The organism is Actinomadura chokoriensis (assembly GCF_039529475.1).
In the GTDB taxonomy this organism is placed as follows: domain Bacteria; phylum Actinomycetota; class Actinomycetes; order Streptosporangiales; family Streptosporangiaceae; genus Spirillospora; species Spirillospora bangladeshensis.
In genome coordinates, this window is sequence record NZ_BAAAMW010000008.1 from 57,444 (window position 1) to 114,071 (window position 56,628).

Annotated in this window: 50 protein-coding genes (1 of these 50 cut by a window edge); 22 read left to right on the plus strand and 28 right to left on the minus strand. The window is 71.5% G+C overall.

Annotation, left to right across the window (positions count from 1 at the left end; genetic code table 11):
* Positions 1–290 precede the first annotated feature (290 nt).
* Positions 291–1,589, plus strand: coding sequence for an MFS transporter (locus ABFX46_RS19045; protein ID WP_346043795.1), 1,299 nt, complete (start codon positions 291–293; stop codon positions 1,587–1,589).
* A 162-nt stretch (positions 1,590–1,751) separates the two neighbouring features.
* Here the strand turns inward: ABFX46_RS19045 and ABFX46_RS19050 are convergent, their stop codons facing one another.
* Positions 1,752–2,540 (minus strand): SAM-dependent methyltransferase, encoded by a 789-nt coding sequence (locus tag ABFX46_RS19050; protein WP_346043796.1) that lies wholly within the window; start codon positions 2,538–2,540, stop codon positions 1,752–1,754.
* Between the two features lie 441 nt (positions 2,541–2,981).
* The gene (locus tag ABFX46_RS19055) at positions 2,982–3,239 is read right to left on the minus strand and encodes a hypothetical protein (RefSeq protein WP_346043797.1); all 258 of its coding nucleotides are present in this window, start codon (positions 3,237–3,239) and stop codon (positions 2,982–2,984) included.
* A gap of 967 nt (positions 3,240–4,206) precedes the next feature.
* Between ABFX46_RS19055 and ABFX46_RS19060 the strand changes: the two genes are divergently transcribed.
* Entirely contained in the window at positions 4,207–4,587 is a 381-nt protein-coding gene (locus ABFX46_RS19060; RefSeq protein WP_346043798.1) for a hypothetical protein, read from the plus strand.
* A gap of 27 nt (positions 4,588–4,614) precedes the next feature.
* Here ABFX46_RS19060 and ABFX46_RS19065 read toward each other — a convergent pair whose 3' ends face one another.
* The 5 genes from ABFX46_RS19065 to ABFX46_RS19085 form a co-directional block, all read right to left on the minus strand.
* Positions 4,615–5,415 carry an SAM-dependent methyltransferase gene (locus ABFX46_RS19065; RefSeq protein ID WP_346043799.1) on the minus strand — a complete coding sequence of 267 codons (801 nt, stop codon included), beginning with the start codon at positions 5,413–5,415 and terminating at the stop codon, positions 4,615–4,617.
* Positions 5,416–6,229: 814 nt separating this feature from the next.
* Positions 6,230–7,315 (minus strand): class I mannose-6-phosphate isomerase, encoded by a 1,086-nt coding sequence (locus ABFX46_RS19070; protein WP_346043800.1) that lies wholly within the window; start codon positions 7,313–7,315, stop codon positions 6,230–6,232.
* On the minus strand, positions 7,312–8,151 hold the full coding sequence (locus ABFX46_RS19075) for an SDR family oxidoreductase (protein ID WP_346043802.1): 840 nt from the start codon (positions 8,149–8,151) through the stop codon (positions 7,312–7,314). The genes ABFX46_RS19070 and ABFX46_RS19075 overlap by 4 nt, the downstream gene beginning before the upstream one ends.
* 266 nt (positions 8,152–8,417) lie before the next feature.
* A complete protein-coding gene (locus tag ABFX46_RS19080; protein ID WP_346043803.1) occupies positions 8,418–9,848 on the minus strand; it encodes an MFS transporter in 1,431 nt (476 codons plus the stop codon).
* 137 nt (positions 9,849–9,985) lie between these two features.
* Positions 9,986–11,470: a YibE/F family protein gene (locus tag ABFX46_RS19085; protein WP_346043805.1), complete on the minus strand. Its 1,485-nt coding sequence runs from the start codon at positions 11,468–11,470 to the stop codon at positions 9,986–9,988.
* Between the two features lie 134 nt (positions 11,471–11,604).
* Here ABFX46_RS19085 and ABFX46_RS19090 point away from each other — a divergent pair, with 134 nt between their 5' ends.
* The gene (locus tag ABFX46_RS19090) at positions 11,605–14,088 is read left to right on the plus strand and encodes a LamG-like jellyroll fold domain-containing protein (RefSeq protein ID WP_346044204.1); all 2,484 of its coding nucleotides are present in this window, start codon (positions 11,605–11,607) and stop codon (positions 14,086–14,088) included.
* Positions 14,089–14,144: 56 nt separating this feature from the next.
* Here ABFX46_RS19090 and galT read toward each other — a convergent pair whose 3' ends face one another.
* From galT to ABFX46_RS19110, 4 genes are all read right to left on the minus strand, one after another.
* On the minus strand, positions 14,145–15,218 hold the full coding sequence (gene galT, locus ABFX46_RS19095) for a galactose-1-phosphate uridylyltransferase (RefSeq protein WP_346043807.1): 1,074 nt from the start codon (positions 15,216–15,218) through the stop codon (positions 14,145–14,147).
* Positions 15,215–15,394, minus strand: a complete 180-nt coding sequence (locus tag ABFX46_RS19100) for a hypothetical protein (RefSeq protein ID WP_346043809.1) — start codon at positions 15,392–15,394, stop codon at positions 15,215–15,217. The genes galT and ABFX46_RS19100 overlap by 4 nt, the downstream gene beginning before the upstream one ends.
* 100 nt (positions 15,395–15,494) lie before the next feature.
* Positions 15,495–15,704 (minus strand): hypothetical protein, encoded by a 210-nt coding sequence (locus ABFX46_RS19105; protein ID WP_346043811.1) that lies wholly within the window; start codon positions 15,702–15,704, stop codon positions 15,495–15,497.
* 239 nt (positions 15,705–15,943) lie between these two features.
* On the minus strand, positions 15,944–16,738 hold the full coding sequence (locus tag ABFX46_RS19110; protein WP_346043812.1) for a DeoR/GlpR family DNA-binding transcription regulator: 795 nt from the start codon (positions 16,736–16,738) through the stop codon (positions 15,944–15,946).
* 171 nt (positions 16,739–16,909) lie between these two features.
* Here ABFX46_RS19110 and ABFX46_RS19115 point away from each other — a divergent pair, with 171 nt between their 5' ends.
* The 4 genes from ABFX46_RS19115 to glgX all read left to right on the plus strand — a co-directional run bounded on the left by ABFX46_RS19115 (position 16,910) and on the right by glgX (position 21,198).
* Positions 16,910–17,773, plus strand: coding sequence for a hypothetical protein (locus ABFX46_RS19115; protein WP_346043813.1), 864 nt, complete (start codon positions 16,910–16,912; stop codon positions 17,771–17,773).
* Between the two features lie 59 nt (positions 17,774–17,832).
* Complete coding sequence (locus tag ABFX46_RS19120) at positions 17,833–18,396, plus strand: DUF4262 domain-containing protein (protein WP_346043815.1); 564 nt, start codon at positions 17,833–17,835, stop codon at positions 18,394–18,396.
* Between the two features lie 24 nt (positions 18,397–18,420).
* Complete coding sequence (locus tag ABFX46_RS19125; RefSeq protein ID WP_346043816.1) at positions 18,421–19,005, plus strand: GNAT family N-acetyltransferase; 585 nt, start codon at positions 18,421–18,423, stop codon at positions 19,003–19,005.
* Positions 19,006–19,104: 99 nt separating this feature from the next.
* Positions 19,105–21,198 carry a glycogen debranching protein GlgX gene (gene glgX / locus ABFX46_RS19130; RefSeq protein ID WP_346043817.1) on the plus strand — a complete coding sequence of 698 codons (2,094 nt, stop codon included), beginning with the start codon at positions 19,105–19,107 and terminating at the stop codon, positions 21,196–21,198.
* A 7-nt stretch (positions 21,199–21,205) separates the two neighbouring features.
* Here glgX and ABFX46_RS19135 read toward each other — a convergent pair whose 3' ends face one another.
* A complete protein-coding gene (locus tag ABFX46_RS19135; protein WP_346043819.1) occupies positions 21,206–21,607 on the minus strand; it encodes a hypothetical protein in 402 nt (133 codons plus the stop codon).
* A gap of 148 nt (positions 21,608–21,755) precedes the next feature.
* Between ABFX46_RS19135 and ABFX46_RS19140 the strand changes: the two genes are divergently transcribed.
* Entirely contained in the window at positions 21,756–22,475 is a 720-nt protein-coding gene (locus ABFX46_RS19140; protein WP_346043820.1) for a pyrimidine reductase family protein, read from the plus strand.
* On the opposite strand, the gene ABFX46_RS19145 is transcribed toward ABFX46_RS19140, so the two are convergent.
* Complete coding sequence (locus tag ABFX46_RS19145) at positions 22,457–23,179, minus strand: dihydrofolate reductase family protein (protein WP_346043822.1); 723 nt, start codon at positions 23,177–23,179, stop codon at positions 22,457–22,459. The genes ABFX46_RS19140 and ABFX46_RS19145 overlap by 19 nt on opposite strands.
* 62 nt (positions 23,180–23,241) lie before the next feature.
* On the opposite strand from ABFX46_RS19145, the gene ABFX46_RS19150 reads away from it, so the two are divergent.
* A complete protein-coding gene (locus tag ABFX46_RS19150; protein ID WP_346043823.1) occupies positions 23,242–24,333 on the plus strand; it encodes an ATP-dependent DNA ligase in 1,092 nt (363 codons plus the stop codon).
* A 71-nt stretch (positions 24,334–24,404) separates the two neighbouring features.
* Here ABFX46_RS19150 and ABFX46_RS19155 read toward each other — a convergent pair whose 3' ends face one another.
* The gene (locus ABFX46_RS19155; RefSeq protein ID WP_346043825.1) at positions 24,405–26,090 is read right to left on the minus strand and encodes an alkaline phosphatase D family protein; all 1,686 of its coding nucleotides are present in this window, start codon (positions 26,088–26,090) and stop codon (positions 24,405–24,407) included.
* A gap of 272 nt (positions 26,091–26,362) precedes the next feature.
* Between ABFX46_RS19155 and ABFX46_RS19160 the strand changes: the two genes are divergently transcribed.
* Positions 26,363–28,693 (plus strand): HelD family protein, encoded by a 2,331-nt coding sequence (locus ABFX46_RS19160; RefSeq protein ID WP_346043826.1) that lies wholly within the window; start codon positions 26,363–26,365, stop codon positions 28,691–28,693.
* 3 nt (positions 28,694–28,696) lie between these two features.
* Here ABFX46_RS19160 and ABFX46_RS19165 read toward each other — a convergent pair whose 3' ends face one another.
* The 5 genes from ABFX46_RS19165 to ABFX46_RS19185 are packed head-to-tail and all read right to left on the minus strand — an operon-like array spanning position 28,697 to position 33,390.
* Positions 28,697–29,641, minus strand: a complete 945-nt coding sequence (locus ABFX46_RS19165; RefSeq protein WP_346043827.1) for a hypothetical protein — start codon at positions 29,639–29,641, stop codon at positions 28,697–28,699.
* Positions 29,642–29,645: 4 nt separating this feature from the next.
* Positions 29,646–30,845, minus strand: a complete 1,200-nt coding sequence (locus ABFX46_RS19170) for a protein phosphatase 2C domain-containing protein (protein ID WP_346043829.1) — start codon at positions 30,843–30,845, stop codon at positions 29,646–29,648.
* Positions 30,835–31,506 carry a vWA domain-containing protein gene (locus ABFX46_RS19175; protein ID WP_346043830.1) on the minus strand — a complete coding sequence of 224 codons (672 nt, stop codon included), beginning with the start codon at positions 31,504–31,506 and terminating at the stop codon, positions 30,835–30,837. Before ABFX46_RS19175 ends, ABFX46_RS19170 begins: the two co-directional genes overlap by 11 nt.
* 16 nt (positions 31,507–31,522) lie before the next feature.
* On the minus strand, positions 31,523–31,981 hold the full coding sequence (locus ABFX46_RS19180) for a hypothetical protein (protein ID WP_346043832.1): 459 nt from the start codon (positions 31,979–31,981) through the stop codon (positions 31,523–31,525).
* Complete coding sequence (locus ABFX46_RS19185; RefSeq protein ID WP_346043833.1) at positions 31,978–33,390, minus strand: hypothetical protein; 1,413 nt, start codon at positions 33,388–33,390, stop codon at positions 31,978–31,980. Before ABFX46_RS19185 ends, ABFX46_RS19180 begins: the two co-directional genes overlap by 4 nt.
* Positions 33,391–33,607: 217 nt before the next feature.
* Between ABFX46_RS19185 and ABFX46_RS19190 the strand changes: the two genes are divergently transcribed.
* The gene (locus tag ABFX46_RS19190; protein WP_346043835.1) at positions 33,608–34,261 is read left to right on the plus strand and encodes a hypothetical protein; all 654 of its coding nucleotides are present in this window, start codon (positions 33,608–33,610) and stop codon (positions 34,259–34,261) included.
* A gap of 7 nt (positions 34,262–34,268) precedes the next feature.
* On the opposite strand, the gene ABFX46_RS19195 is transcribed toward ABFX46_RS19190, so the two are convergent.
* A complete protein-coding gene (locus tag ABFX46_RS19195; RefSeq protein WP_346043837.1) occupies positions 34,269–36,857 on the minus strand; it encodes a hypothetical protein in 2,589 nt (862 codons plus the stop codon).
* A 183-nt stretch (positions 36,858–37,040) separates the two neighbouring features.
* On the opposite strand from ABFX46_RS19195, the gene ABFX46_RS19200 reads away from it, so the two are divergent.
* Entirely contained in the window at positions 37,041–37,502 is a 462-nt protein-coding gene (locus tag ABFX46_RS19200) for a hypothetical protein (protein ID WP_346043839.1), read from the plus strand.
* An 11-nt stretch (positions 37,503–37,513) separates the two neighbouring features.
* On the opposite strand, the gene ABFX46_RS19205 is transcribed toward ABFX46_RS19200, so the two are convergent.
* A complete protein-coding gene (locus tag ABFX46_RS19205) occupies positions 37,514–38,254 on the minus strand; it encodes a FadR/GntR family transcriptional regulator (RefSeq protein WP_346043840.1) in 741 nt (246 codons plus the stop codon).
* Positions 38,255–38,420: 166 nt separating this feature from the next.
* On the opposite strand from ABFX46_RS19205, the gene leuA reads away from it, so the two are divergent.
* Positions 38,421–40,214 (plus strand): 2-isopropylmalate synthase, encoded by a 1,794-nt coding sequence (leuA, locus tag ABFX46_RS19210; RefSeq protein ID WP_428831275.1) that lies wholly within the window; start codon positions 38,421–38,423, stop codon positions 40,212–40,214.
* On the opposite strand, the gene ABFX46_RS19215 is transcribed toward leuA, so the two are convergent.
* Positions 40,211–40,435: a DUF4236 domain-containing protein gene (locus ABFX46_RS19215; RefSeq protein WP_346043841.1), complete on the minus strand. Its 225-nt coding sequence runs from the start codon at positions 40,433–40,435 to the stop codon at positions 40,211–40,213. The genes leuA and ABFX46_RS19215 overlap by 4 nt on opposite strands.
* Before the next feature lie 215 nt (positions 40,436–40,650).
* Between ABFX46_RS19215 and ABFX46_RS19220 the strand changes: the two genes are divergently transcribed.
* Positions 40,651–42,591, plus strand: coding sequence for a Xaa-Pro dipeptidyl-peptidase (locus ABFX46_RS19220; RefSeq protein WP_346043843.1), 1,941 nt, complete (start codon positions 40,651–40,653; stop codon positions 42,589–42,591).
* 220 nt (positions 42,592–42,811) lie between these two features.
* Here the strand turns inward: ABFX46_RS19220 and ABFX46_RS19225 are convergent, their stop codons facing one another.
* On the minus strand, positions 42,812–43,894 hold the full coding sequence (locus tag ABFX46_RS19225; RefSeq protein WP_346043844.1) for a DNA polymerase domain-containing protein: 1,083 nt from the start codon (positions 43,892–43,894) through the stop codon (positions 42,812–42,814).
* A 66-nt stretch (positions 43,895–43,960) separates the two neighbouring features.
* On the opposite strand from ABFX46_RS19225, the gene msrB reads away from it, so the two are divergent.
* Complete coding sequence (gene msrB / locus ABFX46_RS19230; protein WP_346043845.1) at positions 43,961–44,362, plus strand: peptide-methionine (R)-S-oxide reductase MsrB; 402 nt, start codon at positions 43,961–43,963, stop codon at positions 44,360–44,362.
* Positions 44,363–44,422: 60 nt separating this feature from the next.
* Positions 44,423–44,977: a TIGR04222 domain-containing membrane protein gene (locus ABFX46_RS19235; RefSeq protein ID WP_346043847.1), complete on the plus strand. Its 555-nt coding sequence runs from the start codon at positions 44,423–44,425 to the stop codon at positions 44,975–44,977.
* On the opposite strand, the gene ABFX46_RS19240 is transcribed toward ABFX46_RS19235, so the two are convergent.
* The 3 genes from ABFX46_RS19240 to hemG are packed head-to-tail and all read right to left on the minus strand — an operon-like array spanning position 44,974 to position 47,739.
* Entirely contained in the window at positions 44,974–45,558 is a 585-nt protein-coding gene (locus ABFX46_RS19240; protein ID WP_346043848.1) for a hypothetical protein, read from the minus strand. The two genes, ABFX46_RS19235 and ABFX46_RS19240, sit on opposite strands and share 4 nt — an antisense overlap.
* A gap of 41 nt (positions 45,559–45,599) precedes the next feature.
* Positions 45,600–46,298, minus strand: a complete 699-nt coding sequence (hemQ, locus tag ABFX46_RS19245; RefSeq protein WP_346043850.1) for a hydrogen peroxide-dependent heme synthase — start codon at positions 46,296–46,298, stop codon at positions 45,600–45,602.
* On the minus strand, positions 46,291–47,739 hold the full coding sequence (hemG, locus tag ABFX46_RS19250; protein WP_346043851.1) for a protoporphyrinogen oxidase: 1,449 nt from the start codon (positions 47,737–47,739) through the stop codon (positions 46,291–46,293). The genes hemQ and hemG overlap by 8 nt, the downstream gene beginning before the upstream one ends.
* 148 nt (positions 47,740–47,887) lie before the next feature.
* Here hemG and ABFX46_RS19255 point away from each other — a divergent pair, with 148 nt between their 5' ends.
* A complete protein-coding gene (locus tag ABFX46_RS19255; RefSeq protein ID WP_346043853.1) occupies positions 47,888–48,988 on the plus strand; it encodes a hypothetical protein in 1,101 nt (366 codons plus the stop codon).
* Between the two features lie 213 nt (positions 48,989–49,201).
* Positions 49,202–50,200, plus strand: a complete 999-nt coding sequence (locus ABFX46_RS19260; protein ID WP_346043854.1) for a DUF4349 domain-containing protein — start codon at positions 49,202–49,204, stop codon at positions 50,198–50,200.
* Here ABFX46_RS19260 and hemE read toward each other — a convergent pair.
* Positions 50,197–51,210, minus strand: coding sequence for a uroporphyrinogen decarboxylase (gene hemE, locus ABFX46_RS19265; protein WP_346044207.1), 1,014 nt, complete (start codon positions 51,208–51,210; stop codon positions 50,197–50,199). The two genes, ABFX46_RS19260 and hemE, sit on opposite strands and share 4 nt — an antisense overlap.
* Positions 51,211–51,440: 230 nt before the next feature.
* Between hemE and ABFX46_RS19270 the strand changes: the two genes are divergently transcribed.
* The 3 genes from ABFX46_RS19270 (at position 51,441) to ABFX46_RS19280 (ending at position 53,842) form a co-directional block, all read left to right on the plus strand.
* Positions 51,441–51,674, plus strand: coding sequence for a hypothetical protein (locus ABFX46_RS19270; RefSeq protein ID WP_346043856.1), 234 nt, complete (start codon positions 51,441–51,443; stop codon positions 51,672–51,674).
* A gap of 154 nt (positions 51,675–51,828) precedes the next feature.
* Positions 51,829–52,395, plus strand: coding sequence for a DUF3000 domain-containing protein (locus tag ABFX46_RS19275; protein ID WP_346043858.1), 567 nt, complete (start codon positions 51,829–51,831; stop codon positions 52,393–52,395).
* 247 nt (positions 52,396–52,642) lie between these two features.
* Entirely contained in the window at positions 52,643–53,842 is a 1,200-nt protein-coding gene (locus ABFX46_RS19280) for an HRDC domain-containing protein (RefSeq protein ID WP_346044209.1), read from the plus strand.
* Between the two features lie 70 nt (positions 53,843–53,912).
* Here the strand turns inward: ABFX46_RS19280 and ABFX46_RS19285 are convergent, their stop codons facing one another.
* Positions 53,913–55,568, minus strand: coding sequence for a long-chain-fatty-acid--CoA ligase (locus ABFX46_RS19285; protein ID WP_346043859.1), 1,656 nt, complete (start codon positions 55,566–55,568; stop codon positions 53,913–53,915).
* A 151-nt stretch (positions 55,569–55,719) separates the two neighbouring features.
* Here ABFX46_RS19285 and ABFX46_RS19290 point away from each other — a divergent pair, with 151 nt between their 5' ends.
* Positions 55,720–56,628 carry the 5' portion of an aromatic ring-hydroxylating oxygenase subunit alpha gene (locus ABFX46_RS19290; RefSeq protein WP_346043861.1) on the plus strand. 474 nt of this gene lie beyond the right edge of the window, so only the first 909 of its 1,383 coding nucleotides appear in the window; the start codon lies at positions 55,720–55,722; its stop codon lies beyond the right edge, outside the window.

Genomic DNA, 56,628 nt, shown 5'->3' on the forward strand with positions numbered 1-56,628 from the left:
CCTTCTTGACCTCGGGCTCGTTTCAGCCAGCACCTGTCGGACTGGCCTTAATGTGCAGGAGCCCTACGGCTCAGCCATGTGGTAGTGCACCACTCGCCCTTTGCTTGGGCCGCTTGTCATGGTGCGGCAGGTGTCGTTACGGTCGGGGCCTGAGACGCCGCGCGATGCTCCGATTCGGGGAGGCGGACGTCTGCGGCGGTGGGGCTCGCCGTACCCGAACCGCGGTGCCGCTGTGGGGCTCCGCCAACAGTCCCTACTCGGTTTCCTTTGTGTGCCTGGTAGGAGAGCCCATGCCCCGCAACAGCACTTCTGGCCGCACCGGTGATGCTTCGGGCCCCGGAACCGAGCGGCCGACTTCCGGATCGGTCGCGGCGTTGTCACCGTGGCGGTTCGTCGTGGTCTTCGGTGTGGTCAGCCTGCTCGCGGACGTTGTCTACGAGGGGGCCCGCTCGATCACCGGTCCGTTTCTGGGATCGCTGGGCGCCGGCGCCGTCCTCGTCGGGGTGGTGACGGGTGCCGGTGAGGCGGCGGGCCTGGTTCTTCGGCTGGTGAGCGGCCCGGCCGCGGAGCGGTCGGGCCGGTATTGGGGCTGGACGATCGCCGGGTACGGGCTGACGGTGGTGGCGGTGCCCGCGCTGGCGCTGCCGGTCGGGCTGGCCGGGGCGTCCGCGCTCGTGATCGCCGAACGGATCGGGAAGGCGGCGCGGAGCCCGGCCAAGGACACGCTGCTCTCGCATGCCGGCAGCCCGATGGGCCGCGGGACGGCGTTCGCGGTGCACGAGGCGCTGGACCAGACGGGCGCGTTCGCGGGACCGCTGCTGGTCGCGGCGGCCGTCGCGTGGCACGGGTACGGCGCCGGCTTCGGGGTCCTGACACTTCCCGGAGTGGCGGTCCTGGTCGTTCTCGTGTGGCTGGCCCGCCGCGTCCCCGACCCGTCGCTCTACGAGGACGACGCTGGGCGGTCAGGCGCAGAGGCTCCGGCGGCAACCTCTGTTGCGGCGGTGCGGGCGGGTTCTCCACTGGCGGGACTGGGCCGGGTCTTCTGGCGGTATGCGGTGTTCTCGGCCGTGACGATGGCAGGGTTCGCCACGTTCGGCCTGATCGGTTTCCATCTGGTCGACGCGGACGTGGTCAGTCCGCAGACGGTGCCTTTGGTATACGCCGGGGCGATGGCGGCCGACGCGGTGGCGGCGCTGGTGACGGGCCGGTTGTTCGACCGGTGGGGGTTGCGGGTCTTGGTGGTGCTGCCGGTACTGGCCGGGGCAGGCACCGCGCTGGCGTTCACCGGTTCACCGGCCCCGGCGCTGGCGGGCGCGGGATTGTGGGGCGCGGCGATGGGCGTGCAGGAATCGACGATGCGGGCGGCGGTCGCCGATCTCGTCCCGGCCCCGCGTCGGCCGACGGCCTACGGAGTCTTCGCCGCCGCCTACGGGATCGCCTGGCTGGCCGGCGGAGCGGGGCTCGGCGCGCTTTACGGGCACGCGCCGGCCGCGCTGGCTCCGACCGTGCTGAGTGTGCAGGCACTGGCGCTGACCGCGCTGTGGTGGGTTGTGTCGCCGGCCGAGCCCACCGGGAGGACGACGGGCTGACGGGGATTCAGACGTCCGAGGAACATGCACGGCGGCCCGCAGGCCGCCGTGCCACGACACGAGATGGTCAGAAAGGGAAAGCGCTCATGGAGGCGATCGGAATTGGCGACGCGTTTGCGCTGACCCGCGCCCGTGTATTCCGGCGCACCGAGATCCTCGTGGTCAGGGCTTGCGCGCCACCGCTCCGAAGGCGTCGATCGGCACCGCGATCCCGTCGGGACGCCACTGGGTGATCGGGACGAGGCCCGGGTCGACCATCTCCAGCCCCGCGAAACACCGGGTGAGCTGCTCGGGGCTGCGCAGGACGTAGGGAACGCCGCCGCTCTCGACGAGAGTCTCGGCGCCGTCCACGACCTCACTGCCGGTGTCGGTGCCGTCCCACAGCACCAGGTGGCTGCCGGACGGGACCACCTCCATCATGCGCCCGACGATGGCGCGCACCACGGACAGATCGGGTTCGTAGCCGAGCACACCCATGAACATCACGGCCACCGGCTCCCGGAAGTCGAGGGCGTCACCGGCGGCGGCGAGGATCCGGTCCGGGTCGTGGTAGTCGGCGTCGACGTAGGTGGTCACGCCCTCACTGGTGAGACTGCCCAACAGCGCACGGGCATGCGCCAGCACCAGCGGGTCGTTGTCCACATAGACCACCCGGGCGTCGGGGGCGATGCCCTCGGCGACCTGGTGGGTGTTCTGCATCGTGGGCAGCCCCGTCCCGACATCGATGAACTGGCGGATACCGCACTCTCCCGCCAGGAAACGCACCACGCGGATGAGGAACTGCCGGGACTGCCGCGCCATCGTGACGATCTGTGGATAGACCTCCGCGACCGCGTCTCCCGCGGCGCGGTCGGCGGCGTAGTTGTCCTTGCCGCCCATCCAGTAGTTCCAGATCCGTGCCGCATGCGGCACACCGTTGTCGAGGGCGGTGAGGTCGGTGGGGTCGGTCATGGGGGGAAGTCCCTCCTCGCTGGGGGAAGCGAGCATCCTGCAGAACTTTGCGATCAGGTCAAACCTAGTTCGTCACGCCCGAGCCCGGGGGCTTGTCGACCGCTCGCGCATGTTTTGTGACCTGGCGCCTTCCGGCAGACATCCTGGCGTTCCCCCGTCAGGCCCCCGGGCCGCAGTCCGCTGCTGAGAACCGCCTGCGACCCGGTCCTCCTCCCCGGCCCCTGCCTTGGCCAGCCGCGGCGAACGGCACGGCCATGGCCTGGTGTCGGGCGGCGCCGTGTTTTTTGTCGCGAGCCTCGCCCATCGTCTGTACCCCGGGGGCCGACCGTGGGTTTACAAACGCACTGCCCGGCGTGGTCGCAGGTTAGTGAGGCCGGCCTTGCCGGGACGTGTGTCGCGGATGTGTTGAACACATTCGCAGACGTCAACTCAGGGTTGAAGTCAACCGCTGCGCCGCCGTTTGGAGGCGGGGACTCCGTAGCCGGGCTTCGGCTTCGGCGTCATGTCCTGCTGTTTGCCCCGGTGGATGCCCTCGAGGCGCTCCGCGTGATGGTGGGGCTCGTGCGCCGGCCGGGTGTGGTCCTGCTTGGAGGCACCGGTGGTCCCCTGCTCCGCGCTCGGTGAGGATCCGGCGGCCCGTGCCTCCCGAGCCTTCTGCCGGCGCTGGGTCTCGTTGCCCTCCATCTTCTTGCGTACCATGGCTCCCCCTGGCCTGGTCAGGTTTCGAACTCAACGCCACTTACCCGTGAAATCACAGGTCAACCGTTCAATACGGACTCTCCGCCTCGTGGCTCCGCGTCCGATCGACCTGGCCTCGACGCGGACACCGCCGGCGCCACGGGCATCGAGCAGCCCTGAAGTCGGCGCGGTAGGGGGTGCTGGACGCCGGTACAGGCGAGATCGGCGGCGTCTTGCGCGGATCCGGGATGGTGAGCTGGCTGCCATCGCCAGCTTCCCGCGGAAGGGAGCCGAAGCCGCCCTACTCGGCAGCTTCAGCGGCTTTAAGTCAGCGATTTCCAGGATCCGGGATTAGGCGATAAATGCCCTACCGAGGCTTGGTCCCACGTGCGCTTGCTGAACCGAAACACAGCCGGTCCGCGAATCATGGGTTGAGACCGAGCTTTCCCTGGGCCAACAGGTCGCATTCTCTTCCGGTGCTCGGCGGCCCTTGACGATCCGGGCGCATGGGGCGCAGGGTATGCCGCACAGGGATCCCCGGAACCCTGGATGACGAGGAACTCAACATGGAGTGTGACATGGCGCCTGAGCGCCGGCCATTGGGCTGTGGCATGCGAGGATCGTTTCGCTTGTCCGGGCAGATGGGCCGGTAGTGGGGGTACGTCTCCCAGCGCGGCGGCCCGGGAGTGTCTCCCGCCGGCCGCGGCATTCTCGGAACGCGTCGAGGCGTGCCTGGTCGCCTGTCCGCAGACCCCTGATCGTTCTTGCGGCCATGACCGTCCTGGCCATCTGCCTCCTGCTGTCGGTGATGTCCCAGGGACAGGACGACAGGTCCACGGCTGCGACGGTGATTCCGCCGGCACCGTCGCCGACCTCGCCGAGCGAGGTGACCGTCTCTGGGAGCCCTGAGCCGGAGCCGACGCGTTCCCCCGAGCCGAGTCATTCTGCGTCGTCCTCGCCCCGTCCGACGCCATCCGCTGCTGCTCCAGTGACGACGGCTGAGATAACCCGTCCGGAGAACGGTGACCGACTCCGCGAAGACCGCGATTTCGAGGTCGAAGGCAGTGTCCGCAACCTGGGCAAGGAGGACCTGCGTCTCTTTATCTATGCGGAAAAGCGATCCACGTTCTATCTGGCCGACTACCGCGCAGAAGACGTCCACGACGGGCGGTGGTCCATCCGCTCCACCGGTATCGGACGCGAGTTCGGGCGTGAAGGCGATTCCCATCTCGTCCTGGCGGTGACCGCAGACGGGGCCTGCCGGCAGCGACTGAGCGGCCTGGACACCGGCGATGATCACTACCCCTCGTTCTCTGCGCTACCGCGGGGTTGCAAGGTCCGGGCTCAGATACGCGTCATCGAAGAGTGACCGGCAGATGGTGACGACGGGCTGCCCTCAGGGTTTCCGGCCGACGGCTCCGAGCAACCAGCGCGTGTGGGGCCGGGATACCCCGGAGGGGCGCCAGTCCGGCGGAGACACCAGACCCGGTTCCAGAAGGTCGAATCCATCGAAGAATTGGCTCGTTCTCGTCCGCCCGCGCATGGTGACCGGGATGCCGACTTCTTCGCCAATACGCACGTACGTGGCCACCTGGTCGGCCGGCTGCTCCTCCCCGCTGAGATCCGAGTACACCAGGTGGCTGCCGGGTGCCATGGCCTCGCGATAGCCGGCGATGATGCGGTTTGGGTCCTCCTCATCGCCGATGAGGTGCAGTACCGCGATCAGCAGGACGCCGATCGGCCGGTCGAAATCCAGGCGCGCAGCGATCTCGGGATGCCCGAGAACGCCCGCCGGATCTCGGATGTCCGCCTGAACAGCGGTGGCGGCGGTGGCCTTGGACGACAACAGGGCCAGAAAGTGCGTGACCGCGACAGCATCAATGTCGACATAAACCACCGGGGCCTGTGGGTCCCTGGCGTGGACGATGTCGTGGACATTGTTGCGGACGGGCATGCCGCAGCCGAGTTCGAGGAACTGCCGGACGCCCGCGTCCAGCAGCGTCTCAAGGGCGCGGACGCGGAAGCGGTGCCACTCGGACAGCAGGTAGCGCGTCTCTTCCAGCGCGTCAGCCAGTTTCAGCGCGGCGGTTCGATCAGCCGCGAAGTTGTCTTTGCCGCCAAGAGCGAAGTCGCACAGGCGCGCGTCATTCGCCCTGGTCGCGTCCACGTCGCGCGGCAGTCCGGCGCCTGTGTCCATCCACTCTCCGATCCCGTGCCGACTTCGCCTTGAGCGGGCACCCGCTGCCCTGGCCTCCTCCTGCGACGATTCCATCGTGGCGGGCCGTTCCGTGCGGTCCATACGCGACCCGGCACGGCCGTAGACCAGCGCATACTGGCCAATGTCGGGTCTCTACGACCGTAGCATTCCGGCGGCGTGACGTTTAGCCGAAGCCCAATCTTCCAGCCATCTGCGCGCGAAGCCGAGCCGTCCGCCTCCTCACCCGAACACGGCCTCACAAACGATCGTATGGTGGAATTGGACTGCCCGCCGCCGCGCTTCTTGGAACGGAACATGGGCCAGTCGACACGCGCGACAGGTGCGGCTGTCTATGTGAACGAGGCTGAATATGGGCTCGCCGGCACCCATTTACCGGGAGCGGCTCCCTGTCAGTCGGCCAGCAAGCACGTATTAGCGCAAGAGATCCTGGGGTCGACGCTGCCGCGCCGGCTGTCACGGGCGGTGACTGGCCCGAAGGCCCCGTCCCGAAGACGGCGGAGTCGAGAGGGACGGGGCCTCGCAGCGCCACCCGTGGTGCTGTCCAGCGGGCGGCACCTGTCCGTCGGCGGCTTTCGGGAGGAGGGCCACCGATGTTCCGTCAGCGTCGTCCCACCCGGATGTGTCACACCTGGTTCTGGGCGGCGACCACCACCATCGCGCCGTCCGACGCCATCGGCGTCGCCCAGCTCCCGAGATTCCTCTGGGTGCTGCCGGCGCTATACGCGGGCGGGTCTTGGTGCGGGTGACGACCCCGGTGCGGGTACTGGCGCACGGGACGATGCCACGCACGCCGCTAGCGGTCCGGAAACATGCCTTCGCCGAGACCGGCGATGAGATCGGGGGCGTACCCGGCGCGGAGGAGGGGGGCGACCACGTCGCGGTGGAGGTCGGGCAGGTATCCGAACAGGACGTCGGCCGGCCCGGTGATCTCGACGTCCCCGAGGGCGGCGGGCAGCAGCAGCGTCTCGGCGCGGCCGAGTTCCTCGTAGGAGCCCCCGGCCCGCACGCGCACCGGGGCGCCGAGGTTGGACAGGATCTGGGCGGTGGCGAAGGAGTGCCGCAGTGGTTCCGCCGTCCCGGCGCGCCAGCGTTCGAGGACGAAGTGCGGGCCCGCGCACAGGAGGACGCGCTCCACACCGTCGCCGGCCGCGATCTTCAGACCGGGCCCGAAGTCGGGTCTGGCCTGGGGTTTCACCTCGCGCATGAACATGTCGAGGTTGGCGGCGAACGCGTCCTCCCCGATCGGGGAGCCGTCCTGCATGTCCCAGGGCATCACGTGCTGCTGGATGTCGGAGGTCTGCTCGATCTCGTAGACCAGCGTGCCCGGACCGAAACTGTGCGGCGTGCCGCCGGGCACGTAGATCGTCTCCCCCGCCCTCACCGGCAGGCGGCGCAGCACCCGGTCGAAGTCCTGCGCCTGGAGCGCCGCGCGCAACTGCTCCGCGGTCACCCCGTCCTTGACCCCGCACAGGGCCGTCGCGCCCGGGACGGCGTCCAGAATGTGCCAGGCCTCGGTCTTGCCGTTGCGCCGGCCCTCGAGCCGCCGGGCGGTCGCGTCGTCGGCGTGCAGGTGCACCGGCAGGGCGCCGCTCGCGTCGATGAACTTGGTCAGCACCGGGAAGTACTCCCCCGACCACCCGGCGCCCATCAGTTCCTCGGGGTGGTCGGTGACGATCCGGCGCAGCGGTTGGCCGGCCAGCGGGCCGTTGGTCACCGCGCCGCCGGCGCCGTCGACGTCGCTGCACTCCCACGTCTCCCCCAGGCACCAGTCGGGGAGGCCGCCCTTGCCCAGGCGGCGGGCGATCGCGTGCCCGCCGAACACCAGGGGCCTGGCCGTGACGGTGAGCCGCAGCGGGTACAGCGCCGCCCCGCCGGTCACAGGATCGGCCGGCCGCCGGTGACGGCGATCCGGGCGCCGGAGACGTAACTGGCCTCGTCGGACGCGAGCATCACGTAGACCGGGGCCAGTTCCGCAGGTTGGCCGGGCCGTCCCAGCGGGACGTCCTCGCCGAAATGCTCGACCTGGTCCGCCGGCATGGTCGCCGGGATCAGCGGCGTCCAGACCGGTCCGGGCGCGACGCTGTTGGCGCGGATGCCCCGCGGGCCGAGCATCTGCGCCAGCGAGCCGGCCATGTTCGCGACGCCGGCCTTGGTGACGTTGTAGGCGAGCAGCTGCGGCGGCGGGCTGTCGGAGTTCACCGACGTGGAGCCGATGATCGCCGACCCGGGGCGCATGTGCGGGACGGCGGCCTTGGCCAGATGGAAGAAGGCGCTGATGTTGATCGCCAGCGTGCGGTCCCACTCGTCATCGGGGATGTCCTCGATGGAGTCCCGCGTCATCTGGAACGCGGCGTTGTCGACGAGGACGTCCACCCGCCCGAACTCCTGCACGGCCCTGGCGATGATCGCCCGGCAGTGCGCCGGGTCGGCCACGTCGCCGGCCATCAGCACGCACCTGCGGCCGGCGTCCTCGACCCATCGCCTGGTCTCGGACGCGTCCTCGTGCTCGTCGAGGTACGAGACCAGCACGTCGGCTCCCTCGCGGGCGAAGGCGATCGCCACCGCGCGTCCGATGCCGCTGTCCCCACCGGTGATGACCGCCGCCTTGCCGGCCAGCCGGCCGGAACCGCGGTAGCTCTCCTCACCGTGGTCGGGCCTGGGCTCCATGTCGGCGGTGACGCCGGGAGGAGTCTGCTGCTGGGCGGGCTGGGACATCGATCTCTCCAGTGGACGGCCGGGCCGATCAGGCTGAACGGCTCGGTCACCGGTACCCGTCAGGAGGCCGCTCCAACGCCGCCGAGCACTCAGGCGGCCACCGCAGCACCGAATGTTTACGGTCACGACCCCGATGAGTGCGCGCCGTCCGCCACTGTTCGTGCGGCGTCTGTTCTCTCCCTCAGTTCCTTCTTGAGGCCCAAGATCTGGCCGAGGAGCATGCGGAGCCGCCCGGGTCGGGGTCCCGGGCGGCTCGGTACAACCGGTCATACCTGGATCTTCTCCTCCTTGACCTGCTCCTCCGCACCTCCCCGCATCGTCGGCGTCCGCAGGGTGGCCAGGGCGAGGCCGGCACCGGCGAGGGCGACGGCGGCGGCCCCGATGAAGGCGGCCTGGAAACCGTCGGTCAGGCCGGGCAGGTCACCGAGCCGGTCCGCGCCCTGCGAGGTGGCGATCGCGGTCATCACGGCCAGGCCGATCGCCGAGCCGACCTGGTAGGTGGTGTTGACGATCCCGGACGCGAGCCCGCCCTGCTCGGGGGCCGCTCCCCCGATCGCCGCCATGGTCGCCGGGATGAACACCAGCGACATGCCGACCGCGGAGATCAGCGAACCCGGCAGCACGTCGGCGGCGAAGCTCCCGCCCGCGTCGATCGCGGACAGCACCGCCAGGCCGGCCGCCAGGACGGCGAGTCCGGCGACGATCAGCGGCTTGGTGCCGAAGCGCGCGATGAGCCGTCCGGTGACGCCGACCATCAGCACCATCATCAGCGCCGTCATGGGCACCAGCGCCGCGCCGCTCGGGAACGCCCCGTACCCCAGGACCTGCTGGAGGTAGAGGTTGAGGAAGTACCACATCGGGATCCACGCGGCGCCCAGCAGCATCATCGCGACGTTCGCGCCGGCCAGGTTCGGGGTGCGCCAGACCGACAGCGGCATCAGCGGGTTGCGGACGACGCGCTGGAGTCCGACGAAGATCGCCAGCAGCAGCACGGCGCCGCCGAGCTGCAGGGCGGTCGCCGCCGAATCCCAGCCCCGGCCGGGAGCCTGGACGATCGCGTAGACGGCGAGGCCGAGCCCGCCGGTGACGGCGAGCGCGCCGAGGACGTCGAGCCCGGCGCGGCGTCCGGGAACGTCCGGGAGGACGGCCGGGACCATCGCCAGCGTGAGCAGGCCGATCGGGATGTAGATGATGAACACCCACGGCCAGCTCAGCCACTCGGTGATGACGCCGCCGAGGAACACGCCCGCGGTGCCGCCCGCCGGGGCCGCCGCCCCGTAGAACGCCATCGCCTTGGCCAGCTCCTTCGGACGGGCGGAGAACAGCACCATGAGCAGGGTCAGGGCCGACGGTGCGATCAGGGCCGAGCCGACGCCCTGGACCGCACGTCCGGCGATCTCGGCCTCGGCGCCCGTGGCGGCCGCCGCGACCACCGACCCGCCGATCAGGACGAGCCAGCCGGCCGTGAACACCCGCCGGGCGCCGAACAGGTCCGACAGCCTGCCGCCGAGCAGCAGCAGCCCGCCGAGCGCGACCACGTAGGCGTTGAACACCCATTGCAGGCCGCTCTGGCTGAAGCCGAGCTCCCGCTGCATGTCGGGGAGCGCCACCCCGATGATCGAGGTGTCCATGATGACCATGAACTGGGCGGTGGCGAGCACGGCGAGCGCCCACCAGCGCCGGGGACTTGCGGACATGACGGTCCACCCTTCGCAGAGAAGTACCCCTAGGGGGTATGACGAGGACCGTAACATACCCCCTAGGGGTAGATCTTCCCGGGAACGGGTGGAATTTCGGCGACCGGGCGCACACCCCGGTCAGACCGGGGCGGGACTCAGCGGAAAGGGTCGGCGGAGCGGTCCGGCCACGACGGCGGCGGAAGTTCGGTCGCCGGTGAGCGGGACGTGCGATACCGGCCGCCGGCCGGGCCGGGCATGCTCACCGGCGGAGCGTACTGGTGACCATCGCCTCGTCCGGGTGCCGGGACGTCCTCTCCCGCCTCGTCGGCGGCCGGGCCCCGGGAGCGCAGCAGCGCGGCGAGCGCGGTGGTGATCGGGACCGCGGCGATCAGTCCGAGGGTGCCGGCGACGCTGCGGACGATCTCGGTGGCCAGCGCCGGCCCCGTCAGCACGTCTCCCAGCGGCTGGCGGCCGATGCTCAGCAGGAGCAGCAGCGGCAGGGACGCCCCGGCGTAGGCGAGGATCACCGTGTTGATCACCGAGGCGATGTGCGCGCGGCCGATCCGGGCCGCCGCCCGGTACAGCTGGGCGAACCGGTAGGCGGGGTTGGCGCGCGCCAGTTCGGTGACGGTGGCGGCCTGGGTGACGGTGACGTCGTCCAGGACGCCGAGCGCGCCGATGATGATGCTGGCCAGGAGCAGCCCCTGGCTGTTGACGCTGTGGCTGAGGTCCAGGTTCAGCGAGGCCTCGTCGGTGATCCCCGACAGGTGCGTCAGGTTGATCGACACCGTGGCCAGCACCCCGGTCAGCGTGAGGCTGGCGATGGTGCCGATCACCGCGATCGAGGTCGCCATGGTGAACCCGTGCGTCAGGTACAGCACCGTCAGCATGATCGCCGCCGCGCACACCACGGCCGCCAGCAGCGGCGGCCGGCCCGCCAGGATCGCCGGGATCAGGAACTGCAGGAGCAGCACGAACGTGACCGCGAGGCCCAGCAGCGCGGTCAGCCCCCGCAGCCGTCCGAACGCGACCACCGCCAGCGCGAAGGCTGCCCCGACCAGCCACAACGGGGTGGACCGGTCGTGGTCGGACAACTGGTAGGCGCTCACCTCGGGCGCCCCGGACTCCTCGCTCTCCTCGGCCTCCTCGGCGGCGTCGGGCGTGTGCAGCAGCACCACGTTCTGTCCGGGGGTGAACACCGCGGTGCCCGGCCCGCTGGGGAGTTCGGTGCGCACGATCCGGCCCTTGTCGGCACCCGACGTCAGCTCCACCCGGGCAGTGCCGCACCGGCGCGGATCGGTGCGCGGAGCGTCCGAGGCCGGCTCGCCGGGCGGCGCCGCCGGCACCTGATCGGGGCACGGTTTGAGATCGATGCCGACGATCGTGCCGGTGACCTTGGTCAACGCCGATCCCGCGCCCGCAGGGGCCTCGGGCTTGTCGGGCCACATCCACAGCACCGCGGCCAGCGTCACCACCGCGACCGGGACGATGACCGCGAGGACCGCGATCCGCACCGACCGCGAAGCCCTGGCCGCCCCGCCGTGCGCGTGCGTGCCGTGCGCGTGGTTGCCGCCCATCCCTGGCCGCTCCTTACCGTCGTCCGCCGTCGTGCACACCGGTGCGGGGACCTTACTCGACATGAGCCGCCTCCCTAGGTGAACGGACAGTGAACGAGAAGATTCATTCATAATCTTGCAAGTCCGATCAAGAAAGCTCATGCTGAGGCGGCGAAGGCCATCGACGGCTTCGAACGGATTGGAGTTGTCCGTTGCGTGTGCGCCGCCATTCACCGTCCTCCGTCACCATCCTGCTGACCGCGCTCGTCACCGTCCTCATGGGCGTGGTCGCGCTTCCGCCCGCCACCGCGGACGAGTGGCGGCCGAAGACGCCCCCGCTCACCACCCCCTGGACCCACGAGGTGGGTCCCGGCAACGCCCTCCCCGACTACCCGCGCCCCCAGCTCACCCGGAACCGGTGGCAGAACCTCAACGGCCTCTGGCAGTTCGCCGGCGCCGCCCCGGGCGAGCAGCCGCCCGTCGGCGAGGACCTCGCCGAGCGCATCCTCGTCCCCTATCCGGTCGAGTCCGCGCTCTCCGGCGTCCAGCGCGGCGTCCAGCACATGTGGTACCGGCGGACGTTCACCGTCCCGCGGAGCTGGCGGACGCACGGCCAGCGGCTCGTCCTCCAGTTCGGAGCCGTGGACCACAAGGCCGCCGTCTACGTGAACGGCCGCCGGGTCGCCGTGCACACCGGCGGCTACACCGCGTTCTCCGTGGACGTCACCGCCGCGCTCACGCCGCGCGGCGCGCAGGAGCTGATCGTCGGCGTGGACGACCCCACCGACATCGGCCACCAGGCGGTCGGCAAGCAGCGCAAGCCCGGCGACGGCATCTTCTACACGCCGGCGTCCGGCATCTGGCAGACCGTCTGGATGGAGCCGGTGGCGGCGGCGCACATCACCGACCTGGCGATGACGCCCGATGTGGCGGGCGGGACAGTTAGGCTCACCGCGCAGACGTCCGGGACGTCCGGAGCCACGGTCGAGGCGGTCGCCTACGCGGGCGACCGGCCGGTCGGGCGGGTGACCGGGAAGGCGGGCGGCGAGCTGTCGCTGAAGGTGCCCCGGCCGCATCTGTGGACGCCCGACGACCCGTACCTCTACACGCTGAAGGTCCGGCTCCGTGACGGCCGCCGCGTCACCGACAGCGTCGGCTCGTACTTCGGCATGCGTTCGATCGGCCTCGCCAAGGGCGGGGACGGCAAGACCCGCATGCTGCTCAACGGCGAGTTCGTCCCGCAGGTCGGCACGCTCGACCAGGGGTACTGGCCGGACGGCGTCTACACGGCGCCGACCGACGAGGCCCTGAAGTTCGACCTGGCCGCGCACAAGGCGCTCGGCTTCAACATGGTGCGCAAGCACATGAAGGTCGAGCCCGACCGCTGGTTCTACTGGGCGGACAAGCTCGGCCTGCTGGTGTGGCAGGACATGCCGGCCATGTTCGGCGGCCACACCCCGTCCGCGGACGACAAGAAGCAGTTCGAGGACGAGATGCACGCCATGGTGCGCCAGCACGACGGCCATCCGTCGGTCGTCATGTGGGTCCCGTTCAACGAGGGCTGGGGCGAGTACGAGCCAGGCCGCATCGCCGACCTCGTCAAGAGCTGGGACCCGAGCCGCCTGGTCAACGCCGACAGCGGCGTCAACTGCTGCGACTCACTCCCGGACAACGGCGAGGGCGACATCTACGACGACCACACCTATGTCGGCCCCGGCTCACCGCCGCTCCCGAGCGGCAGGCGGGCCTCGGTGGCCGGCGAGTACGGCGGCCTCGGCCTCAAGGTGGACGGCCACATGTTCGACCCGGCGGGCAGCTTCGCCTACGAGATGACGCCCGACTCGTCCGCGCTGACCCGCCGCTACACCGAGGTCCAGGACAAGGTACGCACGCTCGTCGTCAAGTGCGGCCTGTCGGGCTCGGTCTACACGCAGATCACCGATGTGGAGAAGGAGGTCAACGGCCTCTACACCTACGACCGGCAGCAGCTGAAGATGGACGCCGCGCAGGTGCGGAAGGCCAACGAGGCGGTCATCGGAGCGACGCCGTCGTCCGGCGGCGGCGACCGGCCTCCGGGCACTCCGGGGCTGGACGGCGTCAGCTTCTACCCGTTCGACGAGGGCACCGGCACCACGACCGCCGACGCGGCCGGGGACCACGACGGCACCCTGGTCAACGGGCCGCAGTGGACGACCGGGCACTCGGGTTCGGCCCTGCAGTTCAACGGCTCGAACCAGTTCGTCGACACGGGCGCGGCGATCCTCGACACCGCGGGCGGCTACAGCGTCTCCGCCTGGGTGAAGCTGGACCGCCTCGGGTCGTTCGCCACGGCCGTCAGCCAGGACGGCCCGGCGAACAGCGCGTTCTTCCTGCAGTACTCGGGCGCCGACAACCGGTTCGCGTTCAGCTTCGCCGGCGTCCGGGCACTGGCCCCGGCACCCCCGCAAACCGGGCGGTGGTACCACCTGACCGGTGTCCGCGACGCGATGGCCGGGACGCTGACCCTGTACGTGGACGGGCAGAAGGCCGGGGTCGCGGAGGCGTGCCTCGGTGACGCCTCCACGGGCCGCACCGTGATCGGCCGGGGCAAGTTCGGCGGCAACCAGGTCGACTTCTGGCCGGGCGCGATCGACTCGGTCCACGTGTTCGACCGGGCGCTGTCGGCGGGCGAGGTGGCCGACCTCGCCGAGTCCGGCAAGTAGCGGCACTAGGAGAGGGAGGCGAGGACGAGAGCCCTCGCCTCCCTATCGCCTACGGGTCAGCCGGCCGCGCGCAGCCGGCGGGCGGCCTCCTCGGGCAGGACGTCGTTGATGAACGCGCCCGCTCCCGTCTCGCTCGCCGCGAGGTACTTGAGCCTGCCCTCCGCCCGGCGCGGCGTGAAGACCCGGATGGACAGGTGCGCCAGGCCGGCGTCCCTGCCCGCCGGGGCCTGCTGCAGGTGGGCGATGTAGGGGGCGGGCGCGTCGAAGAGCCGGTCGAAGCGGCGCAGGACGTCCCGGTAGAGCACCATCAGCTCCAGGCGCTCGCCGGGGTCCAGCTCGGGCAGCCCGGTGACGTGCCGGTACGGGTAGACGTGCACCTCGTACGGCCAGCGCGCCGCCTCGGGAACGAACGCCACGAAGCGGTCCGACCGGGCGACGCCCCGTTCCCCGGCCCGCTCGGCGGCGACGATGCCGCAGAACAGGCAGGAGCCCTGCTCGGCCCGGTGGCGGCGCGCCGTCTCCAGGGCACGGGCCGCGCTCGCCGGGACGAACGGGTAGGCGTAGATCTGGCCGTGCGGGTGGTGCAGCGTCGTGCCGATCTCCACGCCGCGGTTCTCGAAGACGAAGACGTACGCGGTGTCGGGGCGCCGGCTCAGTTCGGCGGTCCGGTCCGTCCAGGCGCGGGCGACCGTCTCCAGCCGCCGGTCCGGCAGGAGGGAGAAGGACGCGTCGTGGTCGCTGGTGAAGCAGACGACCTCGCACCGGCCGCCGGCGGGCGGCCCGCCGAGGGACGGGAACCGGTTCTCGAACGTGACGACGTGGTAGTCGGCGGCGGGGATCTCGCCGTACCGCCCGCCCGCCGACGGGCAGAGCGGGCATTCGCTCTGCGCGGGCAGGTACGTGCGGTCCTGCCGGTGCGCCGCCATGACGACCCACTCCCCCGTCACCGGGTCGAGCCGCAGCTCGGATCTCGGCTCGTGCGGCGGGAGCGGGCGCAGGTCGGGCGCGGTCCGGTCGTGGCCGGGCTCGTCGTCGAAGTAGATGAGTTCCCGCGAGTCGGCCAGCCGGACCGGCGTGCGCAGGGAGCTGAGGGTGTCCAGGACGTCGTCTCCGGTGTCGAAATCGGTCATGCGGCCCGCTGCAGGCGGCTCAGGTAGCGCTGGCGGACCACGACGACCGCCAGGAACGTGCCGCTGACCACCTGCTGGTAGGCCGAGGTCAGGCTGCCGATCTGGCACTGCCCGAACCGCCCGCCGGCGGCCACGATGAGCGGCGCGTCCGGCGCGGCGGACTGTGGTTGCGACACGGGCTGCTCCCGGCGGGATCTCCGGTGGGCGACGGGCGGCCCCGGGGTGAGTGGGTCTGCGCGCCCGCCGCCCGGTCTGGGGGCGGAACGGTTCAGTCGGTCAGTAGGCGTACGACGGGCCTCCTCGGCGTGGGACGCGTCGTACTCGCGGTCCTGGATGGGCGAACTCGCCGGTCTGCTCGGAGGTGATCTCGATGCCGGGCGCCTGGGCCTTGATCTGGTCCTTGAAGCCCTTGGTCCGCTCGGTGGTGACGTTGGCGCCGACAGCGCCGAGCAGGATGGCGGCCTTCTCGGATTTGGCGCACCCCATGATCGAGGTCCTTTCGCGAACCAGGCTGGTGCCGCCATTCAGCCACCTTCGATCAGGTCCTGTCAACATCGCTCACATAACGCCATCCCTGAGATACAGAACGATCACGCCTGGACAGCGGCGGATACGCCTGCGGAGACGGCCGGACGAACCGCACCGATGATGGCGCGTCGGTGACGGTTCTTGATCGGTTCTGCGAGGGAGAGGGCGGACAGTCGCCAGGGCGGAGTGCGCCCGGTCTAGGCGTCGTCGCGGACGGAGGCGACCCAGACGTCGACGCCCGCGTTCTCGAACTCCTCCAGCTCCGGCTTCGGCGCCTGCGCGTCGGTCACCAGGAACGCGATCTCGTCGGCGGGCACCGTCTGGAACATCGTGTCCACGCCCACCTTCGTGTGGTCCACCAGCGCGACCACCTCCTGGGCGGCGTGCGCCAGGGCGCGGTCGACACCCGCGACCATCATGTTCGGCGTGGACAGGCCGCGTTCGGCGGTGAGGCCGTTGCCCGAGATGAACGCCCGGCGCACCCGCAGGCTGGCCAGCGTCTGCTCGGCGGCCCCGCCGACGAGGGCGTGGATGGCGCCGCGCAGCGAGCCGCCCGTCATCACCACCTCGACGCCGCGCGCCTCGGCGAGCACCTGGGCGACGAGCAGCGAGTTGGTGACGACCGTGAGCGAGTCGAAGCCGATGAGCCCGCGGGCCAGCTCCCGGGTGGTCGTGCCCGCGCCGACCACGATCGCGTCGCCCTCCTCGACCAGCTCGACGGCCAGCCGCGCGATCGCCGTCTTCTCCGCCGCGGCGACCTGGGCCTTCTGCCGGTAGGTCGGCTCCCGGGACAGCCCGCCGGGCGCGACCGCGCCGCCGTGCCGGCGGTCGAGCAGCCCCTCGGCCTCCAGCGCCCGGATGTCGCGGCGCACGGTCGCCTCGGACGCCTCCAGCGAGGCCGCGAGGTCGCGCATGGAGACCGCGCCGTTCGCGCGGACCATCTCCAGCAGCCGCTGGCGCCGCTCGGCCGCGAACCCCGGACGACGTGGCATGCGGGCCCTTCCCGGAACGTACCGACACTGACGCTGGCACCCCGATGATGCCAGATCACGGCGGCAGGGTCGGTCCGCCGGAGAGGCGGGGTGTGGACGCGGCGGGCATTCCGCCGCCTAAAATGGGCCATTCTTCAGCCCTTTCGGCGATGACCGACAAACGGAGACCCGGTGTCCCTTCGGTGGCTCACCGCGACGGCGGTGGCGCTGCTCGCGCTCGCCGTCCTCGCCGGCTGCGGAGGCGGCGGCGCGCCCCCTCCGCAGCGGGCCCGGGTGGACGTCACCGTGCTCGACGACGGAGGCGCGGAGGTCGATCTGCACGCGGCCGGGCGGCTCGCGTCGGACGCCGAAGTGCGGGCCTTGGCGGGCCGCATCGCCCGCGAATTGTTCCCCGGCGCGAGAACAGTTCGCACCAGGACCCGAAAAGGACGCGGTATCCCCTTTGCTCGGGCCGAGGTCGACCGCGCCTACCGGACGGGCCGGAAAGCGTCATTGCGGATCGACACGTCCGGAGCGCTGCGCCGGCTCACCGCGAAAGGCTTCGAGGACACGGCGCTGAGGCTGCGCATCCCGCCGGTGCCGGCCACGGTCCGGACACAGGCCGGCGCCCCGGCGGGGAAGCGCGTCTGGCGCCTGCGCGAGGGCGGCCCCGCGCCCGTCGTCGCGGTCGGCATGAGGCCGCGCCCGGCCCGCTGGTGCGGGGCGATGGCGCTGCCCGTGCTCGGCGCCCTCGGCGTCGCGCTCGGGTTCTTCGCGCGGCGCCGCGCGCTGGCGCTGCCCGCGGCCGGGGCGGCCGTCGCCGCCGCGGTCCTGGCGGTCGTCCTCGCGGCGGGCCGGCAGGGCGCCAACCTCGGCGTCGCGGGCCTGCTCGACGGCACGGTCCTGGAGGTCGCGTCGGTCCTGCCGCTGACGGCCGTGCCGCTCGGCCTGCCGGCGGCGATGCTGCTGGGGACCGCGGCCGTCCGGCGGCTGACCGGGCCGGGCACCGCCGGGACGTACGAGGCGCGGCCGCGGGACACCGGCGTGTTCTGGTGACGTCCGCTGGGGAGGACACCGACGCCGACCCAGGGTCGACAGATCGTAAACTGAGGGTCATGTCCGGCGACCGCCCCTCGTGCACCTGCGTGATCTGCCGCGACTACGGCGACCGCGACCGCCTGGACAACTTCCAGCTCCGCACGATCGTGCACATCACCCAGTACGGGTGGAGCGTCGTCCTCGTGCAGCCGGACGCCGACGGGCCCGGCTGGGCCTACACGATCGGCCTGTGGCACAGCCACCGGGCGCCCGAGCTGGCGATGTTCGGCGGCGACGTGTACGAGACCGAGGAGATCCTCAACGTGCTCGGCCGGCAGACCGCCGAGGGCGCCGGCCCGGCCGGCGGCGAGCGCCGCGACGGCGTCGTCCGGGGGCAGCAGGCCGCGTTCCGCGACGTCGACCCGCACTGGTTCGACGGGCTGTTCGCGGGCGCGGCGGCGTTCTACCGGCGCCCGCCGCTGCCGGTCCTCCAGGTCGTCTGGCCGAACCGGCACGGACTGTTCCCCTGGCAGCCGGGCACCGACCTGCAGTTCCGGCACGCCCAGCCGTGGCTGTGGCTCGACCCGAAGCAGCATCCGGCCGGCCTCTGGACACGGCGGCTCGAAAACGGGCGCCGCTGAGGGGGCCGGGCATACGATCGGCGGGTGTACGGGCCGATCGCGGAGACCATCCGCACCCAGCGCCTCGTCCTGGAGCCGCTGGCGGTCCACCACGCGGACGAGATGGCCCCCGTCCTGGACGACCCGCGCTTGCACCGCTACATCGGCGGTGAACCCCTCACCCTCGTCGAGCTGCGCGCCCGCTACGAGCACCTCGTCGCGGGCCCGGCCCCCTTCCACCAGGAATGCTGGCTGAACTGGATCGTCCGCCGCGTCCGGGACGGGCAGGCCGTCGGCTACGTCCAGGCGACGGTCACGCCCACGGCGCCCGGCTTCACCGTGACTCCCCCGTCCGCCGGGTCGACGGTCACGCCGGGGCCGCCGCGCACCATCGCCTCCGTCGCCTGGGTCATCGGCATGCCCTACCAGGGGTTCGGCTTCGCGACGGAGGCCGCCCGCGCCCTGCTGGCCTGGCTCAGCGCGCACGGCGTCGCGTCCGTCGTCGCGACCATCCACCCCGGCAACCGCGCGTCCGCCGCCGTCGCGGCCAAGCTCGGCCTGCACCCCACGGACGAGACCAGCGACGAAGAGATCGTCTGGCGCCCGCCTCCGGGGCGACCACCGCCATAACACTTCGGGGCCGTAACACTCCCGCCGTGGGTGGGGGCTGGAGGACGGTGGGTAGGCGACAATCGACAGGCCAGGATGAATCGGCCGGGAGGGGAGAGCATGCGGGAGGTGTGGCCCGGGGATCCCTATCCGCTGGGCGCCACCTGGGACGGCACGGGCACGAACTTCGCCCTGTTCTCCGAGGTGGCGCGGCGGGTCGAGCTGTGCCTGTTCGACGCCGACGGGACCGAGACGCGGCGCGACCTGCCGGAGGTGGACGGGTTCGTGTGGCACGGCTACCTGCCCGGCATCGGTCCCGGCCAGCGGTACGGGTACCGGGTGCACGGGCCGTTCAGCCCGCGCGACGGGCACCGCTGCAACCCGTCCAAGCTGCTGCTCGACCCGTACGGCAAGGCGGTGGCGGGCGACGTCCGCTGGCACGAGTCGCTGTTCTCCTACCGGTTCGACGACCCGGACGCGCTGAACGAGGACGACAGCGCCGCCCACATGCCGAAGAACGTCGTCATCAACCCGTTCTTCGACTGGGCGGACGACCGGCCGCCGCGCGTCCCCTACCACGAGAGCGTCATCTACGAGGCGCACGTGAAGGGCCTGACGAAGCTGCATCCGGGCATCCCGGAGGAGCAGCGCGGCACGTACGCGGGGCTCGCGCACCCGGTGATGATCGACCATCTGCTCGACCTCGGCGTGACGGCCGTGGAGCTGATGCCGGTGCACCAGTCGATCCCCGAGCACGCGCTGGTGGCGCGGGGCCTCGACAACTACTGGGGCTACAACACCATCGGGTTCTTCGCGCCGCACAACTCTTACAGCTCGTCCGGGCAGTACGGGGAGCAGGTGCTGGAGTTCAAGGCGATGGTCCGCGCCCTGCACGAGGCGGGCATCGAGGTCATCCTGGACGTCGTCTACAACCACACCGCCGAGGGCGACCACCTGGGCCCGACGCTGTCGTTCCGCGGCATCGACAACTGCTCGTACTACCGGCTGCGGGACGACGACAAGCGCTACCACCTCGACTACACCGGCTGCGGCAACTCGCTGAACGTCCGCAACCCGCACGCGCTGCAGCTCATCATGGACTCACTGCGCTACTGGATCCTGGAGATGCACGTCGACGGGTTCCGGTTCGACCTCGCGTCGGCGCTGGCCCGGGAGCTGCACGACGTCGACCGGCTGGCCGCGTTCTTCGACCTCGTCCAGCAGGACCCGGTGGTCTCGCAGGTGAAGCTGATCGCCGAGCCGTGGGACGTCGGCGAGGGCGGCTACCAGGTGGGCAACTTCCCGCCGCTGTGGACGGAGTGGAACGGCAAGTACCGCGACACGGTCCGCGACTTCTGGCGCGGGTCGTACGCGACCATGCCGGAGTTCGCCTCCCGCCTCACCGGGTCGTCCGACCTGTACGAGCACAGCGCGCGGCGGCCGTTCGCGTCCATCAACTTCGTGACCTGCCACGACGGGTTCACGCTCACCGACCTCGTGTCCTACGACCACAAGCACAACGAGGCCAACGGGGAGAACAACCGGGACGGCACCGACGACAACCGCTCCTGGAACTGCGGCGTGGAGGGCCCGGCCCGCGACCCCGCCGTCCTGGAACTGCGCGCCCGCCAGCGGCGCAACTTCCTGGCCACGCTGTTCCTGTCGCAGGGCGTGCCGATGCTCTCCCACGGCGACGAGCTCGGCCGCACGCAGAAGGGCAACAACAACGCCTACTGCCAGGACAACGAGATCGCCTGGGTCCACTGGGAGGACTCCGACGACATGGAGTTCGTCCGGATCCTGTCCCGGCTGAGGCACGACCACCCGGTGTTCCGGCGCCGCCGCTTCTTCACCGGACGGGGCACCGGTGCCGCCGCCGACATCGCCTGGCTGACCCCGGCCGGCGACAGCATGACCGACCAGGACTGGAACGTCGGGTTCGCGAAGTCCCTCGGCGTGTTCCTCAACGGCGACGCCATCACCGAGCCGGACCCGCGCGGCCGCCGCGTCCGCGACGACTCGTTCCTCCTGCTGATCAACGCGGGTTCCGAGCCGGTCGAGTTCACCCTTCCGGGCCCCGAGTACGGCGAACGCTGGGAGTACACCCTCGACACCGCCGAGCACGACTCGTTCGGCGACCGCCCCCGCCTCAAGGCCCGCGACACCGTCCCCCTGACCGACCGCGCCCTGCTCGTCTTGCGGAGGCTCCCCTAGGACGCGTTCACGCGCGGGTGACCTGGATGGCGGTCAGGAACACCAGGACGACCGTCGTGACCGCGACCGCGCCGTGCACGGCGACCGCCGCGGCCGGGAACGCCTGCTCCGCGCCGCGGGCATGGCGGCCGCCGCGTCCCACCAGCCAGCGGGTGAACAGCATGAAGCCCTGCAGCGCGACGACCAGCAGGGCGACGAACGCCGCCCAGGCGCAGGCGGTGTTCCCGGTGACCAGGTAGGCGATCCAGACCGCGAGGCCCGCCACGGCGGCGAGCGGATGACCCACCACGACCAGGATCGGGAACCGCGTCACCTTCGTCGAGCGCCCCCCGTTCAGGATCCAGATGACCAGCAGGTAGCCGCCCGCCACGGCGGCGAGGATCCACGCGCACAGCGCCGCGTACTCCACCCCCGCTCCCTTCTGCGAAAGTTCTCGTCCCCGTCCCCCAGGGGAAAGTGTCGCCTCCCGACGTGCCCGCCATGACGGATTCGTACATATTGGTGCACAGCCTGTTATCCGGCCGGTCGAACAAGGCGTGCAGTAGCGTGAGGGATCTATGCGTGCTCTCTCTCAGGAGCCCGGCGAGGTCGATCTCGTCGCGCGCTACGCGTATCCGGCCGGGACCACCTGGCTGCGGGCGAACATGGTCGCCAGCCTGGACGGGGCGGCGCAGCGCGACGAGCGCAGCGGCGGCCTCGGCAACGCCGCCGACCGGCACCTGTTCCTCCTGCTGCGCGGGCTCGCCGACGTCGTCATCGTCGGCGCGGGCACGGTGCGCTCGGAGGGGTACGGGCCGGTCAAGCGGAGCGAGGGCTGGGGCGGCGTCCGGGACGGGCGCACGCCGGTGCCGCCGATCGCGGTCGTGTCCCGCACCCTCGACCTGGACTTCGACGCGCCGATCTTCACCGAGGCGCAGGTCCCGACGATCGTGCTGGCGACCGCGACCGCCGACCCCGTCCGGCTCAAGGCGGCGCGGAAGCGCGCCGACGTCATCATCGCCGGGAAGGACTCGCTGGACTTCTCCTCCGCCGTGCGGGAACTCGCGGCGCGCGGCCACAGGCGCCTCCTGTGCGAGGGCGGTCCGGGCGTCCTCGCACAGGTGGTGGCGGCCGGCCTGCTGGACGAGCTGTGCCTCACGCTGAGCCCGGTCCTGCTCGGCGGGCATCCGGTGCGGATCCTGAACGGCCCGCCGGTGCCCGTCCCGCCGGAGATGGCGCTCGCCGACGCCCTCCAGGACGAGGAGTTCCTCTTCCTGCGCTACACCCGCAACCGGTAGCGGATGAACAGCACGCCCTCGTCTATGTAGAGGGACGTCGGTTCGAGCGGTACCTCGGCGTCCAGGCCGTCCAGGAGGCGGGTGTGGCGGGGGCCTCCGAGCAGGGTCGGGGCGATGTTGAGGCACAGTTCGTCTACGAGGGACGCACGGATCAGCGCTGTCGCCAAGGCGGGGCCGCCTTCGCAGAGGAGATGCTCGTAGCCGAGGTCTTCGCGGAGGGTCCTGATGGCGGCAGGGAGGTCGACGTCGTCTTCGCCTTCTGCGACGACCTCTATGTGGCTTGGGGCCTTCTGCCGGTTGCTCTGGGACGTCACCACGATGGTGGGCGTCTCGGCCTCGGTGAACAGCGGGAGCGTCCAGTCGAGGTCGAGAGAGCGGCTCACCACGACGATGGGGGCGGGCGGTCTTCCGCGCCGTGCGCGCAGATCGCGGCGTAGGCGGGCGGGACCCAGGCGCCCGGTGCGTACGGTGCCGGCGCCCACGAGGATCGCGTCGGTCAGGGCGCGCAGGGTCCGGAAGACGCGGAAGTCGGCCTCGCCGCCGAGGCGGTCGGTCCAGCCGTCTGCGTCGGTGACGGAGCCGTCCACGCTCATGACCATGCCGAGCCGCAGCCCGGGCTGGTCGCCGTAGGCCTCGTAAGGGTCGACGCGGGCGGCGGCGGACGGGTCGGCGCCGGCGGCGGGCTCGGGCAGCAGACGGCGCATGACCTGCACGTTATCGGACCCCGGGATGGTGTTCTGTCGGTGCCGGGGAGCAAGATGGCGGAATGGACCTGCCGATCAGCCCGCCGCTGCCGCCGATGCTGGCCAAGGCGGTCAAGACCATGCCCAAGGGCGACCTGCTGTACGAGCCGAAGTGGGACGGCTTCCGCTGCATCGTGTTCCGCGACGGCGACGAGGTCGAGCTGTCCAGCCGCGGCAAGAAGCCGCTCACCCGCTACTTCCCCGAGGTGGTCGAGGCGGTGCGCCGCGAGCTGCCGGAGCGGTGCGTGATCGACGGCGAGATCGTGCTGCCGAAGGGCACGCGGCTCGACTTCGACGGCCTCCAGCAGCGCATCCACCCGGCCGCGTCGCGGATCAAGCTGCTCTCGGAGGAGACGCCCGCGTCCTTCATCGCCTTCGACCTGCTGGCGCTCGGCGGCGAGTCGCTGCTGGAGGTCCCGCTCGGCGAGCGGCGGCGGCGGCTCGTCGACACCCTCGCGGGGGTGGAGGCGCCGATCCACGTGACGCCGGCGTCCGACTCCTACGAGCTGGCGCTGCGCTGGTTCGACGAGTTCGAGGGCGCCGGGCTGGACGGCGTCATCGCCAAGCCGCGCGACACCGTGTACGAGCCCGACAAGCGCGTCCTGTTCAAGGTCAAGCACGAGCGCACCGCCGACTGCGTGGTGGCGGGCTTCCGCTGGCACAAGTCGGGCCCCATCGTCGGGTCGCTGCTGCTCGGGCTCTACAACTCCGAGGGCAAGCTGCAGCACGTCGGGGTCGCGGCCTCGTTCACGATGGAGCGCCGCGCCGAGCTGGTGGAGGAGCTGAAGCCGTACCGGCTGGACGACCTCTCCGAGCATCCGTGGGCCGAGTGGGCGAGCCAGACCGAGGCGACCGTCGACCGGATGCCGGGCGCGGTGTCCCGCTGGACGGGCAAGAAGGACCTCAGCTGGGTGCCGCTGCGTCCCGACCTGGTCGTGGAGGTGGCCTACGAGGCGATGGAGGGCGCCCGCTTCCGGCACACCGCCCGCTTCCGCAACTGGCGCCCCGACCGGACGCCGGAATCCTGCACCTACGAGCAGCTGGAGGTGCCGGTCGCCTACGACCTGAGCGACATCTTCAGCGGCGGGGCGACGAAGGCGCGGGTCGACCGCTGAGGCGCCCGGGCCGGGCGCGGCGGCGCGCCGCGCCCGGCTTCGGGCCGCGTCTGATCAGGGCCGGGCCTCGGTCAGGGCTGGGTCTCGTTGTCGATGGTCTGCTGGATCAGGTCGTGCTCCGGCTGCGCCGACGCCTTCGCCCGCGCGTACGGGCGCAGGTAGGTCTGGTTGACGCCGGGGACGCGGTCCTCGATGACGAAGGTGGCCTTGGTGGAGATCTGCGCGCCCGGCGTCCGGACGGTCGGCAGCGTCTTGAAGTCGGCCTTCATCTCGTCCTTGCCGATCCTCGTCAGCACGTAGCCCCGCTGGTTGTTGTAGAAGCGCAGGTGCGGGTTGATCTTGAGGAAGGGGTGGTCGGCCGGGTTGGAGTCCGCGCCGTCGCCGGTGCTGGTGATGGACGTGCACACCAACTCGGCCCCGACCGTCCTTGAGCCGGGGTCGTCGTAGTCGGCCTTCAGGTCGCTCGCCCAGTGGGCGTGGACGTCGCCGGTGAGCACGACCGGGTTGCGGACCTTGGCGTCCAGCCAGCCGTTGGTGATGCGCTCGCGGGAGGCGACGTAGCCGTCCCACGCGTCCATCGAGGTCTTCTTGACGGGCCCGTCGGTGTTGTCGCGCTGGGCGAAGAACACCTGCTGGCCGAGGACGTCCCAGCGCGCGCGGGAGCGGCGGAAGCCGTCCAGCAGCCATGCCTCCTGCGCGTTGCCGGTGATGGAGCGCTTCGGGTCGACGGCCTCGGGGCAGTCCTTGTAGCCGTCCCCGCAGCCCTGGTCATCGCGGAACTGGCGGGTGTCGAGCATGTGGAAGTTGGCGAGTCGGCCCCACTGGACGCGCCGGTAGATCTGGATGTCCGGCCCCTTGGGGACGGAGCGCCGGCGCAGCGGCATGTTCTCGTAGTACGCCTGGAACGCGGCGGCGCGGCGGGCGCGGAACGCCTCGTAGGACGGGGTATCCGAGTTGGCCTCGGGGATGTCGTCGGCCCAGTTGTTCTCCACCTCGTGGTCGTCGAACACGACGAGCCACGGCGCGGCCTCGTGCGCGGCCTGGAGGTCGCGGTCGGACTTGTACTGGGCGTGCCGCAGCCGGTAGTTCGCCAGCGTGACCGTCTCCGGGCCCTCGTGGTCGCGGACGTTGCCGCCCGGGATGGTGTAGACGCCCTTCTTGTACTCGTACTGGTAGTCGCCCAGGTGCAGGACGAGGTCGGGGTTCTCCTCGGCGAGCCGCCGGTACGCCGTGAAGTAGCCGTGCTCGAACTGGCTGCAGCTGACGAACGCCATCGCGAGGGCGGGGCCGTAGGTGGCCGGGTGCGGGGCGGTGCGGGTCCGCCCGGCCGGGGAGACGTGCGCGCCGGCGCGGAACCGGTACCAGTACTCGCGGCCGGGGCGCAGCCCGTTCAGCTCGACGTGGACGGAGTGGGCGGACCGGGGGCGGGCGGCGGCGGTGCCGCGCCGCACGATCGTGCGGAAGCGCTCGTCGGACGCGACCTCCCAGCGGACGGGGACGGTGCGGTCCGGCATGCCGCCGAGACCGTCCTCGGCGAGCGGGTCCAGGGCCAGCCGCGTCCAGAGGACGAACCCGTCCGGATCGGGGTCGCCGGACGCGACGCCGAGGGTGAAGGGGTCGGCGGGCAGGTCGCGGGACCTCCGGCCCGGAGCGGCCTGGGCCGCGGCGTGGGCGGTACCGGGCAGGACGGTGGCGGTGGCGAGACCGCTCGTGACGAGGAACGTGCGCCGGTTGAGCGGGCGGGCGGAGTCGGCCATGAGGGAGCGACCTTTCGGAGGGTTCCGGCATTGATCGCCGGACAGCCTCACGAAGATCGGTGACCGATGGGCACCGCGCGGATGACGTGCGCCGCAACAGAGACGATCTTTTGGGCGGCGCTAGAAGATCATGCAGGGCGGCGCGAACGATGCTAGGCTGAGCAACTTAGAAGTGCACACAGAAAACCTCACCCTATGAATAGGAGTGTAGCCGAAGCATGGGACTCCGTCAAGCGGACGCTGTCAACCCCAGCCGCGATGATTCCGCGCCGATGCGCACCGAGCAGGCGTACGTGTCCCGCGTGTACGCCCGGCTCGACGTCGAGCGGGCGAAGGCCGAGGCGGCGCTGCGCGAAGGCCCGGCGGCGGGCGGCGGCGCGGCGTTCCAGGCGCGGGTGGAGCGCGCCGTCGCGACCGACGAGGCGGCCCGCCGGCTCGCCCGGCTCGGCGGTGTCGAGCACGCCCTCTGCTTCGGCCGGATCGACCACCGCGGCGGCGCCGGCGGGCCCGGCGACACGTTCTACATCGGCCGCATCGGCCTGCGCGACGAGGACCACGAGCCCATCCTCATCGACTGGCGCGCCGCCGCGGCCCGGCCGTTCTACACCGCCACGCCCGGTGCGCCCGGCACCCTCGCGCGCCGCCGCCACCTGCACCTGCGGCACCGCGAGGTCGTCCGGCTGGACGACGAGGTCTTCGACCTGGAGGGCCTGGACGAGGCGGAGCGGCGCGGCATCGTCGGCGAGGCCGCCCTGCTCGCCACCCTGCGCCGCGGCCGCACGGGCCGGATGAGCGACGTCGTCGCGACCATCCAGGAGGAGCAGGACCAGGTCATCCGCTCCGGCCTGCACGGCGTGCTCGTCGTCCAGGGCGGGCCCGGCACCGGCAAGACGGTCGCCGCCCTGCACCGCGCCGCGTACCTGCTCTACACCCACCGGGACGTCCTCGAACGGCGGGGAGTGCTCGTCGTCGGCCCGAACGCCACGTTCCTCCGCTACATCGAACAGGTCCTTCCCGGCCTGGGCGAGACCGACGTCGCCCTGGCGACGGTCGGCGAGCTCTACCCCGGTCTCAAGGCGACCGCGCGGGAGGTGCCCGAGGTCGCCGTCGTCAAGGGCGACCTCCGCATGGCCGACCTTGTGCAGGCGGCCGTTCACGACCGGCAGCGGGTACCCGCGGGCGGCCTCCATGTCGACGTGGAAGGCCTCATCCTCACCCTGGACGTCGAGAAGTGCACGCAGATCCGTGATCGTGCCCGCGCTGTGCGCGTCCCCCACAACGTCCAGCGGCGCCGCTTCGTCCACGACATGCTCGAAGCCCTCGCCGTCGACCGCGCCGAGCAGTACGACCGCATCATGGACGAGCCCCTGGAGGAGATGGCGAAATCCGGCGGGCTCCCCGACTGGCTCCAGGAACTCATCGACGAGGCCGAGGACGAACCCCTCCTGGACGAGACCGACCTCCGCCTGGCCAAGGAGGCCCTCTGGCAGGACGCGTCCGTCCACAAGGCGCTCAACGAACTCTGGCCCGAGCTGACACCGCAGCAGCTCCTGACCGACCTCTACGCCTCCCCCGACACCCTCGCCCGCCTCGGCGACCAGGTCGGCCTCGACTGCGCGCCCCTGCACCGTCCGGCCGGCTCACCCTGGACCGTCTCCGACGTCCCGCTCCTCGACGAGGCCGCCGAGCACCTGGGCGAGGACGACTCCGCCGACCGGGCCCGCCGGCGCGCCGCCGACGCGGCCCGCGCCGAGGAGGAGCGCTACGCCCGCGAGGTCATCGAGACCGCCGGCACCACGAACCTGCTCTCGGCCCGCGACGTGATCTCCGCGGGCGAGCTGGCCGAACGCCACCACGACGACGGCCCGCCCCTCACCACCGCGCAGCGCGCCCTCGCCGACCGCGAATGGGTGTACGGCCACGTGATCGTGGACGAGGCGCAGGAACTCTCCGAGATGGCCTGGCGGACGGTGATGCGCCGCGTCCCCACCCGCTCCATGACCGTCGTCGGCGACATCGCGCAGACCGGCAACGCCGCCGGCGCCGCGACCTGGGGCCAGATGCTCGACCGCTACGTCCCGGGCCGCTGGCGGGAGCAGCGCCTCATGGTCAACTACCGCACCCCGGCCGCCATCATGCGGGTCGCCGCCGGCGTCCTCGCGGCCGTGGACCCCGGCCAGACGCCGCCCGAGCCCGTCCGCGACGACGGCCCGCCGCCCACCGCGGTGGCCCTGCCGGTCACCGGCCTCCCAGCGCTCGTGCGGTCCGAACTCGCCCTCGTCACCGACGACGCCTCCGCCGAGGGCCGCCTCGCCGTCATCGCCTCCGGAGCCCGCCACGCCGCCGTCCTGGACGCCCTCCCGGACGCCGCCGCCGGCGCGACCCCCGAGGCGCTCGACTCCCCGGTCGTCGTCCTCACCACCGAGGAGGCGAAGGGCCTGGAGTTCGACGCGGTCATCGTCGTCGACCCCTCCGGCATCCTCGCCGAATCCCCCAAGGGCGGCCAGGACCTCTACGTCGCCATGACCCGCCCCACCCGCCGCCTGACCCTCGTCCACGACAACGACCTCCCACCCCTCCTAGCGTCCCTGGGCCTGGCCTGACGGCTACGTCGGGGGCAGCTGGATCATCGGCCGCTGCCCCCGTCGGCCGTCCAGTGGGGCCTGCGGAAGGCTCGGCGGCTTCCGGACCGGCGGCAGCGGCCCCAGCTCGATGACACCTCGCTCGTCCAGCGCCCTCGCCCAGTACGCCGCATCCGGCCGCACGCCCCGCGGCCCGGCCGCGTCCGCGAACCGCACCGCCACCTCGGCTGCGATCTGCCCCGGCACGCCCGGCACGCAGTCGACTCGATCGCCCGGACGCAACGCGGACGTCCTCGTCAGGATGCGCGTCACCAGCAGGGCAAGCTTGTACCGGTCGGTGTCCAGATCGGGCCCGGTGGCCGGCTGCTGCGGGTCGTCCCAGTCCGGGGTGAACGGCTGCTGCAGGACGGGCTTCGCCCCCGTCTCGCGAATCCCGTCACAGTCGAGCAGAAAGACGCCCCCGGATGGCGACCACAAGAGGTTGTTCATGGACACGTCACCGACGACCAGCCGCCTGACGTGCAGCAGCCGGAAGAGCGCCACGATGTTGCGAGCGATCTTCAGCCGGCCGTCGGCGTCCGGGGGCGTGATGTCACCCCACATCGCCTTCGGCTGATACAGCAGGTACTGCACCTCGCGGAGCCTCGGCTTGGACGCGGTTCGACCGTAGAACTCCTGCGGAACCTTCCTCATGACGAAGCCCTTGACCGCACCGCCGTCCAGTACCCGCGCCAGCGGCCAGGCGGCCTGGTGCAGCAGACCGTCCCGGTCGGCTTGGGCCATCTCGCCCGGCAGCTCCACCAGCCGCTTCAGCGCGGGCCCGTTCACCCCGGACGCGATGTACTCCTTGTAGACGTATCCGCGCCACGCACCGAGCAGGTCGTGCACTTTTCCCTGCCCGCCGGTACCGAGTTCACCGCCCAACTGAAGGTCGCGCAGTAGAACGTCATCGCCATCAGGCCAGGTCATCGCGCTACCGTCCCCATACGCAAACTGCCGAACGGTCGTCGCCGTATGACTTCGCCCGGAATCCCAGCTGCCATCCGAACTCCAGAATCCCCGGCACCGGACCAGTGCTCCACCATTTGACGAGCTGCTCCCTCACCTCGTCGTTGTGCATCGGATTCGAGAGCCCATCGGTGCACAGGACGAGCACGTCATCTATTCCGAGCATCACCGTGTCGACCTCCACCATCCCGGGTCTCCCTGGCAGCGCGAAGGTGCCGGACTCTTGAACATCTTCGCTCTTATGGGCGTTCGGGAAACACTCCTGGAAAACACCATTCCGCAGCACGAACGCAGTACTATCGCCCACACGCAGGATCGTGGCCGGGTGCCGTCCGTCTGTCGGGGTGGATTCGACGGCCGCCGCGACAAGAGTGGTGGACAGGGTCCTGGGAAAGAGCCCTCGCCCCTCCGCGTAACTCGACATTCTGCCGGCAACACGTTCAGTTATGTTGCGAGCAAAGCGTTGCCGATCGTCCCACGACGGGAGACTTTCGACTTTCTCCAACTCTTCCCGGAGGAGCTGGCATGCCTGCGCCGATCCTTCGTGCGAGTTCGGCTCGCTTCCGACGCCATCCGCGACGCAGGCCAGGATCACATCCGTCTCCCGAAGAACCAGTTGCCAGAGCGCCACCGAGTCCTGTCTGGGCTCGCCGTAATACCGATGCTCGTCGCCACGAAGTGACGCGGCTCGGACGGTCAGCCGCTCGAAGTCCGCCCCATCCAACACCGTGTCCGGGATCGCATTGGGAAGACTCGGGAGGTTCCTGGCTTCCCCGATCTTCGAGTGCGGTCGCCCGAACACAGGAGCATGAGTGAACACCACCTCTGCCGTCGGCGCCACCGGATCCCGCGACGACTGCCCAGAGGACGAGACCTGGGGTGTCGCCAATGTGCCTTGGTCGGCGACCAGGTCCCGCTGGTCGGCTGCCGAAGCCTGCGCGGGCTGGGCGGAAAATGCGTTCTGTTGCGGACACGGCTGAGGTCCCAACATGGACGGCGGCGGGATCGGCGGTGGCAGCGCAGTCTGCCCATGCTGGACGACCGGCAGGTCCGGCTGAGTGGTCTGCGATGCTTCAGCCGTTAGGGCCGCCTCTTCTTCCCCGTGCAGACGCCACTGGTCGGCGCTGCGCGCATCATCAGGCATCGGACCGCGCTCAGATGACATCTGCGGGAATCGTGGTGAAGCCGGGAACTTCGTCCGGCAAAGCCAGACTCATGCTTCCGTCTGCGTTCGCGGTAGTACCGGAGCGGACGATAGAACGGATCAGCGACTGGGCAAACTCCCGAAGGGCATGGGCCGGACCGAGGCTCCCGTCGGATGCGAAGGCGCGGATGGTCGCCACCTGGGCGAGAGTCTTTTCGTCGCGAGCGCCGAACCCGAAGGCCAGGATGTTCGGACGCGGGCCCCACGACGGATCCGTGATCCGCTGGTGCGCAGCCGGCCATTCGGTGGTGTCATTGGGCTGGCCGTCGGTGAGAAAGAAGACCGCCGGCCGTAGAACCTGGTGTCCTTCTGTTTTGAGACGAGCGACATCTTGATCGATAGTTTTTCGGAGAAGGTCGAAAACCGTACCGTAATCGGTCCCACCGCTCGGCGTAACTGCAGGCATTGAGGTGACATTGCTCAGATCTGACAGCGGAAGCAGCACCTGAGCCTCGTGGTTGAAGCTGATCAGGCAGAAGCGAGTCTTATCCGCGACAACTGGATTACTACCGATTTCCTGATGAAGTTCTGGGAGTGACTGGTTGATCGCATTGATCGGTTCTCCAGCCATGGATGATGATTCGTCACAGACCAGATAGAAGGGCAGGACTTGTTCGCTCACGTGTGGGCTCCCTGGGTCAGGTCTTGTAGAAGAGGTAGATGTTGAGCATCACTTCGCCGCCGGAGGCTCCAAGGAGTTGGAAGTCGCGCGTGGCGACGTCGGCGAACAGAGGGCGGTCGGCTCGTGCGAGCAGCTTGTTGACGTCGTGGGCGAAGGCCTCTCCGCCGTTGTTCTGCGCGCCGAAGGTCAGCACGATGCCCGCCTTGCGTCCGCGCAGGCCTGGATTCGCGTGGATCGCGCGGCGCAGTGCCTCGACGGCGCTCCGGCGGCCCTTCCTGGCGTCGTCGGGGTCGATGGCGAGGGTGACCTTGACGAAGCGACGTTCCAACGCCTGCCGGGGCGTCGGGCTGGGGCTGGGGTCGGCGACGGGAAGCGGCGGCGGTTCCTGAGTACCGAGGACGACGATGGCGAACGCGAGGAGGAGGTCGGCGAACAGCCATCCGGCGATCGCGGTCACCGACAACCGCAGGTTCATCGGAACCACCGCCTCCGGCCACCGACCCGGGCGAGTTGATCGCGCAGCCCGTCCACGGCTTGGCGGAGCCGGGCGAACTCGGTGGTGACCTCTCTGGTGCGGTCGTCGGCGAGCGGCAGCCCGGCGAGCAGCCGGTCCAGTTCCGCCCGCATGCTCGTGATGGCCGTGGTCATGCCGCGTTCGAGTTGTTGGACCGACCGTTGCGAATGTCCCTCGAACTGGGTGACGACGGACGGCAGCTCCCTGAGGGCCTTGTCCGTCTCCTCCATCAGCTTCTGGAACGAGTCGATGATCAGCCCGAGGTGATCGGCGGTGGTCTCGTGGCGGTGCGAGTACATGGCACCCTCGGTCCGCCAGTCGTCCAGGGCGGCGCGGATGGCGGCGCCGCTCGCGTCGAGGGCCGTACTGATCCGGTCGCCGAGCCGGTCGCGGTCCGCGTCCGCCGCGGAGCGCAGTTCGGTGGCCGCCTGGGCGACCGCCTTGCGCAGCTGCTCCGCATCGGCGGTCGACGACCGGGTCAGGTCGGCGGCCGCATCGGCGACGGACGTGGTGGCGGACGACAGTTCCGTGAGCCGGCGGCCGACGTCATCGGTGGCCTTCCCGACGCGTTCGGCGGCCGCGCGCATGGCGTCGTCGGCCTTCAACAGCGTCTCGGCGAGCTGCTCGACGCGCTGCATCCCGTCGCGAGTCTGCCGCATGACGTCCTGCGCCGCGCGCTGGAGGTCGTTCGCCACCGCGCCCGCCATGCGCGCCTCGGTGGCCGCGTCTTCGAGGCGCTGCGCCGCATGGTCGACGCGGGACGCGTCGTCCGTCCGGAACCGGCTGAGGTGGAAGTCAGCGGCGGTGAGCGCACCGGCCAAGTCCCGGTTGAGGCGTGCCCGCTCCAGCGCGTCGGCACGATCGGAACGCCGCCGGATCAGAGCCTGGGCCAGCGAGACGGCGATCAGGACGCAGATCGCCAGCAGCGTCCACTGTGCGATGCGGTCGAAGTAGAACGCGCCACTGAGCCGCCCGTCGAAACCGCTCTGCCATTGTTCGAGGAACGACTTGCCGGCCAGGGCCTTGTCGCCTCGGCTGTGCCGGTAGGCGCTCGTCGCCTTATAAAGGCCGAACCAGGTCAGCGTGATCGGCACGAAGATCAGCACGGCGGGCAGCAGATCGAGGACGCTCCCGCCCCAGCGCCGCGTGGTGGCCTGTCGACGCTCTTCGACCGTGTCCTCCCGCAGGAACGCCGCGTACAGGTCGATGGCGGCCCACCGGTCGAGATCCGTCTCGGCTTCCAGATCGTCGGCGAGCCGGAGCAGTTGGGACGAGCGTCCTCTGAGACGTTCCTCCGCCGCCAGCAGCCTCAGACGTTCAACCGCGTCATCGCGCTCGAGCCGGTCCGGCGAGCCGGTTGCCCGGCCCATGGTCACCGTCAAGGAAACGCCCCGTTCCGGTTCTTGTCGGCTAGGCGCCAGGACGCGTAGGCATCCGGCGCGATTCGAACATGCGGATTCTTGTCGATCTATCCGCTTTCTTCCGCGTCATACGCCACAATGGCCGCATTCGGCCCGTTTCGGTGTCCACGGCTGCCCATCGCACGCGGAACTGCTAGGGCGAGGAATTCGGACGGGGGAGCGGTCGATGCGGCATTCCGGGGACGAGATCCCGACACGGCACGAGGCCGGCCCGGTCACCTTCGCGTGGGGTGCCAGGCTGCGGGACGAATGCTGGCGGGCACTGGACCCGCGCGTGCGGGACCGGCTCCATCAGCACGCCGGCGAAGTGATCTGCTGGTGGGCGGCCGACGACCCGGCGGTGGGACGTCCGTCCGCAACCGTGTTCGGGTCGAGAGAACTCTGCTTCGCCACCCCATCCTTCGACGGCGAACGCCCCGTGCACCTGATCTCCGGCTACCTGCTCGATCCCGCATCGTCGCGGACGTATCGAATCGACCCCGCCCAAACCTCGGAAGCCGGCCTTCGATCCGGCGAGAACATGCACGAGGTCGACATCGGCCTGCCGGAAGAAGTACGCGGCATGCTCGGCAACTTGCCGCCTCGCGCCCAGACCTTGCTCCAGGGCCCTTTCACGGGCGGGCGGCACGTGGAAAGCCACGGTTGGCATTATGAGGGCGACGAGCGGACGCTGAACTTCTTCGCCCTGTACCTGGCGGGAGCGGAGAGCATCACGATGGCGACCGGCACCAAAAGCGCCCCGACTCGGGACCCGGGCGGACCGGCTCAATGGAATCTCATCTGCCGCCAGGCGCGAGTCATCGGCCATCGCGGTTTCTGACACACGGTCAGATCAGGTCGGCGCGCAGCGCGCTGGAATCGGGCGCGTCATCCGGCGGCACCGTCCGATGGGCGACGACCGATCGGACGAAAGAGGACGCGAACTCTCTTACGGACATCGCCGGGTCCAGCCTCCCCCACTCGAACGCTCCGATGGTCGCCACGCGGCTCAGAGTCTCGGTCCGCACGGCCCCGAAGCCGATGGCCAGGATGTTCGGACGGTAGGCGGTCTGGGGTCCGGCCAGCCGTTCGTATGCGTCCGTCCAATCGTCCCGCGGCTCGTTGCCCGCCACGAAGATCACGGCGGGCCGGTGAACATCGTTGCCTGCAGCACGAAAGTCCTCGACGTCCTTGGCTATCCGTTCTGTCAGGAACTCGAACACCGGCCCGAACCTCGTGCCGCCGTACGCCTCGAAGCCCGGGATGCGCCGTAGTACCAAGAGATCGACCGACCCTAGCAAGGGGGTGGGGGAGTCGTTGAAACCGACAAGGCTGAATCGCACGGCGGCCGCGAGGGCTGGGGCGGACCGGATCTCGTTCACCAGCTTCGGCAGAGCCTCGTTCAGAGCCGCCATCGGCTCGCCCGCCATCGCGCCGGATTCCTCACAGAGGAGGTACAGCGGCAGCACCCGGCCCGGCCCGGACGTCCTGCGCGGGAAGGCGCGGTCCAAAGGCACCGCCGTGTACCCGGATATTCTTGGGGCGGTCAGATCGATCAGGCCAGGCCATCGGTCGGGGACGAGCAGCGAGCCGCCCGGGCGGGTGGAGGAGCCGAGATGCCGTGCCGATTCGAGCATCGACCGTGCCAGGAAGTCCCCCATCCCCTGCAGTGCCCGCTTGTCTCCCCGGGTGTCCGCCGTCAGGAACGCCGCCGCCGACCCGGTCGTCTCGACGACATACCGGGAGACACTGCTCAACCCGATGCTCACGATGGCCGGTCTCGCCACGAACGATGGGTCGGTCAACCGGTAGTACGCCTCGGGCCAGTCGGCGTCCCGGGGCTCGGCCGCCATCAGCAGGAAGATGGTCGGTCTGTACGGAAGGAGGCCGTCATCCCGCAGGGAACGCATGTCCTGTGAGATGACATCACGGAGCACCGCGAACGCATCACCGAGTCGCACGTCGCCGAATCCGCGCAACCTCGGCGCCCCACCGCCGGCCGTTTCCAGGGGGCCGAGTTCCATCAGGACGCTGGTCTCCTTATTGAAAGCCACCACACCGAACCTCACCCGCTGAGCCGCGACCGGATCGCCCGCGGCCGCCTCCCTGATGCGGGCCACCGCATCGCCGAGAAAGCGTCCGGCGGATTCGGCCATGCCCGCCGATTCGTCGCAGACCAAATAGAAGGGCATGACGTCCCGGGGATCGGGGTCTCGTGGCGCGGGCGGCAGACGTTGTCCCCGCTCGGACGACGATTCCGGCATCGGCCCCCAGATCGAGGCCGGGGCGGAAAAGCTCAGTGCCTCTTCCCACCGGCCAGCATCCGGACGGTCTCGCTCGTGAGCGGTTGCGGCGGCCTCAAAGCACTCGGCCACTCGCTCGGCGATCCCGTCCGGCGTGTTGTCCGGGAGGACCAGCCCTTCACCGGGACGAAGCCTGGGGTCCAGCGCGAGCACACGGCCGATGAGGACCGCCAGTTGGTAACGATCGGCGTCCTCACCCTCTGGCGCTTCCCAGCCGGGAGTGGCCGTCCTGGGCAGGACGCTCGCGCCGCTCGGGGTCCGGAACGCATCGCAGTCCAGCAGCAGGACACGCGGAACGGAGCCGAGTGTCCACAGCACCCTCCCTTCGTGGATGTCACCCACCTGGACGCCGCCCTCATGCAGCAGGTCGAGCAGTCGCGCGAACTCTTTCAGCAGTTCGATGCGCTCCAGAGTGCCGGGCAGCCGTAATCCGATCCGGGACCACGCCGGTATGGGCTTTTTGACCAGATATGACATGTCCTGAGGCGAGAGACGTCCCTCACCGACCACAAAGAACTCCTCAGGCGGCACCGGTATCAGCACGCCGGATACCGATCCGCCGCGGAAGACTCGTGCGGACGGCCACGCCGTCGCCGCCGCCACGATGTCCCGCGACCGGGCGGACAGCCGTCCAGGGAAGGCGAGCAGTTCGCTCAGCGCCCCCGCATCGGGCGATCTCCCCCCGTAATCCTTGTAGGCGTACCCAGGATGGCTCTCGACCTGCCAAAGGTCTCCAGTCCGACGACCGAGTCTCAACGACTCATGGGGAACGTCCGCGAGCTCATCCGGGAACGCGCCGCGCAGATAGTCGGGCAGATCCAGACCGGCCGCCACGAGCCCCCCGCGCATGGCCCGCCGGTGCAGGTCCAGCCAGAGTTCGCGGTTTCCCAGCGACTCCGGGTCCAGTCCCGTCTCTGCGGCGATCTTGCGGCAGGCGACGAGGAAAGGGAACACGAAACCCCACCTCGGAACTTTCCGGCGTTTTCCGGAAAGGACGTCCCAGATGGAGCTGGTGGGAAGTTCCTTGTCACTGGCCTTGGACAGGGCGGTCCACCCTGGTCGGCCCGCCTCCTCACGCAACCGGCGGAGAAGCTCGATGAAGACATCGGCCGCCGGTTCCGGAGAGTGGACCATCGTTCCTCCTAGCTGTCCGGAACCTTCCGGAACCCCTGGTTTCCTCCGGAATTATGGCGGGCGAGACGCGTCGACATCCGAAAACACGCTCCGCATCGATTGGCCATATCCGGCAATGACCAGGTCTTTCGGACATGACCGCCCGTCTTGTAGCCGGTTGCAGCCATGGCGCCTACTCGAAGGGTGAGGATCAATCGTTCTGCATCGCCCGTTCAGAAGTCCTTTCCCACACTGCTGATGGGCGGCGCCGGCTCGCTCTCCGGTCTCGCCGCCACCGGGGGTCCCGATGCGCTCTGGTGGGCTGCGTCGGCGCTGGTGCTGCTCGCGGTCGTTCTTGCGGTGTCCGAACTGATCCTCGGGCACAGACGCGCCATCCGGGAGACCGAGCGGGGCGCTGCCCGGGACGCGGCTGCGGCTCTACCCGCCCAGGCGGCTGCGGCACGTCCGATCACGCCGTCAGAGGCCGCCGATCTGCTCGACGCGCAGTCGAGGCACGAGGCCGTGGTGACCGGGCTCGCCGTGGGGGCCGACCCCGCGGAGCTGGCCAAGCTGGTTCGTGCCCTGCGCGCGCCCGCACAGCCGCCCGCACGGCCGCGCCACGCGGGTAGTGCGCTTCGCCGTGCCACTCGCCACGACCCGAAGTGACGGCGGTGGGTTCACTTGGCGTGTTGTAGGGCGGTGAGGGTCTGGGTTAGTTCGGTTTTGATGATGGCGCCGGCGGCGGCGGGGTCGCCGGTGCGGACGGCGTCGATGAGGGCGGCGTGGGCGGCGCGGCCGTGGGCGGTGTCGGACGCGCGGACGTCCACCAGGGTCGCGAGGTCGAGCAGGCCGTCGCGCAGGACGGGGACGAACTCGCCGAACAGGTCGGCGAGGACGGGGTTGTGCGCGGCGGCGACGACGGCCGTGTGCAGGGCGATGTCGGCGTCGATGAACGCCTCGACGGCCGGGCCGGCGAAGGCGTCGTCGCGGGCGGCGAGGGCCGCGTCGAGCGCGGCGAGGTCGGCGTCGGTGCGGCGCTCGGCGGCCAGTTCGGCGGCGCGGACCTCCAGCATCATGCGGATCTCGTAGACGTCGGCGACCGCGGCGCGGCGGAGCCGGGCGGGCCAGTCCTCGTCCGGCTCCGCCGCGATGACGAACACGCCGGCGCCGTGGCGGGCCCGGACGAGGCCGGCTCCGGCCAGGACGCGCAGCGCCTCGCGGACGGTCGAGCGGCCCACGCCGAGGTCGCGGGCCAGGGTCGTCTCGCCGGGGAGCTTCGTCCCGACCGGCCAGGACCCGCTGGTGATCTGGTCGCGCAGGCGCTGCGCCGCCTGCTCCACGAGAGGGGTGGGCCGAAGGGCGCCGAGCGGAGCTCGTCCCTTCTCCGGTGGCGGGTGGGGGCTGGAGGACGGCGGCATGGCGGCGAGCCTAGCAACTTGTCTGAGGAGCTGAGGTGTGGTTGGGTGGCGGCCATGTCGTGGCGGGTGCTTCTCCTCGGTCGCCGCGGCGGGGCCTGATCCGGACCGGCACCCCGCCGCGGGGTCCGGTGCTGCCGGTCGTCCGGCGATGCTGAGGACAAGCCCCATGAACTTCCCGACCCTGCGCACCCCGTCCGGCCCGGCGGCCGGGCCCTTCTGGAACCCGCAGCGCGGCAGCTCGATGCCGTCCCACCGGTACCGGTCGGTGCACGACCGCGTCCCGTCGCCCGTCCCCGAGGTCGAGCGCACCTGGCCGTCCCGGCGGATCGAGGCGGCGCCGCTGTGGGTGCCCGTCGACCTGCGGGACGGCAACCAGGCGCTGGCCGAACCCATGGACACCGCGCGCAAGCGCCGCATGTTCGACCTCTTCGTGGCGATGGGCTTCAAGGAGATCGAGGTCGGCTACCCGTCGGCCAGCCGGACCGACTTCGACTTCGTCCGGCACCTGGCGGAGACGGGCCTGCCGGACGACGTGACGCCCGTCGTGTTCACCCCGGCGCGGCGCGAGCTGATCGAGCGGACCTTCGCGTCCGTCGAAGGGCTGCCGAGAGCGGTCGTCCACCTCTACACGGCGACGGGCCCGGTCTGGCGGGACGTCGTGCTCGGGTCCGACCGCGACGGTGTGAAGCGGCTGGTCCTGGACGGCGCGGCCGACGTGGCGCGGCTCGCCCGGCCCGGCGTGCGGTTCGAGTTCTCGCCCGAGACGTTCAACGTCACCGAGCCCGACTACGCGCTGGAGGTGTGCGACGCGGTCACGGAGCTGTGGGACGCCTCCCCCGACCGCCCGGTGATCCTGAACCTGCCGGTGACCGTGGAGATCGCGACCCCGAACGTGTACGCCGACCAGATCGAGTACATGCACCGGCACCTGGCCCGGCGGGACGCGGTGATCCTGTCGGTCCACCCGCACAACGACCGCGGGACGGGCGTCGCCTGCGCGGAGCTGGCGGTGCTCGCGGGCGCGCAGCGGGTCGAGGGGTGCCTGTTCGGCAACGGCGAGCGGACCGGCAACGTCGACCTCGTCACGCTGGCGCTGAACCTGCACGCGCAGGGCGTCGACCCGATGATCGACTTCTCCGACATCGACGGGATCCGCCGGACGGTCGAGCACTGCAACCGGCTGCCTGTCCACGAGCGGCACCCCTACGGCGGCGACCTCGTCTACACGGCGTTCTCCGGGACGCATCAGGACGCGATCGGCAAGGGCATGGCCCTGCACGCCCGCCGCGCGGAGGAGTCGGGGACGCCGCCGGAGCGGCTGCCGTGGGACGTCCCGTACCTGCCGATCGACCCCGCCGACGTCGGACGCGGCTACGAGGCGGTCATCCGCGTCAACAGCCAGTCCGGCAAGGGCGGGATCTCCTACCTGCTGCGCACCGGCTACGGGCTCGAACTGCCGCGCCGCCTGCAGATCGAGTTCTCCCGCGTGGTGCAGCGGGCGACGGACGGCAGCGGCGAGGAGATCACGGCGGCCGAGCTGTGGGACCTGTTCCGCGCCGAGTACCTCCGGCCGTCCGGCCCGGTCGCCGTGACGGGCTGGCGGACGTCCAGCACTGGTCCTGCGCGGCACGACTTCACCGGTGTCATCCGCGTGGACGGCGACGAGCGCGAGCACACCGGGACGGGCGACGGCCCCATCGACGCGCTCGCCGGCGCCCTGTCGTCCGCCGGGATCAAGGTGGACGTCCTGCAGGTCACCGAGCACTCCGTCGGCTCCGGCCCGAGTCATTCCGGGGGGACGACCCCCCGGGCTCCCCGGCACGAGCATGGTGCGCGCGCCGTCGCCTACGCCGAATGCCGCGTCGACGGGGTGACGTCGTGGGGCGCGGGCCTGGACACGTCCGCGCCGTCCGCCTCGGTGGAGGCCGTCCTGTCGGCGGTGAACCGCGCGAAGCGCTAGTCGCGGCGGCCGAGCGAGCGCCGCCAGGACAGGCCGGTCCCGGGGATGCGGAAGGTGATCTGGCGGCGCCCGTCCGCCGAGCGGGTGTAGCGGGCGCCGCGCGCTCCGACGCTGTGCCCGACGCCCTTCTTGGACAGGTTGATGCGGAACGGTCCCATCCGGATGGCTTTTCGATAGCTCCAACCCATGCGGCGGGGGATGCCCGGACGCTCCCCGGACATCCTCTGCCCCGCATCACGGGCAGACCGAGACCATGGTTTCGGACAGGCCGGAGGACGCAACGGCAGGAGGTGACCAAATCCGGTCCGAGTTCGTCGTGCACCGCCCTTTACCGGACGCCGCGGGGCGAGGAGCGTGTGCCTCCGTAGAGATCATTTTCTCAGCTCCCCGGAGGTGCGGGTTGGCCAGGCGATCCCTGAGACGAACCCGGCGGACGATGACGGTGGCCGCGCTGACCGGCGCCGCGCTCGCCGCCGCGGGCGGCGGCGCGACGGCGCTGGCCCAGCCGTCCCCCACGATCGTGGTGAAGGACGGCGTGACCCAGCCGGTCTTCTCCTACAAGGACGCGATACGCGAGCACGTCTACGTCGAGTCGAGCGTCGACAGCGACCGGGACGGCAGGAAGGACCGCGTCAACGTCGACATCATCCGGCCCAAGGAGACCGAGCACGGCCTCAAGGTCCCGGTGATCATGGACGAGAGCCCCTACTACGACAACGCGGGACGCGGCAACGAGGGCGAGCTCAAGACCTACGACGCGAACGGGAACCCGGTGAAGTTCCCGCTGTTCTACGACAACTACTTCGTCCCGCGCGGGTACGCGTTCCTCGCCGTGGACATGGTCGGGACGACCCGCTCCGACGGCTGCCCGGTCAGCGGCGGGCCCAGCGACGTCCTCGGCGGCAAGGCCGTGGTCGACTGGCTCAACGGCCGGGCGAAGGCGTACAAGCCGGACGGCACGCCGGTGAAGGCCACCTGGACGACCGGGCGCACCGGCATGATCGGCAAGTCCTACGACGGGACGCTCGCCAACGGCGTCGCCGCGACCGGCGTCGAGGGGCTGGAGACGATCGTCCCGATCTCGGCGATCAGCAGTTGGTACGACTACAGCCGCATGAACGGCGTCAAGTACACCGACGACGAGCAGCCGTGGCTCGCCTCCTACGTCGACACCGACCCGCCGGAGAAGTGCGCGGCCGTCAACGCCGACCTCGACGCGGGCGAGGACGACGCCACCGGCAACTACAACGCCTACTGGAAGACCACCGACTACCGGAACGGAACGATCGCCCGCGCCTCCCGCGTCCGCGCGAGCATCTTCGCCGCCCACGGCGTGAACGACCTGAACGTGAAGGACGACCACTTCGCCGAATGGTGGAACGCGCTCGCGCGGCGCGGCGTCGAGCGCAAGGTATGGCTGTCGCAGCGCGGCCACGTCGACCCGTTCGACGTCCGCCGCGACGCGTGGGTGGACACCCTGCACCGCTGGTTCGACCACGAGCTGCAGAAGATCCCCAACGGCATCATGCGGGAGCCGCGCGCCGACATCGAGATCGGCCCCGACCAGTGGATCACCCAGCGCGACTGGCCGGCCCGCGACGCCCGCGACATCGTCCTGCGCCCCGGCGCGGACGGCACCCTCGGCCTGGAGCGCGCCGCCCGCGGCACGACGGCCGCCTTCACCGACGCCCCGGGCCCGCGCGGCTTCGGCCACTCCGAGAGCGCGATGGTCGCCGACCCGACGGCGTCCCTGCCGTTCCGGGCGGCCTTCGTCTCCGGCCCCCTCCCCCGCACCGGGCGCCTGTCCGGCACCCCCGACGCGCGGCTGAGGATCAAGCTCGACAAGCCCACGTCCAACTTGACCGCGCTGCTCGTCGACTACGGCGAGGACACCCGCGTGAACTACCTCGGCGCGGGCGCCGGCATCCGCACCCTCGCCACCGAGGACTGCCACGGTGAGAGCACCCCCGCCGACGACGCCTGCTACAAGCAGACGGAGGTCGCCACGGTCACCTCGCCGGTGAACGTGGTCGCCCGCGGCTGGCTGGACGCCCAGAACGCCCGCTCGCTCAGCCACCCGAGGCCCTTGCAGCCGGGGCGCTACTACACGGTGAGCTGGGAGACGCTCAGCCAGGAGTACCTGCTGAAGAAGGGCCACCGCCTGGCCCTCGTCCTCGCGGGCACCGACGCCGACTACAACTACGAGCAGCCGACCGGCGCCCAGGTGACGGTGGACCTGCGCGGCAGCTCGATCACCGTCCCCGTCGTCGCCGCCGAGGACGACCCGGCCGCCATGGTCGCCCCGCCCGAGCGCAGCGCCCCGTGGCGCGGCCCCTCGGAGGTGAACCTCCCCGTCCAGGAGCGCGACCTCCGCTGACGGAGAAGGCGGGCCCGCCGCGCATCCCCAGCGCGGCGGGCCCCCTGCCCAGGCCGTTCCAACACCGCCCGAAGCGCCGCGAGGACGTCGCGGCGGCGCTCGTCAGGGGGTGACGTCCTCGCCGGGATCGAGGAGGTGGAGGCGGTCGGGCCGTGCGGGCGGGCACGCCGCCGCGCCACCGGAAATTCCCGGTGGCCGGGTCTTCCTCAGGGCCGCGCGATCACTGGTTGTCGGTGTCCTTGCTGGGCTGGACGCGTTTGGGCTCGCCCGGCATCTTCGGGTAGTTCGGCGGATACGGCATGTCGCCGAGGCCGTGGTCCTTCTCGTCGCGGTCGGCCATGTCGAGGAGGGCGTCCAGGGAGAAGGCCTCGTCGTCGATGGACGCGTGGAGGTCGCCCAGCTCGGCGAAGCGCGCGGGCATCGTGGCGATGGTGAAGTCGCGGGGGTCGACGCCGGGCAGCTCGTCCCAGGTCACGGGGGCGGAGACGGGCGCGTGCGGGGCCGGGCGGACGCTGTAGGCCGAGGCGATGGTGCGGTCGCGCGCGTTCTGGTTGAAATCGATGAAGATCTGCTCGCCGCGCTCCTCCTTCCACCACTTCGTCGTGACGTCGGCCGGGTTGCGGCGTTCGACCTCGCGGGCGAAGGCCAGGGCGGCGCGGCGGACCTCGGTGAACGTCCAGCGGGGCTCGATGCGCACGTAGATGTGCACGCCCGCCTTGCCGGACGTCTTGACGTACCCCGTGTACCCCAGCTCCGCCAGCAGATCACCGGCCGGGCCGAGCGCCACGCGGACGGCGTCGGAGAAGTCGGTCCCCGGCTGCGGGTCGAGGTCGATGCGCAGCTCGTCCGGGTGGTCGACATCGCCCTTGCGGACGGGCCACGGATGGAAGGTCAGCGTGCCGAGGTTCGCGGCCCAGGCGATCACGGCGGGCTCGGTCGGGCAGACCTCGTCGGCGGAACGCCCGCTGGGGAAGGCGATGCGGGCCGTCCGCACCCAGTCGGGCGCGCCCTTCGGGATGCGCTTCTGGTAGAACGCGTCGGACTTGCCCGCGCCCATGCCGGCCTGGCCGCGCGCGTAATCCTCGCGGGTGGCCATCCTGGCGCCCTCGAAGACCCCGGCGGGCCAGCGTTCCAGGGTCGTCGGGCGGTCGCGCGTCGCGCGCAGGATGCCGTCGCCGACGGCCAGGTAGTACTCCACCAGCTGCCGCTTGGTGTAGCCGTGCTCTGGAAAGTAGACCTTGTCGGGATTGGTCACCTTGACGAGGCGATCCCCGACCGGGATCTCGATGAAGGGCGAGGCCATGTACTGCACGTTAACCCACGTGCACGACAGTCCTCGGGGACGTCCGCGCCGGGTATTTTCGGAGGCATGGAGAAGATCCGCAAGAGCGAGGACGAGTGGCGGGCGCAGCTCAGCCCCGAGGAGTTCCGCGTGCTGCGCGAAGCGGGCACGGAGAAGCCCTTCACCGGCGAGTACACCGACACCAAGACCGTCGGCGTGTACCGGTGCCGCGCCTGCGGGACGGAGCTGTTCCGGTCGGAGACGAAGTTCGAGAGCCACTGCGGCTGGCCGTCGTTCTACGAGCCGTCCGGCTCCGACAAGGTCACGCTGATCGAGGACCGCTCCCTCGGCATGGTCCGGACGGAGGTGCGGTGCGCGGTGTGCGAGTCCCACCTCGGGCACGTGTTCCACGGTGAGGGCTACGCCACCCCGACCGACGACCGGTACTGCATCAACTCCGTCTCGCTGACCCTCGAACCCGCCGAGTAGGTCAACCCGCGCACGGCCCCGGACGTCCTACTGGCGAAGGCATAGCGTCGGGGGCCTCGCATGGACGAGTTCGACCACTACGAGCTGGCTTATCTCTGCGGCGGGCCCGTCCGGGTCGTCCAGACCGCGGTGCTCGCCCTGTCGGAGGCGCGCCGCATCCGCATGTCGCGCGGGACGCACCGGGTCGACGTCGTGCGGCGCGAGTCCGACGATCCGGTGCAGGCCGCGGTGCTCGCCGAGATCCCGGACACGGGGCGCCCGCTCGGCCAGGTCATCGAAGCGGCCGCGCGGACCCCGGAGATGGACGCGATCACCGCCCGGCTCGCGGAGGCCGGCCTGGTCCGCCCCGGCTCGGCCAGGCTCACCCGCGGCGGCCGGATGATCCGCCGCGGCCTGATCCGGGACGGCGCCGACGAGCCGTCCGCCCTGCACCGCCTCGCGATGGTCGGCCCGGCGGGCGTCGAGGACGCGCGGCTGCGGGAGATCCTGGAGAGCGGCGACTCGAAGCCGGTCAAGCTGCGCCGCGGGCGGTGGCGGGGCCACCACCTGGAGTCGAGCGGTCTCTCCGACACCCAGTACTCCGGCTACGGGGACGGCGGGGGCGCGGGCTACTAGCGGGTCTCGCCGACCTCGCAGTCGTCCCTGCCGCTCTGCTTGTTGGCGAGGACGACGCTGCCGTTGTCGTCGCTCCTGCCGTGGACGAAGACGCGGGGCTCGTCGTCGCCGCCGTCCTTCAGGAACCGGGTCGTCCACTCGCAGAGGTCGATGGCGGGCTTGGAGTTCTCGTCGTCCTCGCCAAGGTCGGTATAGACCCGGACGAACTGCCCGCTGCGGCGGACGTCGGTGACATGCCCGACGACCTTGCCGTCCGGGTCCTTGGACCGGAGGTACGGGACCGCGTCGGGGATCTCGTCGGGGTCGCCGACGGCGGTCTCGATCTTCTCGTGCGGGGACGGGGAGGCGTCCGCGCGGGCGGCGGCCGTGCGCGGCGCCGGGGCGGACCCGTCGCCCGGAGCCAGCGTCAGCGCGGCGGCGGTGGCGAGCGCCGCCACCGCCGCGGCCAGGGCGCCGGCCGCGGCCAGCCGGCGCCGCCGGGACGCCCGTACGGCCGCGACCAGGCGGTTCCAGCGGATCGCGACCTCGGACGGCGGTCTCGCGTGCCGTCCCCGGTGCCGCGGGTCGGGAGCCTTGCTCACGGACGGCACTGTACTGCCGATCCGCGCCGGGCCCGGCCGGATCAGGCCAGATTGGCGACGAGTTCGGCGACCGGCTTGCGGCGGCCCGTGTAGAACGGGATCTCCAGGCGGGTGTGCAGCCGCGCCTTCGCGCCGCGCAGGTGCCGCATCAGGTCGACGATGCGGTGCAGCTCGTCGGCCTCGAACGCGAGCATCCACTCGTAGTCGCCGAGCGCGAACGCCGCCACGGTGTTGGCCCGGACGTCGGGGTACTCGCGCGCCATCCTGCCGTGCTCGGCGAGCATCGCGCGGCGCTCCTCGTCCGGCAGCAGGTACCACTCGTACGACCGGACGAACGGGTACACGCACACGTAGTCGCGCGGGGTCTCGTCGGCCAGGAACGCCGGGATGTGGCTCTTGTTGAACTCGGCCGGGCGGTGCAGCGCCATCTGCGACCACACCGGCTCGCTCGCGCGGCCGAGGGCCGTCCGGCGGAACCGGGTGTAGACCTCCTGCAGGTCGTCCGGCGTGGAGGCGTGCCACCAGAACATGTAGTCGGCGTCCGCGCGCAGCCCGGCGACGTCGTAGGCACCGCGGGTGGTGACGTCCTTCCGCGCGGCCTGGTCGAGGAGGTCCTGCACCTCGGCGGCGTCCTGCTCGCCGAGCGTGCCGGGCTTCGCCACGCGGAAGACCGACCACATCGTGTAGCGGATGACGTTGTTGAGCTCGCGCGCCTTCGGCTTGCCCGCCTGATCAGCCATGTTCCACTCCTTCTCGACTGCGCAGATGGTCCAGCACCCGGGTGGCCGCCGCGCGCGCCGAGGCGATGCACGCGGGGATGCCGAGGCCGTCGTAGGCGGCGCCGGCGACGGCGAGCCCCGGCGCGGCGGCGACCGCGGACCGGACCTTGGCCACGCGGTCGGCGTGGCCCACGTTGTACTGCGGGAGGCCGCCGCCCCACCGGGTGACCCGGCTCTCGGCGGGCAGCTCGGTGACGCCGCAGGTCGCGGCGAGCTCGGCCATGGCGGTGGCGACCAGCTCCTCGTCGGCCTTCTGGAGCGTGCGCTCCTCACCGAACCGGCCGATGGAGCAGCGGACCGCGATGAGGCCGCGGTCGCGCTGCCGCAGGTGCGGCCATTTTACCGAGCTGAACGTGACGGCCTTGACGCCCCGTCCGCCGCTGTCCGGATCGCTCTCCACACCGGGGACGAGGTAGCCGCTGCCCTTCGGCAGGCGCGGGAACGCGGTGGCCCGGTAGACGAGCGTGATGATCGCCATGCTGGCGTAGTCGATGCCGGCCAGCTCGCGGGCGGCGGCGGGCACGTCCTCGGCGAGGAGCCGGGACGCGGGTGCCGCCGGCGCCGCGACCACCACGGCGTCGGCGTCCAGGTACTCGGGGTCGCGGGTGGGGCCGATGGTGAGCCGCCAGCCGTCCGGGGTGCGGCGCAGCTCGCGGACGGTCGCGCCGGTCCGGACGGTGCCGCCGGCGGCGGTGATGTCGGCGGCGACCAGGTGCGGGAGGGTGCCGAGCCCGTCCGGGAGCGTGGCGAACACGGGGCCGGGGTCCTTGGGCGCGGCGGCGCGCAGGCCCTGCACCGCGCTGATCAGCGAGCGGTGGCCGCGCGCGGCGGAGGCGACGGCGGGCAGCGTCGCGTCGAACGACAGCAGCTCGACCCGGCCCGCGTACACGCCGCCGAGCAGCGGCTCGACGAGCCGGTCGACGACCTCGCGGCCGACGCGGGCGCCGATGAAGTCGGCGACGGACACGTCCCCGCCGCGCGGCGTCTCCGGCAGCACCAGGTCGAGCGGGACGCGGGCGAGGCCGGCCGGCGACAGCACCTGCGACGCGGCGAGCGCCTTCAGGTCGGACGGGACGCCCATGACCTGGCCGGCCGGGAGCGTGCGCAGCGCGCCGCGGCTGAGGATCGCCGAGGAGGTCGTGCCGGGGTTCACCAGGTCGTCGGAGCGGCCGAGGTCGCGGACGAGGTCCATGCCCTCGGGGCGGCGGGCGAGCATCGACTCGGCGCCCTCGTCCACCGGGATGCCGGCGATCTCGCCGACCTGGAGCTTGCCGCCGATCCGGGGCGAGCCCTCCAGCACGGTCACCCGCACGCCCTCCCGGGCGAGCACGCGGGCCGCGGCGAGGCCCGCGATGCCGCCGCCGACGACGACGGCATGGGAGGTGGCATGGGAGGTGGCCATGGCTCCAGCCTTCCAGACGCTCCGCCGGATCGCGCACCGGGGCGCCCGGAGCGGCGAGCATCACACCGCCCCGTGCGACACGGCCGGAGGGGATTTTTGTCGCGGATGTGACAAGATCCCCATACCGCGCCAGTGGATACTGGCACGCATGATCCCCTGGAAGGCTCCACTGGCCGCCGCCGCCGCGATCCTGCTGGCCGCCGGGCTCGTCTCCCCGGCCTCGGCCTCGACCCGGGGCGACTTCGCGCCGGTGCCGCTCCCGTTCTTCTGGCCCAACAACTACCTCTACGACGTCGACGCCGCCTCCCCCGACAGCGTCTGGATCACCGGGACTCAGGGCGAGCTGGTCGTCCCCGGCCCCGTCCCGGGTACGGGGAAGTCGATTCCCGGCAACCCCGTCGTCCGGCGCTGGAAGAACGGCGGCTGGGTCGAGTACGACCTCCAGAACCTGCCCAACCAGGCCACCGTCACCGACGTCGACGCCGTCGCCCCCGAGGACGTGTGGATCAACGCCGCCCGGTCCGGGAGCTCCGCCGCGGCGGGCCCCTACCTCGGGCACTTCACCGGCTCGCGGTTCGAGGAGGTGGCCCTGCCGTCGCCGTCCAAGACCCTGACCGTCCAGGCGAGCGCGGCGGGCGTCTGGGTGACCGTCGACAGCGGCGTCTACCGCCGGACGGGCGGCACGTGGACGTTCGTCACCGCCTACCCGGACGTCTACCTGCGGACCGCGCACATCAGGGCCGACGACGACATCTGGGTCATCGGCACGCCCGGCCCGTACGACCAGGTCCCCCAGGCGTTCCACTGGGACGGGCGGTCCTGGGCGAACGTCCCCGTGAACGGGCTGCCCGAGGGCCGCATCGGCATCCTGGACATGGTCGCCCTGTCCCCCACCGACGCCTGGGCCATCGGCTGGAACGTCAGCACGTCGCCGATCACGTCCGTCATGCTGCACTGGGACGGCACCGCCTGGACCAGCGTCGCCCCGCCGCCCGGCCTCAACGGGCTCTCCAAGATCGTCAAGGGTGAGAACGGGGAGCTGTGGGCCGTCGGGCACCTGCTCGACGAGCCCGCCAAGCCGGGCCTCCTCCACTACAGCGGCGGGACGTGGACGCGGGTGCCGACCACCGCCGTCCCGAACCGGACCAACTTCAACGCGTCCGCGCTGGCCGTCGTCCCCGGCACCGGCGCCCTGTGGACGCTCGGCCCGGTCAACATCGGCGGCCCGGTCGTCCTCAGCGACGGCTGAGGGGCGGCGTACCGGCGATCTCCCGCTGTGGACGGTCGGGGCCGGGGCCATCGGCGGTCCCGTCGTGCTCACCGACCGCCGAGCCCACGCGATCACGGCCCGCAGCGGGGCCGGGCCGTGATCGGCGTGCCCGCACCGCGGCCTCGCGTCGTTTGTGGCCCTTTCGTGATTCGTCCCACGGAACGGTGACCTGCATCACCTCGTCCAAGCCGCATGCGGATCGTCAGGAACGTCACATGTGCGCTGGTCGTCCTGCTGCTGGCCGGGGTCCTGGCCGCATGCGGCGGCGGGAGCGACTCGTCCAGTTCGGAGGCCGTGGACCGGGGCGGGGCCGCCCCCGCACCGGCGGCGGTGCCCCAGAACGAGGCGGGCTCGGCGGCGGGCAAGAGCGCCACCCGGAACGGCACCACCGGCACGACCGGCGCGCGGGCGCCGCTGCCGACCGGGCGCGAGGTCGTCCACACGGCGCGCCTGCGGGTCCGGGCCGGGGACGTCGAGGAGGCCGCCACCAAGGCCAAGGAGCTGGCGACCTCGGCCGGCGGCTACGTGGAGCAGGAGTCCAGTTCGAGCGACCCGGCCCGGTCGCAGATCACGCTGAAGATCCCGTCCGACCGCTACAGCGGCGTGCTGGACCAGCTCGGCACCCAGCTCGGCACCAAGCTGTCGCTCTCCCAGGAGGCCGAGGACGTCACCGGCGAGGTCGCCGACGTCGACGCGCGGGTGCGGTCGGCGAAGGCCGCGCTGGAGTCGTTCCGCAAGCTGCTCGGGCGCGCGAACTCCGTCGGCGAGGTCATCCAGGTCGAGCAGGAGATCGCCCAGCGCGAGGCCGACCTGGAGGCGCTGCAGGCGCGGCAGAACTCGCTCAAGCACCGCACCCGGTTCGCGACCGTCACCGTGACGCTGGTGACCAAGACCGCGGCGCCCAAGGAGGACGAGGAGCGCGGCGGCTTCATCGGCGGGCTCCAGAACGGCTGGGACGCGTTCACCGCGTTCATCGGCGGCATCGCCGCCGCGGTGGGCTGGCTGCTGCCGTTCCTCGTCCTCGCCGCCGCGATCGGCTGGCCGCTGCTCGCCCTGCGGCGCCGCCGCCGCGCACGGCCGGCCGCCCCGAAGGCGGAGACGGGCGCGAAGCCCGAGCCGGAGACGGCCGACGCCGGCGCCGGATCGGGATCGGGGTCGGGCTCGGGTTCGTCGCAGCAGCCGCCCGCCTAGCCCGCGTCCTCGCTGCTCGCCTCGTGGACGAGGTCCGCGAGGCGGGCCAGCATGTCCGGGTCCGTGGACGGCAGGACGCCGTGCCCCAGGTTGAAGATGTGGCCCTCGGCGGTGCGGCCCCGGGCCAGCACGTCGCGGGCGCGGCGCTCCACGGTCTCCCACGGCGCGAACAGGATCGCCGGGTCGAGGTTGCCCTGCAGCGCCTTGCCCGGCTCGACCCGGCTGACGGCCTCGTCCAGCGGGACGCGCCAGTCGACGCCGACGACGTCCGCGCCGGCCTCGCCCATCGGGCCGAGCAGCTCGCCGGTCCCGACGCCGAAGTGGATGCGCGGCACGCCGAGCGGCTCGACCTCGGCGAAGATGCGGCGGGTGTGCGGCAGCACCGACTCGCGGTAGTCCTGCGCGGCGACGGCGCCGACCCACGAGTCGAAGACCTGCACGGCGCTCGCCCCGGCCGCGACCTGGAGCTTCAGGAACGCGATCGTGAGGTCGGCGAGGCGGCCCATGAGGTCGGCCCACAGCTCCGGCTCGCCGTACATCATGGCCTTGGTGCGCTCGTGGTTCTTGGACGGGCCGCCCTCGATCAGGTACGAGGCAAGCGTGAACGGGCCGCCCGCGAAACCGATCAGCGGCGTCGTCCCCAGCTCGCCGACCAGGCCGCGCACGGCCTCGGTCACGTACGGGACGTCGTCGGGGACGAGCGGGCGCAGCGCGTCGAGGTCGGCGGCCGACCGGACCGGGTCGGCGATCACCGGCCCGATCCCCGGCTTGATGTCGAGGTCGATGCCGATCGCCTTCAGCGGCACCATGATGTCGCTGAAGAAGATCGCCGCGTCCACCGCGTAGCGGCGCACCGGCTGCATCGTGATCTCCACGATCATGTCGGGGCGGGTGCACGACTCCAGCATCGGGACGCCCTCGCGGACCCGCAGGTACTCCGGCAGCGACCGGCCGGCCTGGCGCATGAACCACACGGGCGTGTGCGGCACCGGCCGGCGGCGGCAGGCCAGCAGGAAGGGGCTCTCGGCGAGGGCGCCGTTGTCAGGCGTGTTCGGAGAGTGCTCGTCCGAACGGGCAGCGTCAGCGGTCACGTTGTGATGGTCCCATGGAACCCCGGTGGGTAAGGCACGGGTGTGGCCTCAGGGGCGGAACGAACTTCCGGACACGCCGAGCGAAGTCCCGCATTCTGTCACCGGCGCGTGCGAACGTGATGCGTGTCATAGCCGAGGGAGGTTCCCCCTTGTACTGCTCCACCTGCGGTGATGAACGCGTGTTCGAGCAGCCGCCGTGTCCGGACGGGCACGGTGCGGAGTGCCCGGAGCGGGCCTGCGTCGAGTGCGGCACCGCCGTCCTGGTCGGCCTGCCGCCGGTGACCGCCGCGGCCCGCGAGAGCGCTCCGTCCGGCGAGAGCGCTCCGTCCGGCGAGACCGCTCGGGCGCCGCGCCGCGCCGAGACCGTGCGGGCCGTGGCCTGACCGGCCCGGCCCCCGAGACGAAACCACCTGTGCCGTGCCTGTTTCCCCTCCGCATCCCCCCGTCGCCGCGCGCGGCGGCGCCCCGTCCCGGCAGCACCGCCCCGAGCCGCCCTCCGGCGCTCGGCCACTCACTCGCGACCAGGCCGGTCCTCCCATGAACCCACCTCCCGCCTTCCAGCGGGCCGTCGACACGCTGCGCTCGTTCCTCGACGGCCCCGCCCTCCGGCCGGAGCTCGACCTGGAGGACATGCCCGCCCCGCAGCGCCTCGCGCCCTTCGCGGCGGCCATGTCCGGCAGCGTCTACCGCGACGACGACACCGAGGTCGCCACGGGGCGCCTCATCGTCCTGTACGACCCGGAGGGCAGACCCGGCTGGACGAACGGGTTCCGCGTCGTCGCCTACATCCGCGCCGACCTGGAGCCCGACATCGCCGCCGACGAGCTGATCGGCTCCGTCGCGTGGGACTGGCTGCTCGAGGCGCTGGAGCCCGCCGGGTACGCCAACGTGTCCGGGACGGTCACCCGCGCGGTGTCGGAGAGCTTCGGCGACAAGCGGGACGAGCCGTCCACCACCGAGCTGGAGCTGCGCGCCTCCTGGTCGCCGACCGGGGACGACCTCGCCGGCCATGTCGCGGCCTGGTGCGAGGTGATGTGCACCACGGCGGGGCTGCCGCCCGCCGGCGTCGCGGCGATGCCCGATCGGCCCGGCGGAGGCGGTTGAGGGCCGGACGGGCCGGGCGGTTGAAAGACGTACGGTAGGGGGCGTGAGCACAGCGTCCGAGACCGAGGCGGCGGGGGAGAACACGGAAACAGTGGGAGTGTCCGAAACGCGCGCCACCGGCCCCCAAGGGGAGACCGGTGCGGAGGAGACGGCCGTCGAGCAGCGGCCCGGGACCGTTCCCGAGCAGGTCGGGGCGGAACAGGGCTCCGGCAGCGCGGAGGCCGACACCGGCCCCCCGGCCGTCCCGCTGCTGGAGCCGCGCGAGGGCGTCCCGACCGTGGTCACCACGGCCGCCGCGCTGGAGCGCGTGGTCGCGGCGTTCGCCGCGGGCACCGGCCCGGTGGCGGTCGACGCCGAGCGGGCCTCCGGCTACCGGTACGGGCAGCGGGCCTACCTCATACAGCTCCGCCGCGCGGGCGCGGGCACCGCGCTGATCGACCCGATCGCCTGCCCCGACCTCTCCGCGCTGGACGCCGCGCTCGCCGGCGCCGAGATGGTGCTGCACGCCGCCAACCAGGACCTCCCGTGCCTGGCCGAGGTCGGCCTCGTCCCGCGCCGGCTGTTCGACACCGAGCTGGCCGGGCGGCTGCTCGGCTACCCGCGGGTCGGGCTCGGCTCCATGGTCGAGAACGTGCTGGGCTTCCTGCTGGAGAAGGGCTACTCGGCGGCCGACTGGTCGACCCGCCCCCTCCCCGAGGACTGGCTCCGCTACGCCGCGCTGGACGTCGAGCTCCTCGTCGAGCTGCGCGACTCCCTGCAGGAGGAGCTGGAGACCGCGGGCAAGCTGGGGTGGGCGCTGGAGGAGTTCGCCGCCATACTGGCGACGCCGCCGAAGCCGCCGCGCCCCGACCCGTGGCGCCGCACGTCCGGCATCCACCGGGTGCGCAACCGGCGGGCCCTCGCCACCGTCCGCGAGGTGTGGACGGCGCGCGACAAGATCGCCCGCGAGCGGGACCTGTCCCCCGGCCGCGTCCTGCAGGACGCGGCGATCATAGAGCTGGCGCAGAAGTCCCCGAAGACGCCCGCCGAGCTGCAGGCCCTCCCGACGATGCGGGGGCGCGGCGCCCGCCGGCACCAGTCGGCGTGGCTGCGCGCCGTCGCCCGCGCCCGCGACCTGTCCGACCGGGCGCTGCCGGAGTCGAACCTGCCCGGTGACGGGCCGCCGCCCGCGCACCGCTGGGCCGACCGCGACCCGGAGGCCGCCAAGCGGCTCACCGCCGCCCGCGCCGTCGTCGCCGCGCTCGCCGACGAGCACTCGATGCCGTCGGAGAACCTCGTCCAGCCCGACTACGTGCGGCGGCTCGCCTGGACGCCGCCGGCGGAGTCGTCGCCGTCGGCGATCGGCGCCGCGCTCCGCGGCCTCGGCGCCCGGCGCTGGCAGGTCGAGCTGATAGCGCAGCCGATCGCCCGCGCGTTCCTGCGGCTGGAGACCAAAGGAGATCTGTAGGCCCCGGGCGGGCCGCGCCGGCGGTCACCTCGTCCGCCGGCCGGCCCGCTCCGGCGCGCCGCCGCGCGGGTCAGCGCCCGCTGTAGAAGTCGGCGTACCGGGCGCGCAGCGCCTTCTTGTCGAGCTTGCCGACGCTGGTCCTGGGCAGGTCCTCGACGATGATGATCTCGTCGGGGAGCTGCCACTTGGCGAACGCGGCGGACAGGTGGGTCCTGAGCGCGCCGAGGTCGATCTCGTGGCCGGGCTCGGGCACGACCAGGGCCACGGGGCGCTCCTGCCACCGGGGGTGCGGGGCGCCCACCACCGCGGCCTGGCGGACCGCGGGATGGCCCGCGAGGGCGTTCTCCAGGTCGATGGAGGAGATCCACTCCCCACCGGACTTGATCACGTCCTTGAGCCGGTCGGTGATCTTCAGGTACCCGTCGACGGTGATCACGCCCATGTCGCCGCTGCGCCAGTAGCCGCGGTGGAACTTGTCGGTGTCGTCCGACTTCCAGTAGCTCTCGGTGATCCACGGGCCCCGGATGCAGATCTCCCCCACCGACGTCCCGTCGTGGGGCAGGAACGAGCCGCCGGGGCCCAGCAGCCGGATGTCCACCCCGGCCACGGGCAGCCCCTGGGAGCGCTTGAGGTCCCAGAACTCGTCCTCGCCCAGGCGCCCCTCCAGGGAAGGCTTGGGCCGGTTCGAGGTGACCAGCGGCGCGGTCTCGGTGGCGCCGTACCCGTGCACGATCGAGGCGCCGGTCAGGTCGTGGTAGCCCCTGATCAGGCTCAGCGGCGGCTCGGTGGAACCTGAGATCATCCGCGCCCGGGACAGGTCCGGCGGCTCGGGCAGGGAGCGCAGGTACTCCAGCATCGGCGCGAAGATCGCCGGCGCCCCGTTGGTCACCGTGACCCCGTAGTCCACCATCGCCCGGGCGAGCACGCCGATCTCCTCGGCGGAGAAGCGCCCCGGCAGGACCACCCGCGCCCGCGCGTACACCGCCACCTGCGGCAGGCCCCAGCACTGGGCGTGGAACATCGGCGTCGTCAGCAGCACGGTGTCGTGGTCGCCCACGGCCTGGTCGGCCGCCCACATCATCGTGTGCAGCACGATCCCCCGGTGGGAGTAGAACACGCCCTTGGGACGTCCGGTGGTGCCGGTGGTGTAGCACGCGCTGTAGGCCGAGGTCTCCGCGATCACCGGCCAGTCGAACTCCTCGTCCTGGCGGGCCAGCAGCGCCTCGTGGTCCAGGGGGTCCGGCAGCGAGGTCTCGATCTCCGGCAGCGGCCGGTCGCTCATGACGACCCAGCGCCGCACCTGCGGGCACCGTGCCGCCAGTTCCTCCGCCTGGCCCAGCAGCGACTCGTCGACGCACACCACCGTGGCGCCCGCGTGCTCGACGACGTACGCGAGGTCGTCGGCGGCCAGCCGCAGGTTCATCTGGAGCATCACGGCACCGAGCCCGGGGATCGCCCAGTACAGCTCGAAGTGCCGCAGGTGGTTCCAGTCCAGGACGCCCACCACGTCGCCCGGCCCCACGCCGAGGCCGGCCAGCGCGTGCGCCGTCCGCGCCACCCGGCGCCATGTCGCCGCGTACGACGTCCTGTGCCACGCACCGGCCGCGTCCCGGAAGACGATCTCCTGCTCCGGATGGGTCACCACCGCCTGGCGGAACAGGTTCGTGGTGTTCAGCTGGTAGCCGTCCCCGTGCGTCGACGGATGACCGGTCACGAAATCAGACAAAGTGCCACCTTTCCCCCGACACGCACCCGGGGCCGGAGCGGGGATCCACTGCCCTTGCGGCAGCAAGTTCTCTTGATATCAGAAACGTCCTCCTTGACAAGGGAAGAGTCTGTGTCCAGAATTCATTTCTGGACTACAGAAAGAGGTCTCCGTGTTCGACCCGTCCGACGTCGTCGGCCCGGTGCGCGAGGGCATGCTGCCCGCGCACATCTACAACGACTCCGAGATCTTCGCAGCCGAGCGGGAGACGGTCTTCGCCCGCTCCTGGGTCTTCCTGGCGCACGAGTCGGAGATCCCCCAGGCCGGCGACTACGTGGTCCGCCGCGTCATGGAGAACTCCTTCATCGTCAGCCGCGCCGCCGACGGAGCGGTGCACGCCATGTTCAACATGTGCCTGCACCGGGGCATGCAGGTGTGCCGGGCCGAGCAGGGCAACGCCTCGCACTTCCGCTGCCCGTACCACGGGTGGTCCTACCGCAACGACGGCCGGATCGTGGGCCTGCCCTTCCACCGGGAGGCGTACGGCGGCGAGACCGGCTTCGCCAAGCGGGGGCAGCGGCTCCTGCCCGCGCCGTCGATGGACACCGTCAACGGCCTGATCTTCGTCTCCCTGGACCCCGAGGCGCCGCCGCTGCGCGAGTTCCTCGGCGACTTCGCGTTCTACCTGGACTACTACACCCGGCAGAGCCCGAGCGGGGCCGAGGTGCTCGGACCCCAGCGATGGCGGATCAAGGCCAACTGGAAGATCGGCGCGGAGAACTTCGCCGGGGACATGTACCACACCCCGCAGACCCACGCGAGCGTCGTGGAGATCGGCCTCTTCCGCGAACCGAAGGCCGAGAAGCGCAAGGACGGGACGACCTACTGGGCCACCGGCGGCGGGGGCACCACCTACAAGCTGCCGCCGGGGACGCTCGACGAGCGCCTGCGCTACGTCGGCTACCCCGACGAGATGATCGGACGGATGAAGCAGGTCTGGTCGGCCGAGCAGCTCGACCTGATCGGGCGCGACGGCTTCATGGTCTCCGCGGCGTCGGTCGTGCCGAACCTCAGCCTCGTC

Bases quoted from the DNA above. Each gene is read 5' to 3' on its own strand.
- ABFX46_RS19260 (WP_346043854.1), top strand. From the start codon at position 49,202: ATGCGGATCGTCAGGAACGTCACATGTGCGCTGGTCGTCCTGCTGCTG.
- hemG (WP_346043851.1), bottom strand. From the start codon at position 47,739: ATGGCCACCTCCCATGCCACCTCCCATGCCGTCGTCGTCGGCGGCGGC.
- ABFX46_RS19205 (WP_346043840.1), bottom strand. From the start codon at position 38,254: ATGCCGCCGTCCTCCAGCCCCCACCCGCCACCGGAGAAGGGACGAGCT.
- ABFX46_RS19195 (WP_346043837.1), bottom strand. From the start codon at position 36,857: ATGGTCCACTCTCCGGAACCGGCGGCCGATGTCTTCATCGAGCTTCTC.
- ABFX46_RS19045 (WP_346043795.1), top strand. From the start codon at position 291: ATGCCCCGCAACAGCACTTCTGGCCGCACCGGTGATGCTTCGGGCCCC.
- ABFX46_RS19150 (WP_346043823.1), top strand. From the start codon at position 23,242: ATGGACCTGCCGATCAGCCCGCCGCTGCCGCCGATGCTGGCCAAGGCG.
- ABFX46_RS19160 (WP_346043826.1), top strand. From the start codon at position 26,363: ATGCGCACCGAGCAGGCGTACGTGTCCCGCGTGTACGCCCGGCTCGAC.
- msrB (WP_346043845.1), top strand. From the start codon at position 43,961: ATGGAGAAGATCCGCAAGAGCGAGGACGAGTGGCGGGCGCAGCTCAGC.
- ABFX46_RS19145 (WP_346043822.1), bottom strand. From the start codon at position 23,179: ATGCGCCGTCTGCTGCCCGAGCCCGCCGCCGGCGCCGACCCGTCCGCC.
- leuA (WP_428831275.1), top strand. From the start codon at position 38,421: ATGAACTTCCCGACCCTGCGCACCCCGTCCGGCCCGGCGGCCGGGCCC.
- ABFX46_RS19275 (WP_346043858.1), top strand. From the start codon at position 51,829: ATGAACCCACCTCCCGCCTTCCAGCGGGCCGTCGACACGCTGCGCTCG.
- ABFX46_RS19225 (WP_346043844.1), bottom strand. From the start codon at position 43,894: ATGGCCTCGCCCTTCATCGAGATCCCGGTCGGGGATCGCCTCGTCAAG.
- ABFX46_RS19065 (WP_346043799.1), bottom strand. From the start codon at position 5,415: ATGGACACAGGCGCCGGACTGCCGCGCGACGTGGACGCGACCAGGGCG.
- ABFX46_RS19055 (WP_346043797.1), bottom strand. From the start codon at position 3,239: ATGGTACGCAAGAAGATGGAGGGCAACGAGACCCAGCGCCGGCAGAAG.
- ABFX46_RS19085 (WP_346043805.1), bottom strand. From the start codon at position 11,470: ATGTCGAGTAAGGTCCCCGCACCGGTGTGCACGACGGCGGACGACGGT.
- glgX (WP_346043817.1), top strand. From the start codon at position 19,105: ATGCGGGAGGTGTGGCCCGGGGATCCCTATCCGCTGGGCGCCACCTGG.
- ABFX46_RS19155 (WP_346043825.1), bottom strand. From the start codon at position 26,090: ATGGCCGACTCCGCCCGCCCGCTCAACCGGCGCACGTTCCTCGTCACG.
- hemQ (WP_346043850.1), bottom strand. From the start codon at position 46,298: ATGGCTGATCAGGCGGGCAAGCCGAAGGCGCGCGAGCTCAACAACGTC.
- galT (WP_346043807.1), bottom strand. From the start codon at position 15,218: ATGACCGATTTCGACACCGGAGACGACGTCCTGGACACCCTCAGCTCC.
- ABFX46_RS19255 (WP_346043853.1), top strand. From the start codon at position 47,888: ATGATCCCCTGGAAGGCTCCACTGGCCGCCGCCGCCGCGATCCTGCTG.
- ABFX46_RS19190 (WP_346043835.1), top strand. From the start codon at position 33,608: ATGCGGCATTCCGGGGACGAGATCCCGACACGGCACGAGGCCGGCCCG.
- ABFX46_RS19075 (WP_346043802.1), bottom strand. From the start codon at position 8,151: ATGTCCCAGCCCGCCCAGCAGCAGACTCCTCCCGGCGTCACCGCCGAC.
- ABFX46_RS19185 (WP_346043833.1), bottom strand. From the start codon at position 33,390: ATGGGCCGGGCAACCGGCTCGCCGGACCGGCTCGAGCGCGATGACGCG.
- ABFX46_RS19120 (WP_346043815.1), top strand. From the start codon at position 17,833: ATGTCCGGCGACCGCCCCTCGTGCACCTGCGTGATCTGCCGCGACTAC.
- ABFX46_RS19220 (WP_346043843.1), top strand. From the start codon at position 40,651: ATGACGGTGGCCGCGCTGACCGGCGCCGCGCTCGCCGCCGCGGGCGGC.
- ABFX46_RS19050 (WP_346043796.1), bottom strand. From the start codon at position 2,540: ATGACCGACCCCACCGACCTCACCGCCCTCGACAACGGTGTGCCGCAT.
- ABFX46_RS19110 (WP_346043812.1), bottom strand. From the start codon at position 16,738: ATGCCACGTCGTCCGGGGTTCGCGGCCGAGCGGCGCCAGCGGCTGCTG.
- ABFX46_RS19170 (WP_346043829.1), bottom strand. From the start codon at position 30,845: ATGTCATCTGAGCGCGGTCCGATGCCTGATGATGCGCGCAGCGCCGAC.
- ABFX46_RS19140 (WP_346043820.1), top strand. From the start codon at position 21,756: ATGCGTGCTCTCTCTCAGGAGCCCGGCGAGGTCGATCTCGTCGCGCGC.
- ABFX46_RS19215 (WP_346043841.1), bottom strand. From the start codon at position 40,435: ATGTCCGGGGAGCGTCCGGGCATCCCCCGCCGCATGGGTTGGAGCTAT.
- ABFX46_RS19235 (WP_346043847.1), top strand. From the start codon at position 44,423: ATGGACGAGTTCGACCACTACGAGCTGGCTTATCTCTGCGGCGGGCCC.
- ABFX46_RS19180 (WP_346043832.1), bottom strand. From the start codon at position 31,981: ATGAACCTGCGGTTGTCGGTGACCGCGATCGCCGGATGGCTGTTCGCC.
- ABFX46_RS19105 (WP_346043811.1), bottom strand. From the start codon at position 15,704: ATGGGGTGCGCCAAATCCGAGAAGGCCGCCATCCTGCTCGGCGCTGTC.
- ABFX46_RS19165 (WP_346043827.1), bottom strand. From the start codon at position 29,641: ATGACCTGGCCTGATGGCGATGACGTTCTACTGCGCGACCTTCAGTTG.
- ABFX46_RS19080 (WP_346043803.1), bottom strand. From the start codon at position 9,848: ATGTCCGCAAGTCCCCGGCGCTGGTGGGCGCTCGCCGTGCTCGCCACC.